At 69.6% G+C, this 57171-nt stretch carries 46 protein-coding genes (1 of these 46 cut by a window edge); 21 read left to right on the top strand and 25 right to left on the bottom strand.

Annotated elements, in window-relative coordinates; all coding sequences use genetic code 11:
- The 3 genes from ACFPFG_RS19385 to ACFPFG_RS19375 form a co-directional block, all read right to left on the bottom strand.
- Positions 1-547: the start of a CaiB/BaiF CoA transferase family protein gene (locus ACFPFG_RS19385; RefSeq protein ID WP_183021189.1), read on the bottom strand. It extends 668 nt beyond the left edge of the window; the window shows 547 of its 1215 coding nt (coding positions 1-547); its start codon is at positions 545-547; its stop codon lies beyond the left edge, outside the window.
- A 141-nt stretch (positions 548-688) separates the two neighbouring features.
- Positions 689-1855 (bottom strand): acyl-CoA dehydrogenase family protein, encoded by a 1167-nt coding sequence (locus tag ACFPFG_RS19380; RefSeq protein WP_012202137.1) that lies wholly within the window; start codon positions 1853-1855, stop codon positions 689-691.
- 190 nt (positions 1856-2045) lie between these two features.
- Positions 2046-2954, bottom strand: a complete 909-nt coding sequence (locus ACFPFG_RS19375) for an HTD2 family dehydratase (RefSeq protein ID WP_183021188.1) — start codon at positions 2952-2954, stop codon at positions 2046-2048.
- A gap of 207 nt (positions 2955-3161) precedes the next feature.
- Here ACFPFG_RS19375 and ACFPFG_RS19370 point away from each other — a divergent pair, with 207 nt between their 5' ends.
- The 6 genes from ACFPFG_RS19370 (at position 3162) to ACFPFG_RS19345 (ending at position 8905) form a co-directional block, all read left to right on the top strand.
- Positions 3162-4079: an SDR family NAD(P)-dependent oxidoreductase gene (locus tag ACFPFG_RS19370; protein WP_016452187.1), complete on the top strand. Its 918-nt coding sequence runs from the start codon at positions 3162-3164 to the stop codon at positions 4077-4079.
- A 159-nt stretch (positions 4080-4238) separates the two neighbouring features.
- On the top strand, positions 4239-5132 hold the full coding sequence (locus ACFPFG_RS19365; protein WP_197954372.1) for a MaoC family dehydratase: 894 nt from the start codon (positions 4239-4241) through the stop codon (positions 5130-5132).
- A gap of 197 nt (positions 5133-5329) precedes the next feature.
- A complete protein-coding gene (locus tag ACFPFG_RS19360) occupies positions 5330-6139 on the top strand; it encodes an enoyl-CoA hydratase/isomerase family protein (RefSeq protein WP_183021186.1) in 810 nt (269 codons plus the stop codon).
- Positions 6136-7443 carry an acetyl-CoA hydrolase/transferase family protein gene (locus ACFPFG_RS19355; protein ID WP_380107861.1) on the top strand — a complete coding sequence of 436 codons (1308 nt, stop codon included), beginning with the start codon at positions 6136-6138 and terminating at the stop codon, positions 7441-7443. Before ACFPFG_RS19360 ends, ACFPFG_RS19355 begins: the two co-directional genes overlap by 4 nt.
- A 27-nt stretch (positions 7444-7470) precedes the next feature.
- Positions 7471-8679 (top strand): acetyl-CoA C-acetyltransferase, encoded by a 1209-nt coding sequence (locus ACFPFG_RS19350; protein ID WP_312373555.1) that lies wholly within the window; start codon positions 7471-7473, stop codon positions 8677-8679.
- Positions 8680-8689: 10 nt separating this feature from the next.
- Positions 8690-8905, top strand: coding sequence for a hypothetical protein (locus ACFPFG_RS19345; RefSeq protein ID WP_052151677.1), 216 nt, complete (start codon positions 8690-8692; stop codon positions 8903-8905).
- An 11-nt stretch (positions 8906-8916) separates the two neighbouring features.
- Here ACFPFG_RS19345 and ACFPFG_RS19340 read toward each other — a convergent pair whose 3' ends face one another.
- From ACFPFG_RS19340 to ACFPFG_RS19330, 3 genes are read right to left on the bottom strand one after another with little or no spacing between them, the layout of a single operon-like run.
- Complete coding sequence (locus ACFPFG_RS19340; protein WP_312373552.1) at positions 8917-9924, bottom strand: Bug family tripartite tricarboxylate transporter substrate binding protein; 1008 nt, start codon at positions 9922-9924, stop codon at positions 8917-8919.
- Positions 9921-10940: an NADPH:quinone oxidoreductase family protein gene (locus tag ACFPFG_RS19335; RefSeq protein ID WP_380110299.1), complete on the bottom strand. Its 1020-nt coding sequence runs from the start codon at positions 10938-10940 to the stop codon at positions 9921-9923. Before ACFPFG_RS19335 ends, ACFPFG_RS19340 begins: the two co-directional genes overlap by 4 nt.
- A 56-nt stretch (positions 10941-10996) precedes the next feature.
- Entirely contained in the window at positions 10997-12220 is a 1224-nt protein-coding gene (locus tag ACFPFG_RS19330; protein WP_380107859.1) for a CaiB/BaiF CoA transferase family protein, read from the bottom strand.
- Positions 12221-12319: 99 nt separating this feature from the next.
- On the opposite strand from ACFPFG_RS19330, the gene ACFPFG_RS19325 reads away from it, so the two are divergent.
- From ACFPFG_RS19325 to ACFPFG_RS19300, 6 genes are all read left to right on the top strand, one after another.
- On the top strand, positions 12320-13315 hold the full coding sequence (locus tag ACFPFG_RS19325; protein ID WP_197954366.1) for a LysR family transcriptional regulator: 996 nt from the start codon (positions 12320-12322) through the stop codon (positions 13313-13315).
- Positions 13316-13469: 154 nt separating this feature from the next.
- Positions 13470-14486, top strand: coding sequence for a Bug family tripartite tricarboxylate transporter substrate binding protein (locus ACFPFG_RS19320; protein ID WP_197954365.1), 1017 nt, complete (start codon positions 13470-13472; stop codon positions 14484-14486).
- 176 nt (positions 14487-14662) lie between these two features.
- Complete coding sequence (locus ACFPFG_RS19315; RefSeq protein ID WP_183021179.1) at positions 14663-16171, top strand: class I adenylate-forming enzyme family protein; 1509 nt, start codon at positions 14663-14665, stop codon at positions 16169-16171.
- 236 nt (positions 16172-16407) lie between these two features.
- The gene (locus ACFPFG_RS19310; RefSeq protein ID WP_183021178.1) at positions 16408-17379 is read left to right on the top strand and encodes a tripartite tricarboxylate transporter substrate binding protein; all 972 of its coding nucleotides are present in this window, start codon (positions 16408-16410) and stop codon (positions 17377-17379) included.
- A 1-nt stretch (position 17380) separates the two neighbouring features.
- Positions 17381-17617 (top strand): hypothetical protein, encoded by a 237-nt coding sequence (locus tag ACFPFG_RS19305; protein ID WP_232245689.1) that lies wholly within the window; start codon positions 17381-17383, stop codon positions 17615-17617.
- Positions 17601-18986: an amidase gene (locus ACFPFG_RS19300; protein ID WP_183021176.1), complete on the top strand. Its 1386-nt coding sequence runs from the start codon at positions 17601-17603 to the stop codon at positions 18984-18986. Before ACFPFG_RS19305 ends, ACFPFG_RS19300 begins: the two co-directional genes overlap by 17 nt.
- Positions 18987-19040: 54 nt before the next feature.
- On the opposite strand, the gene ACFPFG_RS19295 is transcribed toward ACFPFG_RS19300, so the two are convergent.
- The 7 genes from ACFPFG_RS19295 to fmdA form a co-directional block, all read right to left on the bottom strand.
- Positions 19041-19979: a LysR family transcriptional regulator gene (locus ACFPFG_RS19295; RefSeq protein WP_380107855.1), complete on the bottom strand. Its 939-nt coding sequence runs from the start codon at positions 19977-19979 to the stop codon at positions 19041-19043.
- Positions 19980-20061: 82 nt separating this feature from the next.
- Positions 20062-21525: an NAD-dependent succinate-semialdehyde dehydrogenase gene (locus ACFPFG_RS19290; RefSeq protein ID WP_183021174.1), complete on the bottom strand. Its 1464-nt coding sequence runs from the start codon at positions 21523-21525 to the stop codon at positions 20062-20064.
- The gene (locus ACFPFG_RS19285; RefSeq protein WP_183021173.1) at positions 21525-22655 is read right to left on the bottom strand and encodes a zinc-dependent alcohol dehydrogenase family protein; all 1131 of its coding nucleotides are present in this window, start codon (positions 22653-22655) and stop codon (positions 21525-21527) included. Before ACFPFG_RS19285 ends, ACFPFG_RS19290 begins: the two co-directional genes overlap by 1 nt.
- A complete protein-coding gene (locus tag ACFPFG_RS19280) occupies positions 22652-23893 on the bottom strand; it encodes an ABC transporter substrate-binding protein (protein ID WP_197954362.1) in 1242 nt (413 codons plus the stop codon). The genes ACFPFG_RS19285 and ACFPFG_RS19280 overlap by 4 nt, the downstream gene beginning before the upstream one ends.
- A 146-nt stretch (positions 23894-24039) precedes the next feature.
- Complete coding sequence (locus ACFPFG_RS19275; RefSeq protein ID WP_197954361.1) at positions 24040-25065, bottom strand: tripartite tricarboxylate transporter substrate binding protein; 1026 nt, start codon at positions 25063-25065, stop codon at positions 24040-24042.
- Positions 25066-25224: 159 nt separating this feature from the next.
- Positions 25225-25566 carry a zinc ribbon domain-containing protein gene (locus ACFPFG_RS19270; RefSeq protein ID WP_183021170.1) on the bottom strand — a complete coding sequence of 114 codons (342 nt, stop codon included), beginning with the start codon at positions 25564-25566 and terminating at the stop codon, positions 25225-25227.
- A 17-nt stretch (positions 25567-25583) separates the two neighbouring features.
- Positions 25584-26816 (bottom strand): formamidase, encoded by a 1233-nt coding sequence (gene fmdA / locus ACFPFG_RS19265; protein ID WP_197954360.1) that lies wholly within the window; start codon positions 26814-26816, stop codon positions 25584-25586.
- A gap of 363 nt (positions 26817-27179) precedes the next feature.
- Here fmdA and ACFPFG_RS19260 point away from each other — a divergent pair, with 363 nt between their 5' ends.
- Genes ACFPFG_RS19260 through ACFPFG_RS19245 form a run of 4 tightly spaced genes read left to right on the top strand, consistent with a single transcriptional unit; the run spans position 27180 to position 30385 of the window.
- Complete coding sequence (locus ACFPFG_RS19260) at positions 27180-27584, top strand: Zn-ribbon domain-containing OB-fold protein (RefSeq protein WP_183021168.1); 405 nt, start codon at positions 27180-27182, stop codon at positions 27582-27584.
- A complete protein-coding gene (locus ACFPFG_RS19255) occupies positions 27581-28792 on the top strand; it encodes a thiolase (protein WP_183021167.1) in 1212 nt (403 codons plus the stop codon). Before ACFPFG_RS19260 ends, ACFPFG_RS19255 begins: the two co-directional genes overlap by 4 nt.
- A 28-nt stretch (positions 28793-28820) precedes the next feature.
- Positions 28821-29978: an acyl-CoA dehydrogenase family protein gene (locus ACFPFG_RS19250; RefSeq protein ID WP_197954359.1), complete on the top strand. Its 1158-nt coding sequence runs from the start codon at positions 28821-28823 to the stop codon at positions 29976-29978.
- A gap of 5 nt (positions 29979-29983) precedes the next feature.
- Positions 29984-30385, top strand: coding sequence for a PaaI family thioesterase (locus ACFPFG_RS19245; protein ID WP_043795651.1), 402 nt, complete (start codon positions 29984-29986; stop codon positions 30383-30385).
- Positions 30386-30566: 181 nt separating this feature from the next.
- Here ACFPFG_RS19245 and ACFPFG_RS19240 read toward each other — a convergent pair whose 3' ends face one another.
- Positions 30567-31481, bottom strand: a complete 915-nt coding sequence (locus ACFPFG_RS19240; RefSeq protein ID WP_012202113.1) for a LysR family transcriptional regulator — start codon at positions 31479-31481, stop codon at positions 30567-30569.
- 161 nt (positions 31482-31642) lie between these two features.
- Between ACFPFG_RS19240 and ACFPFG_RS19235 the strand changes: the two genes are divergently transcribed.
- A complete protein-coding gene (locus ACFPFG_RS19235; protein ID WP_183021165.1) occupies positions 31643-32944 on the top strand; it encodes a CaiB/BaiF CoA transferase family protein in 1302 nt (433 codons plus the stop codon).
- Between the two features lie 600 nt (positions 32945-33544).
- Entirely contained in the window at positions 33545-35209 is a 1665-nt protein-coding gene (locus tag ACFPFG_RS19230; RefSeq protein WP_197954358.1) for a methyl-accepting chemotaxis protein, read from the top strand.
- A 29-nt stretch (positions 35210-35238) separates the two neighbouring features.
- Here ACFPFG_RS19230 and ACFPFG_RS19225 read toward each other — a convergent pair whose 3' ends face one another.
- From ACFPFG_RS19225 to ACFPFG_RS19185, 9 genes are all read right to left on the bottom strand, one after another.
- Positions 35239-36237, bottom strand: coding sequence for a porin (locus ACFPFG_RS19225; RefSeq protein WP_197954357.1), 999 nt, complete (start codon positions 36235-36237; stop codon positions 35239-35241).
- A gap of 299 nt (positions 36238-36536) precedes the next feature.
- Positions 36537-37901: a Fe-S oxidoreductase gene (locus ACFPFG_RS19220; RefSeq protein WP_197954356.1), complete on the bottom strand. Its 1365-nt coding sequence runs from the start codon at positions 37899-37901 to the stop codon at positions 36537-36539.
- A 22-nt stretch (positions 37902-37923) separates the two neighbouring features.
- Positions 37924-38988 carry a homocysteine S-methyltransferase family protein gene (locus ACFPFG_RS19215; protein ID WP_197954354.1) on the bottom strand — a complete coding sequence of 355 codons (1065 nt, stop codon included), beginning with the start codon at positions 38986-38988 and terminating at the stop codon, positions 37924-37926.
- 233 nt (positions 38989-39221) lie between these two features.
- Positions 39222-39893, bottom strand: coding sequence for a helix-turn-helix domain-containing protein (locus ACFPFG_RS19210; RefSeq protein ID WP_197954351.1), 672 nt, complete (start codon positions 39891-39893; stop codon positions 39222-39224).
- 53 nt (positions 39894-39946) lie between these two features.
- The gene (locus ACFPFG_RS19205) at positions 39947-41032 is read right to left on the bottom strand and encodes a YkvI family membrane protein (protein WP_197954350.1); all 1086 of its coding nucleotides are present in this window, start codon (positions 41030-41032) and stop codon (positions 39947-39949) included.
- Positions 41033-41093: 61 nt separating this feature from the next.
- Positions 41094-42248 (bottom strand): NAD(P)/FAD-dependent oxidoreductase, encoded by a 1155-nt coding sequence (locus ACFPFG_RS19200; protein ID WP_269670912.1) that lies wholly within the window; start codon positions 42246-42248, stop codon positions 41094-41096.
- A 148-nt stretch (positions 42249-42396) separates the two neighbouring features.
- Positions 42397-43830 (bottom strand): efflux transporter outer membrane subunit, encoded by a 1434-nt coding sequence (locus ACFPFG_RS19195; protein WP_197954347.1) that lies wholly within the window; start codon positions 43828-43830, stop codon positions 42397-42399.
- Positions 43823-47017 carry an efflux RND transporter permease subunit gene (locus tag ACFPFG_RS19190; RefSeq protein ID WP_034397640.1) on the bottom strand — a complete coding sequence of 1065 codons (3195 nt, stop codon included), beginning with the start codon at positions 47015-47017 and terminating at the stop codon, positions 43823-43825. The genes ACFPFG_RS19195 and ACFPFG_RS19190 overlap by 8 nt, the downstream gene beginning before the upstream one ends.
- A 13-nt stretch (positions 47018-47030) precedes the next feature.
- Entirely contained in the window at positions 47031-48242 is a 1212-nt protein-coding gene (locus tag ACFPFG_RS19185; RefSeq protein WP_197954346.1) for an efflux RND transporter periplasmic adaptor subunit, read from the bottom strand.
- A gap of 455 nt (positions 48243-48697) precedes the next feature.
- Between ACFPFG_RS19185 and ACFPFG_RS19180 the strand changes: the two genes are divergently transcribed.
- From ACFPFG_RS19180 to ACFPFG_RS19170, 3 genes are all read left to right on the top strand, one after another.
- Complete coding sequence (locus ACFPFG_RS19180) at positions 48698-51841, top strand: hypothetical protein (protein ID WP_197954345.1); 3144 nt, start codon at positions 48698-48700, stop codon at positions 51839-51841.
- A gap of 31 nt (positions 51842-51872) precedes the next feature.
- Positions 51873-53600 carry an SWIM zinc finger family protein gene (locus ACFPFG_RS19175; protein WP_197954344.1) on the top strand — a complete coding sequence of 576 codons (1728 nt, stop codon included), beginning with the start codon at positions 51873-51875 and terminating at the stop codon, positions 53598-53600.
- 307 nt (positions 53601-53907) lie between these two features.
- Positions 53908-55884: a reverse transcriptase family protein gene (locus ACFPFG_RS19170; RefSeq protein WP_197954343.1), complete on the top strand. Its 1977-nt coding sequence runs from the start codon at positions 53908-53910 to the stop codon at positions 55882-55884.
- A 20-nt stretch (positions 55885-55904) separates the two neighbouring features.
- Here ACFPFG_RS19170 and ACFPFG_RS19165 read toward each other — a convergent pair whose 3' ends face one another.
- Together ACFPFG_RS19165 and ACFPFG_RS19160 are read right to left on the bottom strand one after the other, a co-directional pair.
- Positions 55905-56738, bottom strand: a complete 834-nt coding sequence (locus ACFPFG_RS19165; RefSeq protein WP_034397632.1) for a helix-turn-helix domain-containing protein — start codon at positions 56736-56738, stop codon at positions 55905-55907.
- 31 nt (positions 56739-56769) lie between these two features.
- Positions 56770-57153, bottom strand: a complete 384-nt coding sequence (locus ACFPFG_RS19160; protein ID WP_013800052.1) for a hypothetical protein — start codon at positions 57151-57153, stop codon at positions 56770-56772.
- Positions 57154-57171 lie beyond the last annotated feature (18 nt).

Genomic DNA, 57171 nt, shown 5'->3' with positions numbered 1-57171 from the left:
GGATGTTGGTGTACGCATACATGCCGGCCGCGATGTCGGCCACCGAGATGCCGGCCTTGGACGGTACCTCGGGCGTGCCCGTGACCGAGAGAAAGCCCGCCTCGCTCTGGATCAGCAGGTCGTAGGCCTTCTTGTCGCGGTAGGGGCCGTCGGCGCCGTAGCCGCTGATGTCGCAGACGATGAGGCGCGGGAAGCGCTCGCGCAGAGCCGCATAGGACAGGCCCATGCGCGCGGCCGCGCCGGGCGCCAGGTTCTGCACCAGCACGTCTGCACCCTCCAGCAGCTGCAGCAGCGCCTGCATGGCCTCGTCCTGCTTGAGGTCCAGCGCCAGGCTCTGCTTGCTGCGGTTGATCCAGGTGAAGTGCGAGGACTGGCCCTGCACGCGCTGGTCATAGCCGCGCGCAAAGTCGCCGCTGCCGGGCCGCTCGACCTTGATCACGCGCGCGCCCAGGTCGGCCAGCTGGCGCGTGCAAAACGGTGCGGCCACCGCATGTTCCAGCGAGACGACGGTGGTGCCGTCAAGCGGCCGAAGACTTTGCTTTTTCATATTGAAAATCCATTGCACTTTGGCGCCGCCTGTGCAACTGGCACGGCCCAAGGCCAGGGACACCGAGGAAGGGCCGCCCCGCTCCGAGGGTGTCGTCCCCCTTTGGGGGAAGGCGCGTAGCGACTCAGGGGGTACTTCATTTCAGAACGAGCGGGGGAGACCGAGGATGTGCTCGGCCACGTAGGAATAGATCAGGTTCGTGGAGATCGGCGCCACCTGGTACAGGCGCGTCTCGCGGAACTTGCGCTCCACGTCGTATTCGCAGGCAAAGCCGAAGCCGCCGTGGAACTGGATGCAGGCATTGGCCGCCTCCCAGCTGGCCTTGGCCGCCAGGTACTTGGCCATGTTGGCCTGGGCGCCCATGGCCTGGTTGGCGTCGAACATCTCGCAGGCCTTCCAGCGCATGAGGTTGGCGGCCTCGACCTCGATGAAGGCATCGGCAATGGGGAACTGCACGCCCTGGTTCTGGCCGATGGGGCGGCCGAACACATTGCGGTCGCGCACGTAGTTGGTCACGCGGTCCAGGAACCAGTAGCCGTCGCCAATGCATTCGGCCGCAATCAGCGTGCGCTCGGCATTGAGGCCGTCGAGGATGTACTTGAAGCCCTTGCCTTCCTCGCCGATCAGGTTCTCCTCGGGGATTTCCAGGTTCTCGAAGAACAGTTCGTTGGTCTCGTGGTTGACCATGTTGGGGATGGGGCGCACGGTCAGGCCGCTCTTCTGGGCCTCGGCCAGGTCCACCATGAAGATGGACATGCCCTCGCTCTTTTTCTTCACCTCGGCCAGCGGCGTGGTGCGCGCCAGCAGGATCATCCAGTCGCTGTGCTGCACGCGGCTGATCCAGACCTTCTGGCCGTTGACCACGTAGCGGCCATCCTTCTTGACGGCGCTGGTCTTGATCTTGGTGGTGTCCGTGCCCGTGGTGGGCTCGGTCACGCCCATGGACTGCAGGCGCCATTCGCCCGAGGCGATGCGCGGCAGGTACTTCTCCTTTTGCGCCTGCGAGCCGTGGCGCAGCAGCGTGCCCATGTTGTACATCTGGCCATGGCAGGCGCCCGAGTTGCCGCCGCAGCGGTTGATCTCTTCCATGATCACGCTGGCCTCGGTCAGGCCCAGGCCCGAGCCGCCGTACTCCTGCGGGATCAGCGCGGCCAGCCAGCCGGCCTTGGTCAGCGCGTCCACGAAGGTCTCGGGATAGGCGCGCTGCTCGTCGATCTTGCGGAAATACTCGTCGGGGAACTCGGCGCACAGCGCACGGATGGCGTCGCGGATTTCGGGGAAATTGTTGGAAAGCGTGTGTTCGATCATGGTGGTCTCAAGGCTTTATGGTCAGCGCCTTCACAGCGCGGAATGTGTTGAATACCAATTCAGTTATCGCAGCGGGAGCCAAAGCCGGCGCCGCCCAAAGCAAGGGACACCGAGGAAGGGCCGCCCCGCACCGAGGGTGTCGTCCCCCTCCCCCGCGAAGCGGGTAGAGAGGGGGAAGGCGCGAAGCGACTCAGGGGGAGACACTTGCCGTGCCGGTCATGGTCAGCCAGCCCTCGTGGTCTTGCGCCCAGAGTTCGACGGTCTTGCCGTCCGCAGAAGGCTTGCCGTGCACGCTGAAGGCATGCAGGTCGAAGGTGGGGCGCACGGCCTTGAACTCGAAGGACAGCACCTGCGCCTGGGGCAGCTCGCGGCGCAGCAGGTCCAGCAGCAGGGTGGCGATCAGCGGGCCGTGCACGATCAGGCCCGGATAGCCTTCGACACCTGTCACATAGCGGCGGTCGTAGTGGATGCGGTGGCCGTTGAAGGTCAGGGCCGAGTAGCGGAACAGCAGCACGTCGTCGGGAACGATGGTGCGCGACCAGGTTTGCTGGCCGTCCAGCGGCGGCTTCTGGGGCGTGGGCGCGGGATCGCCGGGCTGGGCAGCGGCGCGGTAGACGATGTCGTGCTCCTCGGTCAGCGCCAGGCCCTGGTCGTTGCTGTAGGCATGCTCGACCAGCACGAACAGCAGCTCGCCCGAGCGGCCGCTCTTGTGGCTGACCGAGCCGATGGTGGAGCGGCGCTGCACCTTCTGGCCCACCTGCAGCGCGTTGCCTGCCTCCCAGCGCAGGCGCCCGCCGGCCCACATGCGGCGCGGCAGCGGCACGGGCGGCAGAAAGCCGCCACGGCGCGGATGGCCGTCGGGGCCGATCTCGCTTTGGCGTGCATGGGGCAGGAAGTACATCCAGTGCCACAGCGGCGGCAGCGCCGTGCCGTCGGCGGGCTCAGGGTCTTCCCTGTCCAGCGTGGCCGACAGCGCGGCCACGGGCGCGGCCGTGATGCTGTCTGCCAGGGTTTCGCTGCGGCCCTGCCAGGACTGAAGGTGCGCCAGCGCGGCGGCGTCGAGGGTGTCGGTAGCTTGCTTGTCTGTCATGGCCGCCATGGTCGGTGCAAGCGCGGCGGCCCGCAATCCGCGTTTTCTTAAGCAAGCCTTTGGCCGCGCCGAAGGCTGGGCCGGCGCAGGTTGGCCGCCGCTGCTTTCATTCCCGCGAAGTCCGCCCTTGCGATTGCCGAATGGCGCGGCCCGGCGTTTGCCGGCATGCTTGGTTCCGACTTCTTTCCAACGAACACTGAACGGGGACGACAGGCCATGGCGCAGAAAATGATGCAGGACAAGGTAGTGGTGGTGACGGGTGCCGGCGGCGGCATCGGGCGCGACATGGCGCTGGCCATGGCGGCCGAGGGCGCCAAGGTGGTGGTCAACGACATCGGCACCTCCACCACGGGCGAGGGCACGGACGCCGGCCCGGCCCAGAAGGTGGTCGATGAGATCAAGGCCGCAGGCGGCCAGGCCGTGGCCAACACCGACAGCGTGGCCGAGGCCGCCAGCGCGGGCCGCATCGTGCAGTGCGCCGTGGACAGCTTCGGCCGCATCGACGGCGTGGTCAACAACGCCGGCATCCTGCGCGACCGGTTCTTCCACAAGATGAGCCTGGACGAGTGGGACGCCGTCATCAAGGTCCACCTGTACGGCAGCTACTACATGAGCCGCGCGGCCGCCAACCATTTCAAGGAGCAGGAAAGCGGCGCCTTCGTGCACATGACCTCGACCTCGGGCCTGATCGGCAACCTGGGCCAGGCCAACTACAGCGCGGCCAAGCTGGGGCTGACGGCCCTGTCCAAGTCCATCGCGCTGGACATGCAGAAGTTCAACGTGCGCTCCAACTGCATCGCGCCGTTCGCCTGGAGCCGCATGATCGGCTCCATCCCCACCGACACGCCCGAGCAGCAGGCGCGCGTGGCCAAGATCCAGCAGATGACGCCCAACAAGATCGCCCCGCTGGCCGTCTACCTGCTGTCCGACGCGGCCCGCGACGTGAACGCCCAGGTCTTCGCCGTGCGCAACAACGAGATCTTCGTCATGAGCCAGCCGCGCCCGCTGCGCTCGGTGCACCGCAGCGAGGGCTGGTCGCCCCAGTTCATTGCCGAGCACGGCATGCCGGCGCTCAAGGCATCGTTCGTGCCGCTGGACCGATCCGCCGACGTTTTCAGCTGGGATCCTGTTTGAACGACACCCCCTGAGGCGCTACGCGCCTTCCCCCTCTCCTGCGGGAGGGGGACGACACCCTCGGTGCGGGGCGGCCCTTCCTCGGTGTCCCTGAGTCGGGCCGCGCCAGTTGCGAGGGTTGAAGCGCGCCAGCGCAATCAACCACTGAGAGGAACCGTGATGGCCATCAGCTATCAGCACCTGAAACAGCGCCCCTTCGAGCCCGTGCGCCAGCACTATGGCGAGCGCGACACCATGCTCTATGCATTGAGCCTGGGCCTGGGCAGCGATCCGCTGTGCCCCGACGCCCTGCCCTTTTTCTACGAAGGGGCGCCCGGCGGGCTGCGCGCCCTGCCTTCGCAGGCCGTGGTGCTGGGCTACCCGGGCTTCTGGGCGCGCGAGGCCGATACGGGCATCGACTGGGTGAAGCTGCTGCATGGCGAGCAGCGCATGCGGCTGCACCGCCCGCTGCCGGCCAGCGCCGACGTGGTGGGCCACAACCGCATCACGCACCTGACGGACAAGGGCGAAGGCAAGGGCGCCATCATGGTCACCGAGCGGCGCCTGGAGACCGCCGGGGGCGAGCTGCTGGCCACCGTGCAGCAGGTCAGCTTTCTGCGCGGCGATGGCGGCTACAGCCTGCTGGACGGCGGCCAGCCCAGCGACGCGCCCCTGGCGCCGCTGCGCCCCACGCCGGAGGACCGCGCGCCCGACTTCACCGACGCCCAGGCCATACGCCCCGAGGCCGCGCTGCTGTACCGCCTGATGGGCGACTACAACCCGCTGCATGCCGACCCGGCCGTGGCGCGCAAGGCCGGCTTCGAGCGGCCCATCCTGCATGGCCTGGCCAGCTACGGCCTGGTGGCCCATGCCGTGCTGCGCCAATGCGGCGACCGCAATCCCGCGCGCCTGAAGGCGCTGGATGTGCGCTTCACCGCGCCCGTCTATCCCGGGGAGACCCTGGTCACCGAGATCTGGCGCACGCCCGATCAGCCCTGCCAGCTGCAGTTGCGCGCCCGCGTGCTGGAGCGCGACAAGATCGTCCTGAGCCACGGCTACGCCGAACTCGCCTGAATGGATCACCCCCTGAGTCGCTGTGCGCCTTCCCCCTCTCTCGCTTCGCGGGAGGGGGACGACACCCTCGCTGCGGGGCGGCCCTTGCTCGGTGTCCCTGGCTTGGGACATGCCGATTTGGACGCCTCGTCAAAGGTGCGCATAGGAGCAAGCAAGACATTCCAGCTTTTGATCTCAAAGAATCCAACCTCGGCACCATGACTACATCACCTGAAACCTCCCCCGTATTGACCTCCGTCCAGGACGGCATAGGCACGATCACGCTGAACCGGCCCGAGGCCCGCAACGCGCTCAACCAGGCCATGCGCCCGGCCCTGGCCGCCGCCGTGGCGCAGATGCGCGATGACGCGCAGGTCCACACCGTCATCCTCACGGGCGCGGGCGGCGCCTTCTGCTCGGGCGGCGACATCAGCCAGATGATGGATGCCAGCCAGGCCGGCCTGCCCTGGCGCCAGCGCATGCGCAGCCTGCACCAGTGGTTTCCCGAGCTGGTCAATCTCGAAAAACCCGTGATCGCCGCCGTGGACGGCCCGGCCTTCGGTGCGGGCCTGAGCCTGGCGCTGGCCGCCGACTTCGTGCTGTGCACGCGGCGCGCGAAGTTCTGCGCCGTGTTCGGCCGCATCGGCCTGGTACCCGACCTGGGCGCCATGCACATGCTGCCGCGCATCGTGGGCCTGCAAAAGGCCAAGGAGCTGGTCTTCACCGCGCGCACCGTGCAGGCCGAGGAAGCCAGGTCGCTGGGCATGGTCTACGACATCGTGGAAGACGGCGAGGCCCTGCAGGCCGCCGCCGTGGCGCTGGCGCGGCGCTTCGGCGAGGCATCCACGGCCGCCATCGGCATGGCCAAGACGGCCATGAACCAGGCCTTCGAGCTGGACGCACGCGCCATGGCCGAGCTGGAAGCCTATGCCCAGACGATGTGCCGTGGCTCGGACTACCACCAGGAGGCGGTGCAGCGCTTCAAGGACAAACAGCCCACGCGCTTCGACTGGGACCGCGCGCCATGAGCGTGCTGTCGCCGGACGCCCTGCAAGAAAGGCTGCAGGCCCTGATCCGCCCCGGCGACACGCTGTGGTGGGGCCAGGCCACGGCCGAGCCGCTGACGCTCACGCGCGCCGTGGTCGCGCACCGCCATGCACTGGCGCGGCACGGTGGCCAGGGCCAGGGCCGGCTGCGCGTCTTCGTGGGCATGGGCGCATCGGACACGCTGCAACCGGCGCATGCCGACGCCATCGACTTCTTCGGCTACGCGGCCGGCGGCCCCCACCGCGCGCTGGCCCAGGCCGGCGTGCTGGACATCCTGCCCAGCCACTACTCCCACCTGCCCGGCCTGATCGACGAGGGCCTGCTGCCTGCCGACGTGGTGCTGCTCCAGGTCTCGCCACCCGATGCACAAGGCCGCTACAGCCTGGGCCTGGTCCATGAATACCTGCCGGCCGCCATACGCAAGGCACGCGTGCTGATCGGCGAAGTCAACCCCGCCATTCCGTGGACGCACGGCAGCCTGCACCTGCAGGCCGGCGACTTCGCCCTGCTGCTCGATGCCGAACACCCTCCGCTGGACCAGGCGCGCAGCGCGCCCGGCCCTGCCGAGCAGGCCATTGCCGGCCATGTGGCCGCCCTCATCGAAGACGGTGCCACGCTGCAGGTGGGCGTGGGCAACCTGCCCGAGGCCGTACTCGCCGCCCTGCACGGCCACCGCGACCTGGGCCTGCACAGCGGCGCCGTGGGCGACGGCATTGCAGCCCTGGCCGAAGCCGGCGTGCTGACCCACGCGCGCAAGAGCCAGGACCGCGGCGTGGGCATCGGCGGCATCCTCATGGGGGGCGAATCGCTCAGGCGCTGGGCCCACCGCAACCCTGCCCTGCAACTGCGCGAGACGCGCTACACGCACGACCCCGAGGTGCTGGCCGCCAGCCACCGGCTGGCCGCCATCAATTCGGCAGTGGAGGTGGACCTCACGGGCCAGATCAATTCCGAGGTGGCGGGTGGCGTCTACGTGGGCGCCGTGGGGGGCGCCGTGGACTTCCTGCGCGGCGCCGCGCGCAGCCGCGGCGGCCTGCCCATCATCGCCCTGCCCGCCACGGCCAGGGGCGCCACGCGCATCGTCGCGCGGCTGTCCGGCCCCGTCAGCACGCCGCGCAGCGATGCCGGACTCATCGTCACCGAACACGGCGTGGCCGACCTGCGCGGCCAGACGCTGTCGCGCCGCGTGAAACGGCTGATCGACATCGCGGCACCGGAGCACCGCGCCGACCTGGAACAACAGGCACATACCCTGCTGCGCCAATGCGGCGCAGCCTTTTCCTGATCCACTGATTCCCAAGGAGACAACACCATGCGCAGAGCCGCCATCGTCACCCCCCTTCGCACGCCCGTGGGCACCTTCGGCGGCAGCCTGCGGCCGGTATCGGTCGAGGAACTGGCCGCCACCACGGTGCGCGCCGTGGTCGAGAAAAGCGGCATCGACCCTGCACGCATCGACGACGTGGTCTTCGCCCAGTCCTATGCCAGCAGCGAGACGCCTTGCGTGGGCCGCTGGGCCGCGCTGCAGGCCGGACTGCCGGTGACGGTGCCGGGCATGCAGCTGGACCGGCGCTGCGGCGGCGGCCTGCAGGCCGTGGCCACGGCGGCCATGATGGTGCAAAGCGGCGCCGCCGACGTGGTGATCGCGGGCGGCGTGGAGAGCATGAGCAACATCGAGTACTACAGCACCGACATGCGCTGGGGCGCGCGCTCGGGCAATGTGCGCTTCTACGACCGGCTGGACCGCGGCCGCGAGCGCTCCCAGCCCGTGGAACGCTTCGGCAAGATCTCGGGAATGATCGAGACCGCCGAGAACCTGGCGCGCGACTGGGGCATCAGCCGCGAGGCAGCCGACGCCTATGCCGTGCGCAGCCACCAGCGCGCCGCCGCCGCCTGGGAGGCGGGCCGCTTCGCCGACGAGATCGTCCCCGTCAAGGTGCCCCAGCGCAAGGGCGACCCCGTGCTGTTCACGCGCGACGAAGGCTTTCGCGCCGACGCCACCATCGACAGCATGGGCAAGCTGCGCGTGCTCATGCCCAATGGAACGGTCACGGCCGGCAACGCCAGCCAGCAGAATGACGCCAGCGCCGCCTGCCTGATCGTGGCCGAGGACAGGCTGGCCGAGCTGGGCCTCACCCCCATGGCCACCCTGGTGGGCTGGGCCGCCGCAGGCTGCGAGCCCTCGCACATGGGCATAGGCCCCGTGCCCGCCGTCAAGAAGCTGCTGGCCCGCCTGAACCTCACGCTGGACCAGATGGACCTGGTCGAACTCAACGAAGCCTTTGCCTGCCAGGTGCTGTCCGTGCTCAAGGGCTGGGAGTGGAACGACCAGGGCGCCATAGACCACAAGCTCAACGTCAACGGCTCCGGCATCTCCCTGGGCCACCCCATAGGCGCCACCGGCGTGCGCATCCTGGCCACCCTGCTGCACGAGCTGGAGCGCCGCAAGGGCCGCTATGGGCTGGAGACCATGTGCATAGGCGGCGGCCAGGGGATCGCGGCGGTGTTCGAGCGGGTGTGAGGAACCAGTCATGTCGACACGTCCAGTGAATCTGAGCCAGCAGCAACATCGAATCGTTGAAGCTCAGACCCAAGCGACCAAGCTGGAAGCGCTACGGCAAGCGGCTATGCGGGGGTGGGCGGATGTCGCCTCGGGTCACTACATTGATGTGCCGGATGAAGACTTTGACCTCTTTATCGCGGATCTGGGAAGGCAGGCAGCCAGCCGAATCAAGGCTGGTGCCTGACGGCAGCCTCCTCAATCCGCCCGCGCCCCCGAGGCCTTCACGATCTCTTCCCACTTGCGGGCTTCGGCCTGGATGTAGCGCGCGAACTCGGCGGGCGTGGAGCCCACGGGCTCGGCGCCCAGGCGGCGGTATTGCGCGGCGATCTGGGGTTCGGCAAGCACGCGGCGGGACTCGGTCCACAGTTTCTGCACCACGTCCTGGGGCGTGTTCTTCGGTGCCCACAGCCCGTACCAGGTGCTGGTGCGAAAGCCGGGCATGCCGGCCTCTTCCATGGTGGGCACATCGGGCAGGGAGGGCGAACGCCGCTCCGAGGTGACGGCCAGCGCACGCAGCCGGCCCGAGGCGATGAAGGGCATGGCCGAGGGCATGGAGTCGAACATGAGCTGGATCTGCCCGCCCATCAGGTCGGTCAGGGCCGGCGAGCTGCCCTTGTAGGGCACATGCTGCATCTGCGCACCGGTCTTCAAGCGGAACAACTCGCCCGACAGGTGCTGGGACGACGCATTGCCGGCCGAGCCGAAGTTCACCTGCCCCGGATGGGCCTTGGCCCAGGCGGCCAGTTCCTGCACATTGCGCACCGGCAGGCTGCTGCCCACGACCAGCACCAGGGGCACATCGACCAGCTGCGTGACCGGCTCGAAATCGCGGAAGGCGTCATAGGGCGCGCTGGCATAGACGTAGGGATTGATGACGTGGATGGAGGCGTTGACCAGCAGCGTGTAGCCGTCGGCCGGCGCCTTGGCCACCAGGGCCGCGCCGACCATGCCGCTGGCGCCGGCCTTGTTGTCCACCACCAGCGGCTGGCCCAGCGCCTCGCCCAGCCGCGTGGTGACCACGCGCCCGACCACGTCGGTAGGCCCGCCCGGTGGATAGGGCACGACGACGCGGATGGGCGCCTTGGGATAGCCCTGGGCCCCGGCGGATGGCTGCGCGCCTGCCGTTCTCCATGCGGCCAGCGCCGCAGCGGCGCCCAGCAGGGTGCGGCGGGAAAGCGCGGGGCCTGTGCGTTGCGTTGTCATACCTTGTCTCCTTGAATGGCGAGTGCGAGCTTGCCGGTCACGTTGCGGCCGTGCAGCGCGTGCAGCGCAGCCGGCAGTTCATGCATGGCGAAGACCTGGCTGACCTGGGGATGGATGCATCCCCGGGCAGCCCAGTCGAGCAGCGTGGCAATGACGGGCTGCAGCTGCGCCGCGAAGGCCTGGCGCTCATCGGCCGGCGTCCAGCCGATGTAGCGGCCGTAGAAGAAGCCGTGCAGCGTGAGGTTCTTGACCAGGGCCAGGTTCATGGGCACGGCGGGAATGGCGCCGCTGGCGAAGCCCACGCTCAGCAGTTGCGCGTTCTGCGCAGCGGCGCGCAGCGCCTGCAGCAGCAGATCGCCGCCCACGGGGTCGAAGACGACGGAGGCGCCCCGGCCCTGGGTGGTCTGCTTGACCTGTGCGGCCAGGTCCTGCGGCGCCACGGCCTGGTGGGCCCCACGGCGCAGCGCATCGGCGCGCTTGGCCTCGGTGCTGGCGCAGGCAATGACCTGCACGCCGGGCGTCTGCCGGGCCACTTCCACCGCCGCGGCGCCCACGCCGGACCCGGCGCCCAGCACCAGCACCACATCGCCTTCCTGCAGGCGCGCGCGCCAGTGCAGGGCCGTGTAGGCCGTGCCGTAGGACAGGGGAATGGGCAGGGCCTGCAGCCAGGGCATACCCGCAGGCAGGCGGTAGACGGTGGACGCATCCACCACCGTTTCCTGCGCAAAGGCACCCCAGTCGGCAATGAAGGCCACGGCATCGCCGGGCTGCAGGTGCTGCACCGCGCTGCCGCATTCCAGCACGCGCCCCACGCCTTCGGTGCCGGGCACGAAGGGTAGCGGCGGGCGTCGCTGGTAGCGGCCCTCGATCAGCAGGCCCGTGGCGTGGCTGACGTTGGCGTAGGCCACGGCAATCCGCGCTTGGTACGCGCCCAGGGGCTGGCCGGGCCGGTCCATGGTCTGCAGGCTGACCACCTCGTGCGGCGCGCCGAATTGATGGCAGACCAGGGCCTGCATGGAGGTGTCCGGGGAGGTGTCCGGAGAGGTGGGTGTGAACGTGGATGTGGAAGTGCTCATGCCATGACCTCCTGCGCGCACTGGTGCACCACGCCGCTGGCCATCCATTGCTCCATCTCCTGCGGCGTGCAGCCGGCCTCGGCCAGGATCTGGCGCGTGTGCTCGCCCGTGCGCGGCGCGGCGCCAAGGGATGCACCGCAGGCTGCTGCGTCTGCCGGCCAGGGTGATGCCGCATACAGCAGCGGCCCGAACCCGGGCTGCGCCAGCGTGGCGAACGATGCGCGGTGCACGGCCTGGGGATGCGCCACCACGTCGGCCAGCGTGCGCACGCCCGCATGCAGGGCGCCCTGCGCCGCCAGGCGCTGCTCCCAGTGGGCGCGCGGCTGCTGCGCCAGCAAGGCCTGCAGCCCGGCATGCAGGACATGGCGGTGGGCCATGCGGCCCGCATTGGAGGCAAAGCGCGCGTCCTGCAGCCAATGGTGCAGGTCCAGCGCGCGGCACAGCCGCTCGAACTGGTCGTTGTTCAGGGCCAGCACGGTGATGAAGCCATCGGCCGTGGCGAACACGCCGTTGGGGGCGCTCACGCCTTCGGCGGGCAGGCCGCCGCGCAGCGTGTCTTCGGCCAGCACCGTGGATTGCAGGGCGCAGCAGACCTCGAACAGGTTCAGCTCCACATGGCGCCCGCGCCCGCTGCGCGCCTTGCCCAGCAGGGCCGCCGTGCAGGCCTGTGCGGCGTAGACGCCGGCTGCGATGTCGGCCAGCAGCAGACCCACGCGCCGGGGCTGGCCCTGCGCGTCGCGGTTGCTGGTCATCAAGCCCGTGTCGGCCTGCATGACGGAGTCGGTGGCGGGCCGGTCGGCATACGGCCCCGTGGGTCCGTAGCCGCTGATGGAGACGTACACCGGGTCCAGGCCGGCCGCGCGCAGGCTGTCGTAGTCCACGCCCATGCGCTGCACGACCTGGGGGCGGAAGTTCTGCACCACGATGTCGGACTCGCGCGCCAGCCGCAGCAGCAGCGCACGCCCCTGGTCCTGGCGCGCATCGACGGCAATGCTGCGCTTGCCCGCGTTGTAGGTGGCAGACAGGCTGCTGTGCCCGTTGCGCGAGATGCCCACGTGGCGCGCCCAGTCGCCTTCGGGCGGATCGACCTTGATCACCTCGGCGCCCTGGCGCGACAGCAGGTGGGTGCAGTAGGGGCCGGCCACGCCCTGGCTCAGATCGAGCACACGGTAGTGCGCCAGCGGCGCCGGCGGCGCGGTTTGCAAAGCTTCTTGGTTCACGGTCTGCGGCCTTTCGCCATGGTTTCCTCCATGCTAGGGAGGCAGGGCTGGCGCCACAATCCTCGCCAGCAGGCCAGGCCTGGTGACTCCCGATCAACAATGGCCGGACCCGGCCTCGCAAAGAATGCCGAGATGGACCTGAACCTGTGCCGCGTCTTCATCGACATCGCCGAGGCCAAGAGCCTCACGCGGGCGGCCGAGCGCGGCGGCATGACGCGCTCCAACGTCTCGCGCCGGCTGCGTGCGCTGGAGACCGAGATGGGCACGCAGCTGCTGCGCCGCACCACGCGCAACGTGGAACTGACCCAGGCCGGCCAGCTGCTGTACCGGCGCTGCCTGGCCATGATGGAGGAGCTGCAGCGCGCCCGCGATGCCATCCACCAGTTGCGTTCCACCGTGAGCGGCGAGGTGGGCGTGCGCGTGCCCACCGGCTTCGGGCATTTCTATCTCAAGCCGCTGATCCTGGGCTTTTGCCGCGAGCATCCCGACATCCGCCTGCGCCTGCTGATCAACGACCAGATGGCCGACCTCGTGGCCTCCAAGGTCGATCTGGCAGTGCAGATCACCTCCGCGCCGCTGGACGATCTGGTGGCCACGCGGCTGTGCGATGTGCACTGGAACTTCGTGGCCACGCCCGCCTGCCTGCAGGCGCTGGAGCAGTCGCTGGGCCGGCCCCTGCGCGCGCCTGCCGACCTGCTGCAGGCCCGCCTCATCCTGCCGCTGGCCATGGGCGGCAGGCTGGCCTGGCTGGCCGGCAGCGGCGACGATGGCGTCGCTGCTGCCCTCGATGTGCTGCCCTCGCTGCAATCGGGCGACTACCGCCTGCTGTACGACGCCGTGCTGGACGGCCTGGGCCTGGCCCTGCTGCCCGACTATGTGACCTCGGCCGCGCTGGCCGGCGGCACCCTGGTGGCCGTGCTGGACCAGGTGGTGTTCTCCGGCCTGGGCAATGCCATGTACCTGGTGCGCATGCCCGACCGCCAGCCCACCATGGCGGCCCGCGCCTTCCAGCAGTTCCTGCGCGAGGCCATCGTCACCGCCGCACCCAGCTGGCAGGCGGGCGCCGAGGAGGCGGGCGCGGACCTGTCTTCCTAGGACGTCCTAACAGCCGGCAAACCCCGGCTTAGGCAAAAGCAGATTCCCAAGAAGCGCCGGCGTGCGCACCATTGCCTGCATGTCCGGCGCAGACCGGGCGCGCCGCCGTGCAGGCCATGGCAGCGCTTCATTCATCTTTTGCAGGAGACAGCACATGCCCGCCCAACACCGCCGCAAGGCCCTGGCCACCCTGGCCCATGCCCCGCTTCTGGCGTCCCTGGCGACCGCCCTAGCCACCCTGAGCACCCTGACCGCCCTCCCCGCCGCCGCGCAGGACGCGCAACCCGTGCGCCTCATCGTGGGCTACTCGGCCGGTGGCCCCGTGGACCAGGGCGCCCGCCTGCTCAGCGTGGCGCTGACCAAGGAACTGGGCGCCTCGGTGGTGGTGGAGAACAAGCCCGGCGCCAATGCCACCATGGCCGGCAGCGAGGTCGTGCGCGCCAGGCCCGATGGGCTGACGCTGTGGTTCGCGGCCAGCCCCACCATCACCATCAGCCCCAACGTGATGAGCAAGATGTCCTTCGACCCGGCCCGTGACCTCACGCCCGTGGCGCCCGTGCTCAGCTACTACAACGTGCTGGTGGTCAACAACAACGAGCCCTACAGGACCACGGCCGAGCTCGTGGCCTATGCCAAGGCCCATCCGCAAAAGCTCAACTACGGCTCGGCCGGCGTGGGCGGCTCCAACCACCTGGGCGCGCTGCTGTTCGCGCGGCGCAGCGGCATCGAGATGAACCACATTCCCTACAAGGGCAACGCACCGGCCATGACCGACGTGATCGGCGGCCAGCTGAGCATGATGCTGGACATCATCAGCACCGCCAGCACCTACATCCACAGCGGCAAGGTACGGGCCATCGCCGTCACCTCGCCGCAGCGCAATGCCTCCCTGCCCGACGTGCCCACCTTCGCGGAGTCCGGCATCGAAGGCCTCAAGGGCTTCGACGTGGGCGGCTGGTATGGCGTCTACGGGCCCAAGGGCATGTCGCCCGAACTCGTCGCCAGGCTCAACAAGTCCATCAACGCCGCCCTGGCACAGCCCGAGCTGCGCAAGCGCTTCAAGGAACTGGGCTACGAGGAGTGGACGGGATCGCCCCAGAAGCTGGCCGAGCGTGGCGGCAAGGAGCGTGCGATGTGGGCCACGGTGACGCAGGGGATCGTGGTGGACTAGCGGAAGCACCCCCTGAGGCGCTTCGCGCCTTTCCCCTCTCTTCGGAGGGGGACGACCCCCTCGCTGCGGCGGGCGGCGCGGCGCGGCCGGCGCAGGCCCTTGCTCGGCGTCCCTCGCATTGGGCCACGCCGGTTTTTGAGGGCCTTTGGCGAAGCAGGCCCTCATGGATCATCGAAATGAATCAACGAATACACCATCTTCTGGACCGCTGGCTGGCCGAGGCGCCGCAGCGGCCTTTCATCCATCTGCCGGATGGCGGCAGCCTGAGCTTCGCCGACATCGGCGTGCTGACGGACACGGCCGAGGCCGAGTTGCGCGCGCTCGACGTACGGCCTGGCGACCGCGTGCTCGTCGTGGCCGAGAACTGCCCCGAGCATGCGGCACTGATCCTGGCCTGCAGCCGGGTCGGAGCCTGGTCCTGCGGCGTGAATGCGCGCATGGCGCCTGGCGAGATCGATGCGTTCGCGGACAAGGCCGATGCACGCATCGTCTACTTCACCGCGGCGGCCTCGGACAGCGCCGGTGCCCATGCGCGGCGTTTTGCCGCGCGCGACTCGGCCCTGGCCGGCATGCAGCACAGCCCCGTGCGCGCGCAGGCCGTGGCCGAGGCGGGTGTGCTGCAAGGCGAAGTGGCGGCGCTGATCTTCACCTCGGGCACCACGGGAACGCCCAAGGGGGTGATGGTGGGGCATGACGCGCTGGCGCATTTCGCGCGCGTCTCGGCCGCATCGCGCGCCCTGGGGCCCGGGGACCGCAGCTATGCCTTCGTGCCCATGACCCACATCTTCGGCCTGGGCACGGTGCTGCTGGCTTCGCTGCATGCAGGCGCGCAGATGGTGATGCGCCCGCAATTCGATCCTGCCGACCTGCTGGACGCGTTGGCGCGCCACGGCATCTCCCAGCTGCAGGGCCCGCCCGCTCTCTATGCACGGCTGCTGGCCTACCTGCAGGAACAGGGCATTTCCCGACCCGAGGCGCCCGCGCTGCGCTATGTCTACACGGGTGCGGGCCCGCTGGACCTGACGCTCAAGAAGCGTGTGGAACAGGTGTTCGGCCAAGCCCTGCACCACGGCTACGGCCTGTCGGAGTACGCGGGTTCGGTACACCTGACGCGCATGGGCGAGCAGCGCCCCGATACCAGCGCCGGCTATGTCGTCGAAGGCGCCGAGGTTCAGGCCGTCGATGCGGCCACGGGCCAGCCCCTGCCCACCGGCCAGCGCGGGGAGCTGTGGATACGTGGACGCGGCCTGATGCAGGGCTACTTCCGCGACGCCGAGGCCACGGCGGCCGTGATGCGCGAAGGCGGCTGGTACGCCAGCGGCGACCTCGGCGAGTTCCAGGCCGATGGCGCGCTGTTCGTGGTCGGGCGGCTCAAGGAGATGATCATCCGATCGGGCTTCAACGTCTATCCGGCCGAGGTGGAGCGGGCCCTCAACGAGTTGCCCGGAATTCAGCGCAGTGCCGTGGTCGGCCGTGCCGAGCGCGACGGCAACGAGGAGGTCATCGCCTTCGTGGAGCTGAGCCCCGGCGCCGCGCTCGATGCCAAGGCAGCGCACGGCCACCTGCGCGAGCGGCTCGCACCCTACAAGCTGCCCGCCCACATCGTGGCCATGCCCGAGCTGCCCACCAGCCCCAACGGCAAGGTCCTCAAGCGCCTGCTGCAGGAACGGGCCCGGCATCTCTGATGCGCGCCCGCGGCCCTCGGGCGGCTCGCAGGCGGGCCGGCGGGATTGTCAATTTTTATACAAAACTATCGTATTGAAACAATCAATAGCTGAATAAAATTTCTGAATTGGACGCCCAAATCGCCGCTGGCTACAGTTCGATATCACTGTCTTGACAAGCATCAATTGCCGAAACGGCAAGACTTGCATGCCACGGACAGGCTTTCGTTCATAGCGACCAACCGTCCCTTTCACCCATGAAAAAACTGGTCCGGCTCCTCTGGAGCGGTGTGCTGCTCTGTGCGGCGGGCATCAGCCACGCTGCATGGCCCGACAAGCCGATCACCCTGGTCGTTCCCTTTCCTCCCGGCGGCGGCACGGACGTGGTGGGGCGCATCCTCGCCAAGGAACTGGGCAGCCGCCTGGGCGTGAGCGTTGTCGTGGAAAACCGGCCGGGTGCGGCCGGCAACATCGGCAGCAACCATGTCGCGAAATCCAGCCCCAATGGCTATACGCTGCTGATCGGCACCACGGCCCAGAGCATTTCCGCGGCGCTCTACCGGCGGTCAAGGTATGACTTCGTCAATGACCTGGAGGCCATCTCCACCATCAACGACGGCCCGCTGGTCCTGATCAGCCGGCCCGGCCTGAAGGTGTCTTCCGTCAAGGACCTGATCGACCTGGCGCGGAGCAGCCCAGGCAAGCTCTCCTATGCCACTCCGGGCTATGGCACCTCGGCCCACATGGCGGCCGAAGTCCTGAGCCTGGCCACCGGCATCAGGATGCTGCATGTCCCCTACCAGGGAGCTGCGCCGGTGCTCACCGACCTGATGGGAGGCCAGGTGGACATCACCTTCGACCTGCTGACCACCGCCAGGAGCTATGTGCAGGAAGGCAAGGTCAACCGCATCGGCGTGACCACGCGCGAGCGCTCGCCCCTGGTGCCCGACTGGCAGACCCTCAGCGAGCAAGGTCCCGAGAGCCTGCGCGACTTCAATGAAACCGCCTGGAACGTGCTCATGGCTCCCAAGGGCACGCCCACCGCCATCCTGCAAAAGCTCAATGCGCAGATGAAACAGATCCTGTCGGACGACAAGGTCCGGCAAAAATTCATGGACCTCGGCAGCCTTCCCCTCTGGAAGGACATGGCCGGCTCCAGGGCCTTCGTGATCGATGACGTCAACAAGTGGAGAAAAATCGTCCATGACGCAGGCATCGACAAGATCTGACATGCGTGCCGCCGCCAGGAAAGCTTCCTCCCCGGACCTGCTGCACCTGCAGGAGCTGCTGTCCGCATTCGGCCGGCATGGCCTGCATGTGCCCTTCGAGCGCCTGGAGCCGATCCTGCAGGAGTACCAATTGCTCAAGGAGCACCGCAGCCTCGTCAACGAGGTGGCCCACCAGCACGGGCCTTCGCACATCCAGACCATGATGGGCCGACCCACGCGACATGAACGCCAGTCCTGAACTCTCGATACGGCAGATGGCCGGCATGCTGCGGGCAGGAAAGGCCACATCGGAGACACTGACCCGTGCGGCCCTGGGACGCATCCGCGCCATGGACATAGACATCCATGCCTTCACCAACCTCGATGCCAGTGGCGCGATGGACTCGGCACGCGTCGCCGACGCGGCGCGCGCCGAGTGCGCCGACCTGCCGCTGCTGCATGGCATCCCGGTCGCCATCAAGGACGTCTACGATGTCGCGGGCCTGCCCACGACCTGCCACTCCTGGCTGAGCCTGGACTATGTGCCTGAGGAGGACGCCACCACCGTGCAGCGCCTGCGCCAGGCCGGCGCGGTCATCCTGGGCAAGCTGGCAACGCACGAGTTCGCCCTGGACGGCCCCGACTTCGACCTGCCCTTTCCCCCGGCCCGCAACCCCTGGAATCTGGCGCATATTCCCGGCGGCTCCTCGTCAGGGTCGGGTGCCGCGATCGCGGCCGGCTTCACGCGCCTGACGCTGGGCACCTGCACGGGAGGGTCCATCCGCATCCCGGCGGCCTGGTGCGGCGCCGTGGGGCTCAAGCCCACCTACGGCCGTGTGTCCAAGCACGGTGTGTTCCCGCTGGCCTGGACACTGGACCATTGCGGCCCGCTGACCCGCAGCGTGGAAGATGCGGCCATCGCGCTGCAGGTGCTGTCGGGATACGACCCCCTGGATCCCTCCAGCGCCGATGAACCCGTGGACGACTATGTCCGCGATCTGGACAAGGGCGTCTCGGGTCTGACCATCGGCATCCCCCAGGACTTCCTGCAGTCCTCGCCGCAGGCCTCGCCCGCCTTTCTTGCTGCCTTCGACCGCATCGCGGCGGTGCTGGCCGACGCAGGGGCAGGCATCGTCCATCCGGGCCTGCCCGGCAGCGAGGAGTTTCGGGCGACCGGGCACGTCATCCTCAGCGCCGAGAGCTTTGCCATCCACGCGCAAGACCTGCGCTCGCGCCCGCTGGACTTCAGCGCGCTGACGGCGGCCCGCCTGCTGCTGGGCGCCACGGTGACTTCGGAGGACTACCTGAACGCCCTGCGCGTGCGGCGCATGCTGGCGGCACGCGTCGATGCCGCGCTCTCGCGCTGCGATGTGCTGCTCACCCCCGTGACCCTGGACACGGCACCGCGTTTCGAATCGCCATCGCGCGTCCACTCCTTGCCGGTCCAGTCCTGTGCCTTCAACGTGACAGGCCATCCCGCGATCAGCGTGCCGGCAGGCCTTTCGCCCCAGGGCCTGCCCCTGGCCGTGCAGGTGGTGGGCCGCTACTTCGACGAGGCGCGCATCCTGCAGGTGGCTCGTGCCATCGAGCGGTTGAGCGGCTGGGAAAACCAGTTGCTGCCGGACTGATCGCCGCCATGCAATGCACCGGCGCCCCGCACCGCATGGGACAAGGTGCAGGGCCTAGATACCCAGGCCGATCTGGTCCGGCAGGTGCATGAGTCCTCCCTGCCTGAAGGCCATCACGGCCTCGCAGAAATGGATGCGCGCGGGCGTTCCGGGCTGTGCCAGATGGATGAACCCCAGGCTGATGCGAGCCGACTTGCCACCGGCTATGGGGCGCAGCACCACGTGGGGCGACAGCCGCATGGAGATGGCCGACATGTTGGAAGGCACCATCGCCAGGCCTATGCCCTCCTCCACCAGCCCCAGCACCGTCTGCACCTGCGCGGCCCGGTGCGTGGTGTTGGGCGCCAGCCCCTCCTCCTGGAACAGGGCGTCGATGACGGGCGCCAGGGCGCCCTGGACCTCGCCCGTGTAGTGGATGAAGCGGTAGTAGGTCATCTCCACCAGGGGAATTTCGTCCAGTGCGGCCAGCACATGGTGGCGCGGCAGGGCGACCAGCAGATGGTCGTCCTGGATGTGGGAGACCACCAGGTCGGGATCGTTGTCTATGGGAAAGCGAACCAGGCCCACATCGACATCCCCGCGTCTGACGCGCTCGATCAGCAAGGAGGTGGTGGCCTCCTCCAGCTCCAGCCGGACCTGGGGATGCTGGGCGCAGAAGCCGGCCAGCAGCTTGGGCATCAAGGTGCTGACCACCGAGCCCACGAAGCCGATCTTCAGTGTTCCGCTCTTGCCCGCCGCGGCCAGCCTGGCGTTGTCCCGGGCCTGCTGGACATGGAGCAGGGCCTTGCGCAGGTCGGCCATTGCCGCCTGGCCGGCCATGGTCAGATCGACACCCCGGCTGGTGCGCAGGAACAGCTGGCAGCCGAACTCTTCCTCCAGCTTGCGGATGGACGTGGACAGCGCAGGCTGACCCAGGTGCAGCTTTTGCGCCGCCACGCTGAAGCTTCGGGTTTCGCTGAGAACGAGGAATTGCCGAAGTTGTCTGAAATCCATGAAGCATTATGGTGGAGCGCCGCATGGCATGGCCGCATGCCGGGCGCCTCCGGGCCGCTGCCGGCAGGGGCATGGCGCGGGCTCAGTCTTCGCTGATCAGCTTGACGTCGCAATAGGCCAGCAAGCCCTCGCTGCCGCACTCCGACCCCCAGCCGCTTTCCTTGACACCGCCGAAGGGCGCCTCGGCCATGGACACGGACAGGCTGTTGATGCCCAGCATGCCGGTCTGCAGTCCGCGCGCCAGCTGCGCACGCGTGGCGCTGTGCTGGGTGAAGGCATAGCTGGCCAGGCCATAGGGAAGACGGTTGGCACGGTCGATGGCCTCCTGCACGCTGTCCACCCGGTTGATCAGGGCCAGCGGGCCGAAGGGCTCCTCGTTCATGGCGCGCGCCGTCTCGGGCACGCCGGTCAGCACCGTGGGCTGCCAGAAGAAGCCCGGCCCATCCATGGGCCGGCCCCCGCATTCCAGGCGCGCGCCGCGCTGCACCGCGTCGGTGATCAGGCCGTGCATGGCCTGCTGGCGGCGCGGGTTGGCCAGCGGGCCCAGGTTGCTGGCCTCGTCCAGGCCGTTGCCGGGCACCAGGCGCCGGGTGCGCTCCACGAAGGCCTGGACAAAGGCCTCGTAGACATCGGTGTGCACGTAAAAGCGCGTGGGCGCAATGCACACCTGGCCCGCGTTGCGGAACTTGCCGGCCACCAGCATCTCGGCGGCCTGCTGCACATCGGCGTCTGCGCAGACGATGGCCGGCGCATGGCCGCCCAGCTCCATGGTGGCACGCTTGAGTCCCTTGGCCGCCTGCTGAGCCAGCAGCTTGCCCACGGCCGTGGAGCCCGTGAACGAGAACTTGGCCACCACGGGGCTGTCCAGCAGGTAGGAAGAGACTTCGCCGGGCACGCCGAACACGGCATTGAGCACGCCGGGCGGCAGGCCCGCATCATGCAGGGCACGCACCAGGGCCAGGCCCGTGGCCGGTGTCTCTTCGGCCAGCTTGAGGATCAGCGTGCAGCCCGCCGCCAGTGCCCCGGCGATCTTGCGCGCAGGCGTGATGGCCGGGAAGTTCCAGGGCGTGAAGGCCGCGCACACGCCCACGGGCTCATGCAGCACGGTGATGCGCTGGGTGAGCGTGCGCCCGGGCACCACGCGGCCATAGTTGCGCCGGCCCTCTTCCGCATACCAGTCGAAGGTGTCGGCGCTGGCCAGCACTTCCAGCCGCGCCTCGCGCAGCGGCTTGCCCTGCTCCAGCGTCATGGTGCGGGCTATTGGGTCGGCCCGTTCGCGCACCAGTGCGGCGGCTGCGCGCAGCAGGCGCGATCGCTCCAGCGGCGCCGTGGCACGCCAGCCCGCAAAGGCCTGCTGCGCAGCCGCCAGCGCGGCATCCAGGTCGGCGCGCGTGGCGTGGGGCAGGCGCGCCAGGGGCAGGCCGGTGGCGGGATTCAGAACCTCTTCGGTGTGGCGCTCGCCTGCCGCCAGCCATTCGCCGGCGATGTAGAGCTGGGGCCGGGCGTAGGCCGGCGCGTCGGTGGATTCGATGGATGAGTGCGGCATCAGGCCTCCATGCGGATGATCTGGCGTATGGCCTCGCCACGCGCCAGGCGGTCGAAGCCCTCATTGATCTGGTCCAGCGTCAGGTGGCCGGTCACCAGCCGGTCCACCGGCAGCCTGCCGGCCGCATGCAGGGCCAGGTAGCGGTCGATGTCGCGGCGCGGCACGCAGCTGCCCATGTAGCAGCCCTTGAGCGTGCGCTCCTCTGCCACCAGGTGCCAGACCGGCAGGCTGATGGCCTGGGCGCTGGACGGCAGGCCCGCCGTCACGGTCTGGCCGCCGCGCCGCGTGATGCGGTAGGCCATCTCCAGTGCCTTGGCCGATCCCACCATCTCGAAGGCATGGTCCACGCCGCCGCCCGTCAGCTCGCGCACCTGCTTGACGGCATCCTCGTCGCCGGCATTGACGGTGTCGGTGGCGCCGAAATCGCGCGCCATGGCCAGCTTGTCCGCATTGAGATCCACGGCCACCACGCGGGCCGCGCCCGCCGCCGCCGCGCCCATCACCGAGGACAGGCCCACGCCGCCCAGCCCCACCACGGCCACGCTCTGGCCGGGGCTCACCCTGGCGGTATTGGCCACGGCGCCCACGCCGGTCATCACGGCGCAGCCGAACAGCGCGGCCAGCTCCAGCGGCACCGACTTGTCGATGCGGTGCACGCCGCGGCGCGAGAGCACGGCATGCTCGGCAAAGGCCGAGACGCCGACGAAGTGCGAGATGGGCTGGCCATTGCGCGACAGGCGCCTGGCGCCCGACAGCAGGGTGCCCGCCACGCCGGCCTGGCCTGCGGGCTCGCACAGCACGGGCCGGCCTTCGGCGCAGGGCTGGCAGTTGCCGCAGCCGGGCACGAAGAGCATGACCACGTGGTCGCCCACCGCCAGGTCGGTCACGCCCTCGCCGAGGGCCTGGATCACGCCTGCGGCCTCATGGCCGAGCACGATGGGCGTGTCGCGCGGACGGTCGCCGTTGATGATGGACAGGTCGGAGTGGCACACGCCTGCGGCGGCCACCTTGACCAGCACCTCGCCGGGGCCGGGCGGCGCCAGGTCCACTTCCCAGATCTCCAGCGGGCGGCTGTCGGCATAGGGCGCGGCTGCGCCCGTTCTCGTGAGTACGGCGGCGCGTGTCTTCATGATGTTCTCACCAGCTTGCAGCTGCTCTTGGACAGCGGGCGGAAGGCCTCGTCACCGGGGATGGCGGAGAGCACCTTGTAGTAGTCCCAGGGGTATCTGGATTCCTCGGGCTTCTTGATCTGCACCAGGTACATGTCGTGCACCATGCGGCCGTCCTCGCGCACCTTGCCGTTCTGGGCGAAGAAGTCCTCGATGGGCATCTGCTTGAGCTGGCGCGCCACCGCGTTGCCGTCGTCGCCCCTGGTGGCCTGCACGGCCTTGAGGTAGTGGGTGACGGCCGAGTAGGCGCCCGCATGGATCATCGAGGGCATCTTCTTCATCTTCTCGAAGAAGCGCCGCGACCAGGCGCGCGTGGCCTCGGTGCGGTCCCAGTAGAAGCCCGTGGTCAGCACCATGCCCTGGCCGTAGCGCAGGCCCAGCGCATGCACGTCGTTGATGAACAGCAGGTTGGGCACCAGGGTCTGCCTGGGCGCGATGCCGAACTCGTGCGCGGCCTTGATGGCGTTGACCGTGTCGCTGGTGGCATTGGCCAGGTTGATCACCGAGGCCTTGGAGGCCTGGGCCTGCAGCAGGAAGGACGAGAAATCGCTGGCGTTGAGCGGATGGAAGGTGGTGCCCACCAGCTTGCCGCCGCCTTCCTTGAGGAAGTCGGTCACGTTGGCCGTCATGGCCTTGCCGAAGGCATAGTCCACGCCCAGGATGAACCAGTCCTTCTTGCCCTGGGCCAGGATGCCGCGCACGGCGCCATTGGCCAGCGCATAGCTGTCGTAGGTGTAGTGGATGGCCGTGGGCGCGCAGTGCTCGTTGGTGAGGATGTCCGAGGCGCCGCCGGTGTTGATCACCATCTTGCCGCGCTCGCGCGCCAGGTTGTTGACGGCGATGGCGACGGCCGTGTTGTTGATGTCCACGATCAGGTCCACGCCGTCGCGGTCGAACCAGGTGCGCGCATGGGTGGCGCCCACGTCGGCCTTGTTCTGGTGGTCGGCCCAGACCACCTCGATCTTCCTGCCCAGCACCTGGCCGCCGAAGTCGGCCACGGCCATCTTCGCGGCCTCGACGGAGCCGCGCCCCGCCGTGTCCGCATACAGGCCCGACATGTCGCTGAGCACGCCGATGCGCACCACATCGTCCGATATCTGCTGCGCCTGCGCCGCCGCCGTCCACAGCAGGCCGGCGCCCAGCGCGCAGCCGGCAGCGCGCGCCTTGTCCAAGCCGCCTCGCATCAAGCCTTTCCACATATCCGTCTCCTTGTCTCGGGGTTGTTTTTCTGGATACCGAAGGCAAGCCTAAGCAGGCCATAGCGGCCCGCCTATGCGCGATTGCGAAAGGCGGGGTTGCAGCGCTGCGAAGCCGGGTTTGTCCCGACTCCGGCCCGCCGCCGCGCTCAGTCCGCCTGGATGCCGGCCACCTTGACCACCTGGGCCCATTTGCGCAGCTCGCTGCCCAGGCGCTCGCGCATCTGCTGCTGGGTGCCGGGGTCGGCCTCGGCGCCCGCCGTCAGCAGGCGCTGGCGCACGGCGGCATCGCGCAGCGCGGTGTTGAAGTCGGCGTTGATGCGCGCCAGCACGGCGGGCGGCGTGCGGGCCGGCGCAAACAGCGCGGCCCAGGAATAGGCCTCGTACTCGGGCAGGCCCGACTCGGCAATGGTGGGCACCTCGGGCAGCATGGCCGAGCGCTGGCGGCTGGCCACGCCCAGCACCTTGATGCGGCCGGACTTGATGTGCTGCAGCGCGCTGGGCGCATCGGCAAACATCAGCTGCACCTGGCCGCCCAGCAGGTCGTTCATGGCCGGCGCGCTGCCCTTGTAGGGAATGTGCTGCAGCTTGATGCCCGCATGCATGTTGAACAGCTCGCCCGCCAGGTGCGTGCCGCCGCCATTGCCCGAGGAGCCGAAGCTCAGGCCGTTGCCGGACTTGGCCAGCGCGATCAGCTCGCGCACATTGCTGGCGGGCACCGAGGGATGGGCCACCAGGAAGACCGGGAACATGGCGGCAAAGCTCACGGGCGCGAAGTCGCGCTCTATGTCGTAGGTCATCTTCGGCTGCAGCGCCGGGTTCACCGCATGGTGGATGGAGCCCACGAACAGCGTGTAGCCGTCGGCCGGCTCCTTGGCCGCAAGGGCCGCACCCACCATGCCGCCGGCGCCCGCGCGGTTATCCACCAGGTTGGGCTGCTGCCAGATCTCGCCCAGCTTCTGGGTGAAGGCGCGCGCCGTGGTGTCCACGGGGCCGCCGGGCGGGAAGGGCACGATGAAGCGCACGGGCCGCGTGGGCCAGGCATCGGCCGCAAACGCCGGCCGGACTGCGGGCAAGAGGCTGCCGGCAGCCAGCGCGCCACCGGCGGACAGCAGGCGGCGGCGGCGCGACGAAAAGGAAGACGGGGAAGAGGATGGGAAGGAAGACGGGGGCATGGCGAAACTCCGGGCAACGGGCGGCGGCTTGCCGCGCGGCCCATTCTGGGCAAGCCGACCTGCGCCGTGTTTCGCCAATATGGAAGGCGCGCTTCCAGCGCTCCCAAGCGGGGAAAACCCTGGGAGCGCGCCAGGCCAGGCGCCCCACGCCCCACGCCTCTAGTGGCTGATCATCCAGGGCCGCCGCGAGGGCGCGGACTTTGCGCCGCTGGGTGCCGTAACCGTGGCGCTGCGCCGCCCCGACCCGCAGCAGCCGCAGCCTGCCGGGTGCTTGAAGCGCGCATAGTCGCGCGAGCTGGCGGGCTCGTGGCGCGCTCGCTCGTTGGTGTCCATGGCGCGGCGCGTGCCGTCGGCCATCAGCGCCAGCCGGGGCGCTGCGGCCAGCACGCGCGCGGACGCCGTGCCGCAGCCGGGGCAGGCCGCTGGCTCGTCGCGCAGGCGCAGCGGCCGCAGGGCCTCGAAGCCGCCGCATTGCACGCAGTCATAGTCGTAGGTGGGCATGGGCGGGCTCCTTGGCGTCAGCGCAGGTCGGGGGACAGAGGCATGTCCACGCTGCCGTCGAACTGGACGACCGGCCCCGCCGCGTTGGGGTTGATGTCGAAGTCGAAGATGCCCGTGGGCAGCCACAGCGTGGCGCAGGAGTTGGGCACGTCCACCACGCCGCTGATATGGCCCTGCACGGGCGCCGTGCCCAGGATGGAATACGCCTGGGCGCCGCTGTAGCCGAATTTCTTCAGGTACTCGATGGCGTTCAGGCAGGCCTGGCGGTAGGCCACGTTGACATCCAGGTAGTGCTGCCTGCCGCTCTCGTCCACCGAGATGCCCTCGAAGATCAGGTAGTCGTCATAGCGCGGCGTGACGGGGCTGGGCTTGAAGATGGGGTTCTTGATGCCGTACTTGGCCATGCCGCCCTTGATGAGGCTGACCTTCATGTGCACCCAGCCGGCCATCTCGATGGCGCCGCAGAAGGTGATCTCGCCATCGCCCTGGCTGAAGTGCAGGTCGCCCACGCTCAGGCCCGCGCCGTCCACATAGACGGGGAAGAACACCTTGGCGCCGCGCGACAGATCCTTGATGTCGCAGTTGCCGCCGTGCTCGCGCGGCGGCACGGTGCGCGCGCCTTCTGCAGCGGCCTTGTCGCGGGCCTCGCCGCGCATCTGGCCCATGTGGGCCGTGCCGGCCGAGGGCGGGTTGGCCAGGCCGGGGACGCGTTCGGGGTCGGTGGCGATCAGGGCGCGCTCGCGCTCGTTCCACATCTCCAGCATGGGCCGGTCGGGCAGGCAGCCGATGAGGCCGGGGTGGATGAGGCCGGGAAAGTTCACGCCTGGTATGTGGCGCGAGCTGGTGAACATGCCCTTGAAGTCCCAGATCGATTTCTGGGCCGAGGGGAAATGGTCGGTCAGGAAGCCGCCGCCATTGTTTTTGGAGAAAAAGCCGTTGAAGCCCCAGAGGCTGTCGGGCTTGGCGCCGATGTCCAGCAGGTCCACCACCAGCAGGTCGCCGGGCTGGGCGCCCTTCACGCCCACGGGGCCGGACAGGTAGTGCACCGTGGTCAGGTCGATGTCGCGCACGTCGTCGGCGCTGTCGTCGTTCTTGATGAAGCCGCCGGTCCAGTCGTAGGTCTCCAGGATGAAGTCGTCGCCGGGCTGGACCCAGCAGGCCATGGGAATGTCCGGGTGCCAGCGGTTGTGGACCTTTTCGTTGTCGGTGGGCGGGCGGTTCAGGTCCACCTTGATCAGCGTATCCGTCATGTGCAAAAACCTCCTGGGTGGGTGGGGATCGACAGCGGAGAACGGGCCGGGTTGCGGCACGCCATCGCCGGCCTTGCTGTGGCGCCGCGCCGTGCCAACGCAGCGGCGCGCCCTCGGTGCGCCGGCAGGCGGCGCAGGGCGGGTATGAAGAAAAGGCCGGGAATGCATAAACACCATAGCAGCCGCGCCCGCCGGCCCGCCTAGGCAGCAACCCTGGGTTGACAGCCGGACGCCGGCGCTGGTGAAGCCACCCTTCCAGATTGGCGAATTGAAGCGGCCCCGCGATGCGGGCATGCTGGCGGACAGCCGCTGCGCCGCATGCCGGGCGCAGCGCCAAGAACACCGAGAACGGAAACACCGCCCATGCACCTGAGCGCACAGACCCACTACCAGGCCGAACTCGATGCCGGCCGCTTCTGCCTGCAGCAGTGCCCGCAATGCACGCGCCATGTCTTCACCCCGCGCGAGCTGTGCCCGCACTGCGGCGCCAGCCCGCTGCGCTGGGTACGCGCCAGCGGCCAGGGCACGGTCTACTCCACCAGCACCGTCGCGCGCAAGAGCGATGCCGGTGGCGACTACAACGTGGCCCTGATCGACCTGGACGAAGGCGTGCGCATGATGGGCCGCGTCGAAGGCATTGCGCCGGCCGACGTGCGCATAGGCCAGCGCGTGAGCGCCCATGTGGCGAGCAAGGACGGACGCGGCCTGGTGCTGTTCCAGCCCGCGCTTGGACAGGCGGCACAGGGATCGCAGGGAGGTGCAGCATGAGTACCCGCATCCCCCAATCCACCCTGGACGCCGCCGCCGTGAACCGCCCGCTGCGCGGGCGCGTGGCCATTGCCGGCGCCGCCACCTATGGCTGCGGCGAGGCGCCCGGCATGGACGACATGACCCTGCTGGTGCGCGCCGCCCATGCGGCCGTGGCCGATGCGGGCCTGACCATGCAGGACATCGACGGCCTGGCCACCTGCAGCGTCAACGCCAGCATGTGGACCATGCCCGTGATCGAGCACCTGGGCATCAACCCCACCTATGTGGACGGCACGATGATCGGCGGCAGCAGCTTCATCGCCCACCTGCTGCCCGCCATCCGCGCGCTGGAGGCCGGCCAGTGCAAGGCCGTGCTGGTGTGCTACGGCAGCGCCCAGCGCTCGGCCACCTTCGGCCGCAAGGAAGGCCAGGCGGCGCGGCGATTCCTGGACCCGCAGCCCTACGAGTTCCCCTACGAGCCCGTGCTGCCCGTGACCGCCTATGCGCTGGCGGCCGCGCGCCACATGCACGAGTTCGGCACCACGCGCGAGCAACTGGCCGAGGTGGCCGTGGCCGCGCGTGCCTGGGCCCAGCTCAATCCCGAAGCCTTCATGCGCGACCCTCTGACCATCGAGGACGTGCTCTCGGCCCGCCCCATCGCCAGCCCCTTGAGCGTGCGCGACTGCTGTCTGGTCACCGATGGCGCGGGCGCCCTGGTGCTGGTGCGCGGCGAGCGCGCCCGCGACCTGCCGCGCCCCCCCGTCTACGTGCTGGGCAATGCCACGGCGATCTGGAACCGCCAGATCTCCTGCATGCCCGACCTCACCACCACGGCCGCCGCGCAGTCGGGCGCCCAGGCCTTTGCCATGGCGGGGCTCACCGCGGCCGACATGGACATGGCCCAGCTCTACGACGCCTTCACCATCAACACCCTGCTGTTCCTGGAGGACCTGGGCTTTTGCGCCAAGGGCGAGGGCGGCGCCTTCGTGTCCAAGGGCGGTATCGCGCCCGGCGGGCGGCTGGCCGTGAACACCAACGGCGGCGGCCTGTCCTGCGTGCACCCGGGCATGTACGGCATCTTTGCGCTGATCGAGGCCGTGCGCCAGCTGCGCGGCGAGGCCGGCCAGCGCCAGCTGGGACGCCACCGCACGGCCGTGGTCCATGGCAATGGCGGCACCCTTTCCAGCCAGTCCACGGCTGTGCTGGGTACGGCCGAGGCGCTTTGATTCCGTAGAGAGAAGAAAGAACACCGCAATGATCCGCGACCAAGAAACCCTCGAAGCCCTGCTGGACAGCGTGCGCCGCTTTGTGCGCGAGCGCCTGGTGCCCGCCGAGAACGAAGTGGCCGAGACCGACGAGATTCCCGAGTCCATCGTGCAGGAGATGCGCGACCTGGGCCTGTTCGGCATGACCATCCCCGAGCAGTTCGGCGGGCTGGAACTGACCATGGAGGAAGAGGTGCGCGTGCTCTTCGAGCTGTGCCAGACCGCGCCGGCCTTCCGCTCGGTGATCGGCACGACCGTGGGCATAGGCTCGCAGGGCATCCTCATCGACGGCACGCCCGAACAGCAGGCCGCCTGGCTGCCCAAGCTGGCCACGGGCGAGATCATGGCCTCGTTCGCGCTGACCGAGCCCGAGGCGGGCTCGGACGCGGCCTCGCTGCGCACCACCGCCATCAGGGATGGGGACCACTACGTGGTCAACGGCAACAAGCGCTTCATCACCAATGCGCCGCATGCGGGCATGTTCACGCTGATGGCGCGCACCGACCCGGCCAACAAGGGCGCGGGCGGCGTCTCGGCCTTCATCGTGGATGCGAAGTCGCCGGGCATCAGCTTCGGCAAGAACGACGTGAAGATGGGCCAGAAGGGCGCGCACACCTGCGACGTGTTCTTCGACAACGTGCGCGTGCCGGCGGCCAACCTCATCGGCCTGAAGGAAGGCCAGGGCTTCAAGACCGCCATGAAGGTGCTGGACAAGGGCCGCATCCACATCGCGGCCGTGAGCGTGGGCGTGGCGCAGCGCATCCTGCGCGACGCGCTGAACTATGCGCTGGAGCGCAAGCAGTTCGGCCAGCCCATCTGCGAGTTCCAGCTGGTGCAGGCCATGCTGGCCGACAGCCAGGCCGAGCTGTATGCGGCCGAGTGCATGGTGATCGACGCCGCGCGCCGCCGCGACGAAGGCCGCAACGTCTCCACCGAGGCCTCGTGCTGCAAGATGTTCGCCACCGAGATGGTGGGCCGCGTGGCCGACCGCGCCGTGCAGATCCTGGGCGGCTCGGGCTACCTGGCCGAGTTCGGCATCGAGCGCTTCTACCGCGACGTGCGGCTGTTTCGCCTGTACGAAGGCACGACCCAGATCCAGCAGGTCATCATCGCGCGCAACATGGTGCGCGAGGCGCGCGCCGCATGAGCCGCATGAGCGCACCGGCCCCCGACCGCAATGCCTTCATGCGGCTGATCGGCGCCTCGCAGGTGCCTGCGCCGCCCGGCAAGGTCCATGTGCGCCTGCCCCACATGCGCGAGGAACTGCTCAACCAGCTGCCGGCCGCGCACGGCGGCGTGCTCATGACGCTGCTGGACTCCGTGATGTCGCGCGCTGCAGGCGAGTTGCCCGGTGCGCCATCGCAGACCGCCGTGACGGTGGAGATGAGCAGCCGCTTCCACCGCCCGGGCAAGGGCGCGCTGCTGGCCGAAGGCTGGGTGGTGCACGCCAGCCGCAGCCTGTGCAGCTGCGCGGCGCAGTTGCTCGATGAAGACGGAAAGCTGGTGGCCACGGCCACCGGCACCTTCAAGTACTGGCTGGCACCGACGGTATGAACACCCCCTGGGCGGCTACGCCGCTTCCCCCGTTGCACGGCGCCCTCTCTCGCTTCGCGGGAGGGGGACGACGCCCTCGCTGCGGGGCGGCGCGGCCGGCGTAGGCCCTTGCTCGGCGTCTCGCGCTTGGAACACGCCAGTTGCGTAGGCCGTGCGCAAGCACTGAATAGTTGAGTCCAAGCTACTCCAGCGTGAGCCGGCCCTGCGCGTCGGCCACCAGCAGCTCCACCAGTTCCTGGGCGAAGGACGGCAGGGCCTCCAGGCTGCGCACGCAGATCTGCATCTCGCGCACCGACCAGGCATCGGACAGCGGCACGATGGCGATGTCCATGGAATGCGCATGGCGGCTGGCGGCCGACTCGGGCAGCACGCCCACGCCCACGCCGGACTCGATCATGCGGCAGGCCGTCTCGAAGTTGCCCACCTGGATGCGCTGCTTGATGGGCCGGTGCAGCTGGTCGCTGGCCTGGCGCAGGAAGGCGTGTATGGCGCTGGATTCGTGCAGGCCCACATGGTCCAGGTCCAGCGTGTCGGCAAAGGCCATCTGCATCTCGCCATCGAGCGCATGGCCGCGCGGCACGACCAGCACCAGGCGGTCGCGGCGGTAGGGCAGGGTCTCCAGGTTCTCGGTGCGCACCAGGCCGGCGACGATGCCGATGTCGGTCTGCCCCTCGGTCACGGCACGCACGATGTCGTGCGACAGGCGCTCGCGCAGGTCGATGTTCACGTCGGGATTGCGGCGCAGGTAGTGGCGCAGCACGGGCGGCAGGAACTCGCCCAGCGAGGTGGTGTTGGCAAACACCCGCACATGGCCCTTGATGCCGCGCACGTACTCCTGCATGTCGCCGCGCAGGTGCTCGATCTGGCCCAGCACCATGCGCGCATGGGTGACGAAGGCCTGGCCCGGCGGCGTCAGCGTCACGCCCTGGCTGGTGCGGTACAGCAGCTTGGTGCCGATGCTCTCCTCCAGGTTCTTGATGCGCGTACTGGCCGCCGGCAGGGAGATGAAGGAAAGTTCCGCGCCACGCGTCATGCTGTTGGCGTCGGCGATGTGCACCATGAGGCGCAGATCCACAAGATCGAAATGCATGGCCATCCGGCATTGTAGAAAGCCGCAGGCCCCGGTACTGAGCCGCACGCGTCAGTACAAACCGCAGTGCCGGCCGGGCGCGAACGCGCGCTTTCACAAATGCGAAGCCGCAGCAGGCCCGCGCGCCGTAGCATGGGCCCATCTGCCCGGGATAGCCGCCTCAGCCCATGAACCACACCGAAACCCCCTCCCCCAGCCCCATCAACAACGCGGCCAACCAGACCGCAGGAGCGCTGGGCCATCTGCGCGTGCTCGACCTCTCGCGCGTGCTGGCCGGCCCCTGGTGCACCCAGAACCTGGCCGACATGGGGGCCGACGTGATCAAGATCGAAAAGCCCGGCGAGGGCGACGACACGCGCCACTGGGGCCCGCCCTTCTTCCCCGACGCGGCAGGCAACCCCTCGGACAACGCCGTGTACTTCGCGGCCTGCAACCGCAACAAGCGATCGGTCACCGTGGACATGGCCACGGCCGAGGGCCAGCAGCTGATCCGCGAGCTGGCCATGCAAAGCGATGTGGTGGTGGAGAACTTCAAGACCGGGGGCCTCAAGCGCTACGGCCTGGACTATGCCTCGCTGAGCGCCCTGAACCCGCGCCTGATCTACTGCTCGGTCACGGGCTTCGGCCAGACCGGGCCCTATGCGCCGCGCGCCGGCTACGACCTGCTGGTGCAGGCCATGAGCGGGCTCATGAGCATCACGGGCCGCGCCGACAGCGAGCCCGGCGGCGGCCCGCTGCGCGTGGGCGTGGCCGTGATCGACCTGTTCACCGGCATGTATGCGACCACGGCCATCCTGGGCGCCGTGGAGGCACGCCACCACACGGGGCGCGGCCAGCACATCGACATGGCCTTGCTGGACGTGGCCATGGCCGTGCTGGCCAACCAGGGCGCGGGCTTCCTGAACACCGGCCATGTGCCGGGCCGCCAGGGCAACACCCACCCCAGCGTCGTGCCCTACCAGGACTTCCCCACGGCCGACGGCCGCATGCTGCTGGCCATAGGCAACGACGGCCAGTTCGCGCGCTTTTGCGGGGCGGCCGGCGTGGACTGGGCGCGCGACGAGCGCTTTGCCACCAATTCCGCCCGCGTCATCCACCGCGACACGCTGATCCCGCTGATGGCAGATCTCACGCGCGGCCGGCCCACGGCCGAATGGATCTCGCTGCTGGAGGACAAGGCCGTGCCCTGCGGACCCATCAACCACATCGGCCAGGCATTCGACGATGCGCAGGTGCGCGCGCGCGGCCTGCGCGTGGAGCAGGAGCGCTACCCGGGTGCCATGCCGCCTGCCGGCGAGACCATCAACCGCGTGGTGACCACGGCCAGCCCGCTGCGCCTGTCGGACACGCCCACCACGCTGCGCCATGCGCCGCCCGCCCTGGGCCAGCACACGGACGAGGTGCTGCGCGAGCGCCTGGGCCTGGATGCGCAACAGCTGCAGGCCCTGCGCGGCAAGGGCGTGGTCTGAGCGACTGGCGACTGGCGACAGACACCGGGCGCCTTGATGCGCCGAAGTTTCCGATGCCTTGAAACCGGCCATCCGCAGGCGCGGATGGCTTTGCCACAGGCGTGCAAACGGCTTTTAGGACACGTCCTATCGAAAATCAGATGGCAGGCATTCTCATCATCAGACGGTGCGGAAATAATTCCCACCACAGATGCAGATAGCCACTTTTTCCCTGTCCGAAGTCCCTAGGACAACTACCCGCAATGCCGGCCGGCAGCGCACGGCAGCCGCCGCCGAACGCCTGGCTGCAGCGGGTGTCCGCATGCCAGACGGTGCTGGCGGATTGTTCGGAATCGTCTGCATCTTCCCCGCTGCTGCGGCATGCCCGCGAAGCGCCCGCCGCAGCGCAGGCGCACGGACAGGGACTGCGCCATGAGGCCTCGCGTCAAGGGCCGCATCTGCCGGACCTCGGGCTGGTTTCCTCCCTGAACGGGCACTGCAGCCCTCGTTTTCTCTTTCGCTGATACCCGTTCCACCTTGCCCTGCACGGCAGGCAAGGTGCGCCCTGCTGCACGCCTTTTTCCCCTTGCCGTTCAAGGGACATGCCTACAGGACTTCGCCATGCAAGCCTTTCGCAATCTCAAGATCTCCTCCAAGCTGCTGCTGGCCTTTGTGGCCGTCCTGGCATTGACCACCTTCGTGGGCCTTTATGCCGTGCTGCAGCTCAGCCGGATCAACCAGGCGTCCATCGACATCGCCACGCGCTGGATGCCTTCATCACGCATGTTGCTCGACATCCGCGCCACCACGGCCCGCTACCGCGTCAACGAGCTGCAGTACCTGATATCCACCAGCGACCAGGACATCGGTGCCTTCGACAGGATCATGGGCGAGCTGTGGAAGAAGACCCAGGCCCACTACGACAACTACGCCAGCTTTATCAGCACCGAGCAGGAAAAGGCCACCTACGACGAACTGGGCCGGCTGCGCACCGAGTATGCCAAGGAGCACGCCCTGGTCATGGCCCTGGCGCGCAACGGCCGCAAGGACGAAGCCCTCGTGCTGTCCCAGGGCGAATCGCTGGAACTGAGCCGACGCCTGTATGACCAGATCGACCGCATGGTGCAGATCGACCACGAAGGCGGGCAGCAGGCCAACGACCAAGCCAATGTCCTCTACCGCAGCGCGCGCGGCTGGGTGGTCGGCCTGCTGGGAGCCAGCATTTTGCTGGGGCTGGCGCTGGCGCTCACGCTGGCGCGCATCGTGGCGCGGCCATTGAACGAGGCGCTGGACGTGGCCCAGGCCGTGGCCGAAGGCGACCTGACGCACAGCATCCAGGCCACCACCACCGACGAAACAGGCCGGCTGCTGCACGCGCTGCACCGCATGGACCAGAGCCTCGTCCACATCGTCCGGCAGGTGCGCAACGGCACCGACTCGATCGCCACGGCCTCCAGCCAGATCGCCTCGGGCAACAATGATCTTTCGGCACGCACCGAGCGGCAGGCCAGCTCGCTGGAAGAAACCGCAGCCTCCATGGAGCAGCTCACCGTCACGGTGCGTCAGAACACCGACAACGCGCGCCAGGCCAACCAGCTGGCGGCCTCGGCCTCGGCCGTCGCCCGGCAGGGCGGCGAGGTGGTCTCCCAGGTGGTGGACACCATGGACGCCATCCATGCCTCCTCGCGCAAGATCGCCGACATCATCGGCGTGATCGACGCCATCGCCTTCCAGACCAACATCCTCGCGCTCAACGCTGCCGTCGAGGCGGCACGCGCGGGCGAGCAGGGCCGGGGCTTTGCCGTGGTGGCGGCCGAGGTGCGCGCCCTGGCGCGGCGCTGCGCCGATGCAGCCAAGGAGATCAAGCTCCTGATCGAGGACTCCAACGGCAAGGTCAGCACCGGGTCGGCCCTGGTCGCGCAGGCCGGGCAGACCATGCAGAACATCGTCAGCAGCGTGCGCAACGTGACCGACATCATGGGAGAGATCACGGCCGCCAGCGTCGAGCAGACGACAGGCCTGGAGCAGATCAACCAGGCCATCTCCCAGATGGACCAGGTCACCCAGCAGAACGCCGCCCTGGTCGAGCAAGCCGCCGCCGCCGCACAGTCCCTGCAGGAGCAGGCCTATAGCCTGCAGCAGGCCGTGAGCGTCTTCAAGCTGGAGCGCGGCCTGGAACTCACCGCCCTGCCCGCCACCCCCCAGCCCGCGCCGTCCCCCCGGTTCACTCGCCTGGCAGGGGTCGGCAACGCCGCCGCCCGGCCAGGCCGCCGGGAAGCGCACTGAAGCCGCCTTGGAGCGCGGGGGCGCGGTGATCAGAACGAATGGGCCATCCCGACGCCGAAAGCCGTGCGCGAGCTTTGGTTCTCGTAGCGCTGATGGCCCAGGCTGGTGTAGAGCATGGTGCGCTTGGACAGCGCGTACTCGGCGCCCAGCGACAGCATGTTGTTGGTATCGCGGTCCAGGCGCTGGCGCGCATAGCTGGCCTTGAGCGTGGTCGCGCCCATGCCGTAGGTGGCGCCCAGCGAGACCATGCGCGACTTGTCGGGCCCCGTGCCGGGCGTGCCCGACTTGCTGCGGTCATAGGCCAGCATCACCGCTGCCGTGCCGATGCGGTATTTGCCGCCCATGTACAGGTCGGTGTCGCCGCTGCCGTTGCGCTCATGCGCCAGCATGGCCGCCACCGCGCCCTGGTCGTAGTTGACCGACACCGAGCGCGCACGGCCCTGGCGACCCGGCGCCTCGGTGCGCTCGGGCGAGGCGCTCAGGTGCAGCGAGAAACCGCCGAACTTGGGCGAGTCGTAGAACACGCCGTTGGACATGCGGCCGTACTCGGGCGAGCCGTTGTTGCTGGCGCGGTCGGTCGGCGTCAGGTAGTGGGCCATGTGCCAGGCCGGCGAGGCGATGCGGTTGAAGTTGGACCAGGGATCGAACTGCCACTCCTGGCTCCACATGGCGCTGAGCGCACGGCCCAGGCGCAGATGGCCCCAGCTGCCCTGCAGGCCCACGGTGGACTCGTCATGCCAGAAGGGCTTCTTCGGATAGTCCTCGGTCAGGCCCGTGTCCAGATCGAAGCGCGTGCTCAGCCGGAAGGTGGCCTTCAGGCCGCCGCCCAGGTCCTCGATGCCGGCAATGGCCAGGTTGCTGCGCTGAATCGTCCCCAGCTTGCTGGTCTTGTCGAAATCCCGGAACACGCCCGCGTCCAGATAGCCACTGATGGTGACGTTGGAGCCGGTGGCAGTCGACTGGGCGGCCACGGGCAAGGCGGCGGCGATGGCGAGGGAGGCAAGGGTCAAGCGGGAAGTACAACGCATCCTGAACGGGTTCCTGGAAATGAAAAATGGCACAACACCGGCGCGGCCCTGGGGCATGCGCAAACGGCGACGGGGATTGCCACGACGGAGGTGGCTGGAACGGTGCGCAGCGGGCGGGTGGCCAGCGGCGACTTGGAGGCAGCCAGAATGCAGAACACAGCATGATCGCTGCACATTCATTGAACATCCCGGCCAAAGACGTCATCCGCGCAGATGGCGGGCAACAGGCGGCATTATGAAAGCTGGGGCCGGTGATGACCACGCCACCGTCAGGCCCGGTCAGTTTCGCAAGGCCGGTCTCAGCGGCTGCGCTCGGTGCGCGACACGTCCCAGAGCCGGTTCATCTCGCTGCAAAAGGGCTGGGCACAGGGCGCGCGGCCCTGGTACTGGCAGCCTTCGGTGGTACAGAAATGCGACTGGTGCTCGAAGGCCCGGCGCTCGCGCGGCAGCGCGCCCGAGGCCTGGGCCGCCGCCATGTGCAGCCAGGGATCGTTGCGCTGCTGCAGCATCTGCTGCACTTCCTGCGCGAACGCGGGCGACAGCGAAGCCACCGAGGCCAGCCCGGCCGGCGACGCCATGGCGCCACCGGGCTGGCGCAGCGGCTGCAGCTCCAGCAGCAGCAGGGCGCTGGTGCGCAGCGCATCGGCGCCACGCGGCTGCAGCACCACGGCTACCGGCCCCGAGGCCAGCGATTGCAGCGATGCATCCAGCGGCAGGCGCAGGCCCGGCTCCGTGGCCTGCGCGCCCGCCAAGGGCAGCGCAGCGCCCGCAGGCAGGGCCGCAGCCGCCGTGAAAGGGGCCGCACCCGGCGCGGAAGCCGATGCGGCCGCCAGCGCCATGGCCGCGCCCTGCGCCTGCGCCCAAGCCTGGGGCACCTGCAGGCTCAGCGTGAAGCCGCGCTCGCCCTGGGGCGTCAGCAGCGTGCCCTGCTGTACCCACCAGCTTTGCAGTGCGGGCAGGGTCTGGGTAGCACCGCCTGCAACACCTCCAGGCGCGCTGGCACCGGCCTGCGGCGCCAGCCCCGATCCGGCGAGCAGCGCATCCACCACCTTGGCCTTGGCGGCTGCCACGGCCAGCGTCACTGCGGCAGCAGAGGGCTGCAGGGAGGCTGCGGCCTGCAGTGCAGGCGAGGAAGACGCCGCCTGCGGCGCGGCGCCGGCCTGGGCAGAGGCCGATGTCCCCGTCTGCGGACTCTGGGATGACTGCGCTTGCCCTCCGGCCGGTGCTGTACCAGCTGTCGTGCCGGCGGCCAGCGCCTGCAGCAAGGCCGCCGAACCCGGCTGGGCTGCAAGCAGTTGCAGGGCCTGGCCCTGCTGGGTACCTACTTGGGCCAGCAAGGCCTCCAGCAGCCGGCCCAGCGCCTCGGACACGCCGCTGGCGGGCCACTGCGGCGCGGGCGCGCCGGGGCTGGACTGGACCTGGCGCGCCAGCTGGGCCACCAATTGCTCGAAGGCCTGCAGGCGCAGGCTTTGCAGCATCTCGGGCGACCAGCGCACGGCCGTGGCCGCTGGCAGCGTGACGGGAACGGAAGGTGACGCGGCAGCGGACGGTGCCTGTGGCGCCACCGGTGCGCCAGCGGCCGGGCCGGGCACAGGCATAGACACAGGCGCTGGCAGCGGCAGCCCTGCGGCTGGGGACGGGACGGGCGGCAGCGGCGAACTCATGTCAGAGGCTCCGCCCGGGCCATCAGGCCGATTCCGGGTAGAACAGGCGGCGCGTGGGCGTGCTGCCCACGGCCTTGGCGATGGCGCCGATGTGGTCCGGCGTGGTGCCGCAGCAACCGCCCACGATGTTGACCAGGCCTTCGGACGCGAATTCGTGCACCAGGCGGCTGGTGACCTCGGGCGTCTCGTCGAAGCCCGTGTCGCTCATGGGATTGGGCAGGCCGGCGTTGGGGTAGCAGCTGATGAAGGTCTCGGGCGCGGCCTTGTTCAGTTCCTGGACGTAGGGGCGCATCAGTGCCGCGCCCAGCGCGCAGTTCAGGCCGATGGACAGCGGGTTGGCATGGCGCACGCTGTGCCAGAAGGCCGTCACCGTCTGGCCCGACAGGATGCGGCCCGAGGCATCGGTCACCGTGCCGCTGATCATGATGGGCAGGCATTCGCCGCTTTGCTCGAAGGCCTCGTCCACCGCGAACAGCGCGGCCTTGGCATTGAGCGTGTCGAAGATGGTCTCGACCAGGATGACGTCGGCGCCACCCTCGATCAGCGCCAGCGTCTGCTCCAGGTAGGCCTGGCGCAGCTGCTCGAAATTCACGTTGCGCGCTCCCGGATCGTTCACGTCGGGGCTGATGCTGGCCGTCTTGGGCGTGGGGCCCAGGGCGCCGGCCACGTAGCGCGGATGGCCGGGCGTGCTGTACTTGTCGCAGGCCGCGCGGGCCAGCTGGGCGCTCTTGAGATTCATCTCGCGCGCCAGATCGGCCATGTGGTAGTCGTCCTGCGCGATGGTGGTCGCGCCGAAGGTGTTGGTCTCGATCAGGTCGGCGCCGGCCGCCAGGTACTTTTCATGGATGTCGCGGATCACGTCGGGACGGGTGAGCGACAGCAGCTCGTTGTTGCCCTTGACGTCATGCGGGAAGTCCTTGAAGCGGTCGCCCACGCTGCCGGGGCCCTTGTAGCCCTGGCCCCGGTACTGGGCCTCTCCCAGCTTGAAGCGCTGGATCATGGTGCCCATGGCGCCGTCAAGAATGACGAGGCGCTTGGCAAGGATGGCGGGAAGCTCTTTGGCGCGGGTGTACTGGGGCAGGCTCATGGGCAGCGATTGTAGGAACTCCGGGGCGGCCGTGCCGGGCACGAGGATTCCCCCAGAAAACCTGTCTGCGCCCCAAACAAGAGGCGCGACCTATGAAACTAGCGCACCCCCACGCCAGAGACACCGAGGAAGGGCCTATGCCGGCCGCGCCGCCCCGCACCGAGGGCGTCGTCCCCCTCCCGCGTAGCGAGAGAGGGGGAAGCGGCGCAGCCGCTCAGGGGGTGCTAACCATTTCAGCTGCAGACAGAGACGACTTGAGCCGGCTGGCGGCTCAGGCTCACATACACATGGCCCACGCCGCTGTCGAAATACGCCACCTCGTGGCGGCCCAGCTCCACCGATTCGCCGTTCTCGAACAGGATGCGCACCCGGCCCGAGAGCACCATCACGAACTCCTGGCCCGCATGGCGGATGGTTTCGGAGAACTCGCCGGCCTCGCGCGCATTGATCACGGCCACCAGGGGCTGCATCTTCTTGCCCGGGAAGGCGCCGCACAGCACGCTGTAGAGGTACTGGTCGGTCTCGTAGCGCTGCACGTCCTCGAAGCAGTCCTTGACCACGGTGGGCGTGTCGCCGGCCGCCTGCTGGGCGTCCCCGACCATGAACAGCCGTGTCATGTCGATGTCCAGCGCGTTGCCCAGCATGAGCACCTTCTCGTAACTCAGCGCGATCTGGCCGCGCTCGGCCTTGGAGATGGTGGACACGGCCAGCCCGCTGCTTTCGGCCACCTGCTGCAGCGTCAGGCCGCGCTCCTTGCGCGCCTTGCGCAGCTTGGCGCCCACTTCGTGCTTGCCCGCAGGCATGGCGGCGGCCGTGCGGGCGCCCGGCAGCACGGCGGTGAGGACCTGGTCTGGCGTGGGGAGAGGGCGGGGCCTGGGGCTGGATCTGGTGCGGGGGCTGGGCATGAAGCGGGCGATCGGTGCTGGCGACCGCCCGATTCTAGGGTCAGGCCCGGCCGTCAGGCACCGCGCAGGCCGGCCCCGGGCGCCTGCCTGCGGCCCATGCGCAGCCAGCCCACCAGCGCGCAGGCCATGAGGGCAAAGCCGATGTAGCCATAGACCGGGTAGACCATGCCCACCAGCGTGATGAAGCCCGCGAAGCTGCCGCCCAGGGCCAGCACGCCCGCCACGCCCGTGCCCCAGCGAAAACGCGGCGTGCCGGCCGGCAGGACGCGGGCCACGAAGGCATAGAGCATGCCCACGGCCGTGTTGAGGATCATGCCGAAGATGACCAGCGACATCAGATGCCCCAGCCAGGGCGAGATCTGCGTGGCCAGCGACAGCATGGGCATGGACAGGCCGCCCAGCGTATCCATGCGCCAGTACATCGCGGCCGCGATCATCAGCATCAGCAGGCCCAGCAGCAGCCCGCCCGCCACGCCGCCCCACAGCGCCACGCGGCGCGAGCTGGCCTGCCCGCCCATGATCACCAGGAAGGGCATGCCCGCCACCACGTTGTAGGAGACATAGAGCAGCGCCGCCACCAGCCAGTGGCCGGCGCCCCGGGGCTGGGCGGCGGCGGCGGCCTCCAGCGCGGCCATGTCGCCGTGGGGCGTCAGCAGCACGTAGCCGGCGACCACCACGGTCATGAACACCAGCAGCGGCGTGACGGCGCCGATGAAGGCGATCACCCGGCCCACGTCCAGGCAGACGATGAGCACCGTGGCGACGGTGGCCAGCACGCTGCCCCAGACCTCGGGCAGGCCCAGCCACTGGTGCAGCAGCGAGCCCGCGCCCGCCAGCATGACCACCGTGATGGCAAACAGGAAGAAGGTGATCAGCACATCGAACACCATGCCCACATGCCGGCCCAGCAGGGCCTGCACCACCTCCTTGTGCGAGCCGGCCTGCAGGCGCTGGCCCATGGTGGAGAACGCCATGGACAGGAAGACGAAGGCCAGGGCCGCCACCAGGCAGCCCGCCAGGCCGATGGCGCCAAAGCCCGCGAAGAACTGCAATATCTCCTGTCCCGAGGCGAAGCCCGCCCCGACGATGACGCCGACGAAGGCGCCGGCAATCCTGCTCACTTCCTTGAATGCACCCATGCCTGTCTCCTTGGATTGTTGTGTGTTGCGGGGGCTGAAAAGGTGAAAAAGGGATGACGGCTCAGGCAGCGAAGCGCGCCGGACTCAGCCGCAGGGCATCGACGCCTTGGGCCAGCAGCTCGGCGGGCAGCGGCTCGCGCATCAGCAGCGCGGCCGCGGCGGCCGAGGCGCCGGCTGCCGTCTGTATGCCGTAGCCGCCCTGCCCGGCCAGCCAGAAAAATCCCTCGCGCCGGGCATCCCAGCCGATCACGAAGTCGTCGTCGGGCGCAAAGCTGCGCAGCCCGGCCCAGACATGGCGCGGCCGGCGTATGCGCAGGCGGGTCAGTGTCTCGATGCGGTCTATGCCCATGGCCACGTCCAGCTCCTCAGCCACCACATCGTGCGCCGGCACGGGATCGGCATTGGCGGGCGAGCCCAGCAACTGGCCTGCATCGGGCTTGAAGTAGAAGCTCTCGTCCACGCCGATCACGGCAGGCCAGCCGTGGATGTCCTCGCCCTCGGGTGCGGCAAAGGTGAAGGCCGAGCGGCGCCGGGGCTCGATGCCCAGCGGCCGCGCGCCGCACAGCCGGGCCACGGCATCGGCCCAGGCGCCTGCGGCATTGACCACGGCGCGGGCACGGACCTGCGTGCCGTCCTGCAGCGCCAGCGTCCACAGGCCCTGGCCATCGCCATCCACCCCACGCTCGGCGCCGGACAGTTCGGCGCCGCAGCGCAGCCGCGCACCGGCACGCGCCATGCCGCGCAGAAAGCCCTGGTGCAGTTCGGCCACGTCGATGTCCATGGCATCCAGGTCATGCACGGCGCCCACGAGCAGGCTCTCCTGCAGGCAGGGCACCAGGGCGCAGGCCTGGCGCGCGTCGATGCGCTCGGCGCGCAGGCCGTCGCGGCGGTACATGGCCAGGGCCTCGTCCAGCTGGGACTCCTGGCCGGCCGTTCCTATGTAGAGCACGCTGCGCGGCTGCAGCAGCGCGTGCTCGCAAAAACCTTCGGGCGGCGCGCTGTAGAAGCCACGGCTGGCGCGTGTCAGCGCGCGTATCTGCGCGGTGCCGTAGCTCTCCATGAACATGGCGGCCGAGCGGCCCGTGGCGTGGTAGCCGGGCTGCGGCTCGCGTTCCAGCACCAGCACCGAGGCGCCGCCCCCGGCCAGCCGCCAGGCCACGGAGGCACCGGCCATGCCGCCACCGATCACGGCGAAATCCAGAACTTGGTTTTCCATCATTGATCACTCTTTTTTCCGATAAGAAAATTATCCGATAAGAAAAAAATGAGGCAAGCCCCTGGTCCTCGTGGTTTTCACCGGGGGCGCCGGACAAGAAAAAAGGGACGGCGCCTGGCCGTCCCTTGTGGCAATGCGCGCCGCGCGCTCAGGCCGGCGGCAGCTTTCCGTCCCAGCCACCGGCCAGGGCCTGGTACAGCGCCACGGCGGCGCGCAGGCCGCGCGCACGGCTGTCGGCGGCCGCGTCCTGGGCCGCATACAGGTCGCGCTGCGCATCCAGCACTTCGTACAGGCCCACGCTGCCCAGCTGGTAGCGGCGCTGCGCCAGTTGCTCGGCACGCTGGCGCTGCTCGGCGGCCTGGGCCAGGTGGGCGTCTTCGCTGCGCGTGCGCTGCAGGCGCACCAGGGCGTTCTCAGTGTCCTCCAGCGCCAGCAGCACGGTCTGCTGGTACTGGGCCAGCGCGGCCTGGGCGCCAGCCTCGCTGGCCGCGATGCGCGCCCGCACGCGGCCCACGTCGAGAAAGGACCAGTCCACGCCCAGGAACACGCTGCTGCGGGCGCTGGCGCCCTCGAACAGCGAGCCGCCGTGCAACGCCGTGCTGCCCAGCAGCCCGCCCAGCGACAGGCGCGGGAACAGGTCGGCCGTGGCCACGCCGATGCGTGCCGTGGCCGCATGCAGCCGTGCCTCGGCCACGGCCACGTCCGGGCGCCGGCGCAGCAGGCCGGCCGGCGTGCCGGGGTCGATGGCCGGCGGCAGCTGCGGCAGGGCGGCAGGCACATCCAGCGCGGCGATCAGCGCCTCGGGCACCTGGCCCGTGAGCACGGCCAGCCGGTGCTGTGCCATGGCGATCTGCGCCTGCAGCGCGGGAATGCGCGAGCGCGTGGCCTCCAGCTGGGCCTGGGCGCGCGCCAGGTCGAACTCGGTGCCGCTGCCGTGCGCCAGGCGCAGCTGCACCAGGCGCAGCGTGTCCTGCTGGTTGGCCGCGTTGGCCTGCGCCAAGGCCAGGCGCTGCTGCCAGCCGCGCAGGTCGGCGTAGCTGCCCGCCACCTGGGCCGCAATGGCCACCTGCAGGGCCGCCAGGTCGGCCGCATCGGCGCGCAGGTCGGCATGCCGCGCCTCGATGCTGCGCCGCACGCGGCCGAACACGTCGATCTCCCAGCTGGCCGACAGCCCGGCGGTGTAGCTGCGCTGGCTGCGCGGGCCATAGAAGGCCTCGCTCTCGCTGAGCTTTTGCTGCGTGGCCCGGCCCGACATCGTGACCGTGGGCAGCTGGTCGAAGCGGCTTTCGCGCAGCAGCGCCTGGGCACCGTCCAGCCGCGCCAGCGCCACCTGCAGGTCCTGGTTGTCGCCCAGCGCGCGCTCCACCAGCTGCGTCAGCTGCGGGTCCTGGAACTGGCGCCAGAAGGCGGCGTCGGGCTCGGCCTGCGGGGTGGCCGGTGCAGGCTCGGCCCGCGCGAACTGCGCCCCGGCCTGCGGCGCAGCAGGCGCCTTGAAGTCGGGGCCGACCGCGCAGCCGCCCACCAGGGCGGCGGATGCCAGCGCCAGCGCGTGGCGGCTCAGGGACTTGCGTATCTCAGGCATGTGGGGACTCCAGGGAAGCGGGCTGGGCAGGCCCGGTGGAATGCGCAGGCGCATGCCCCGTCAGCGCGCGGCCCGAAAGCCGGCGCAGCGTGACGTAGAACACCGGCGTGAGGAACAGGCCGAACAGGGTCACGCCCAGCATTCCCGAGAACACGGTCACGCCCGTGGCCGCGCGCACCTCGCTGCCCGCGCCGCCGCCGATGAGCAGGGGCACGGCCCCCGCGATGAAGGCGATCGAGGTCATGACGATGGGCCGCAGCCGCAGGCGGCAGGCCTGCAGCGCGGCATCGACGATGCCCACGCCGCGCAGCTCCAGCTCGCGCGCGAATTCCACGATCAGGATGGCGTTCTTGCAGGCCAGCCCCATCAGCACCACCAGTCCCACTTGCACGAAGACGTTGTTGTCGCCGCCGGCCAGCCAGACGCCGAACAGCGCCGCGCAGATGCACACGGGCACGATGAGGATCACGGCCAGCGGCAGCGTCCAGCTTTCGTAGAGCGCGGCCAGCACCAGGAAGACCAGCATCACGGCAATGGCGAAGACCACGGCCGCGGCGTTGCTCTGCTCCACCTGCTGGTAGCTCAGGTCGGTCCAGGCCAGCTCGATGCCGCGCGGCAGCGTGCGCTGCGCGATCTCCTGGAGCTTGGCCAGCACCTCGCCCGAGGACAGCACGCGCGGGTCGGAGTCGCCGATCAGATCGGCCGCCGGGAAGCCGTTGTAGCGCAGCACCGGGTCGGGGCCGAAGCTGGGCACCACGGTGACCATGGAACCTATGGGCACCATCTCGCCGCGTGCATTGCGCGTGCGCAGGCTGGCGATGTCCTCCACGGTCTGGCGGTGGTCCGCGTCGGCCTGCAGCATCACGCGCCAGACGCGGCCGAAGGCGTTGAAGTCGTTGACGTAGACCGATCCCAGGTAGGCCTGCAGCGTCTGGAACAGGTCGGTCAGTGCCACGCCCTGGGCCTTGGCCTTGGTGCGGTCCACCTTGACTTCCAGCTGCGGGATGTTGGACTGGTAGCTGCTGACCGGGTAAGTCATGCCCGGTGTCTTGGCGATCTCGGCCTGGAAGGCCTGCAGCGCCTGCTGCAGCGCCGCGTAGCCCAGGCCCGCGCGGTCCTGCAGGAACAGCGAGTAGCCCGAGCCGTTGCCCAGGCCCTGGATGGGCGGGGGCATCAGCGCATAGGCGAAGCCGCCCTCGATCTGCGAGAACTTCGCGCCCAGCTCGGCATTGATGGCCTCGGCGCTGCGCGTGCGCTCGCCGAAGGGCTTGAGCATGATGTAGGCGCTGGTCAGGTTGGGCGTGGTGGTGGACTGCAGCGCGTTGAAGCCCGCGAAGGCGGCGACCATGTCCACGCCTTCCACGCTTTTGGCGGCATCGACCATCTGGCGCGTGACCGCATCCGTGCGGTTCAGCGAAGCCCCTTCGGGCAGCTTGGCGCCGCCGAACAGGTACAGCTTGTCCTGCAGCGGGATGAAGCCGCCCGGCACGGCCTGGAACAGCACGGCCGTGCCCGCCAGCAGCGCCGCATAGACCGCGAACACCAGGCCCCGGCGGCGCAGCGAATGCCCCACCGAGTTCTGGTAGCCGTGGGCGCTGCGGTCGAAGAAGCGGTTGAAGGGTCGGAAGAGCCAGCCCAGGCTGCGGTCCAGCCCGCGCGCCAGCGGATCGCGCGGCGCGCCGCGCGGCTGCAGCAGCTTGGCCGCCAGCGCGGGCGACAGCGTCAGCGAGTTGATGGCCGAGATCACCGTGGAGATGGCGATCGTCACGGCGAACTGCTTGTAGAACTGACCCGTCACGCCGCTGAGAAAGGCCATGGGCACGAAGACCGCGCACAGCACCAGGGCGATGGCGATGATGGGGCCCGAGACCTCCTTCATCGCCAGGTGGGCCGCCTCCAGGGGCGTGTGCCCTTCCTCGATGTAGCGCTCCACGTTCTCCACCACCACGATGGCGTCGTCCACCACGATGCCGATGGCCAGCACCAGGCCGAACAGGGTCAGCGTGTTGATGGAGTAGCCCAGCAGGTACAGCCCCGCGAAGGTGCCGACGATGGACACGGGCACGGCCAGCAGCGGAATGATGGAGGCGCGCCAGGTCTGCAGGAAGACGATGACCACCAGCACCACCAGGATGACGGCCTCGATCAGCGTGCTCTGCACCGCCTTGATGGAGTCGCGCACGAAGACCGTGGGGTCCCAGACCGTCTCGAAGGCCACGCCCTCGGGCAGGTCCTGGGAGAGCTTGTCCATGGCCGCGTAGACCTGCTCGGCCACGCCCAGCGCATTGGCGCCGGGCGACAGGAAGATGCCCACGGCCGCCATGTTCTTCTTGTCGCTCCACGAGCGCAGCGTGTAGTCGCTGGCGCCCAGCTCGATGCGCGCCACGTCGGCCAGGCGCACGACCTGGCCGTCCGCGCCGCCCTTGAGCACGATGCTGCCGAATTCCTCGGGCGTCTTCAGCCGCCCGCGCACGTTGATGGACAGCAGCTTGTCCGCGCTCTGCGGACTGGGCTGCGCGCCCAACTGCCCGGCCGAGACCTGGATGTTCTGCTCGCGGATGGCGGCAATCACCTCGGGCGCCGTGAGCTGGCGCGCGGCCACCTTGTCCGGGTCCAGCCACACGCGCATGGCGTAGTCGCCCGCGCCGTAGATGCCCACGTCGCCAATGCCCGGAATGCGCGCCAGCACGTCCTTGATCTTGAGCGTGACGTAGTTGCGCAGGTACAGCGCGTCATGCTGGCCGTCCTGGGAGACCAGGCCCACGTACATCAGCGGCGTGGACGACTGCTTTTGCGTGGTCACGCCGAACTGGCGCACCTCCTCGGGCAGCCGGCTCTGGGCCTGGCTGACGCGGTTTTGCACGCGCACGGCGGCCGTGTCGGGATCGACGTCGGGGCGGAAAGTGGAGACCACCTGCAGGCTGCCGTCGGACGCCGCGACCGACTTCATGTACATCAGGCCTTCGACGCCGTTGATGGCCTCCTCCAGCGGCACGGCCACCGACTCGGCGACCTCCTTGGGATTGGCGCCCGGATAGGTGGCGCGCACCACCACGCTGGGCGGCACGACCTCGGGATACTCGCCCACGGGCAGCTGCGGAATCGCGACCAGCCCCACGGCGAACAGGATGATGGAGAGCACGACCGCGAAGATCGGCCGGTCTATGAAGAATTTGGAGAAGTCCATGCTGCTTCCCGGTTCACTGCGCGGCCACGGCCGACGCCTTGGCCACCGCCGCCTGCCCATCGCCGGGCGCTGGCTTGGGGCTGATCGGCATGCCGGGGTAGTAGATGCGTTGCAGGCCGCCGACCACGAGGCGGTCGCCCGCCGCCAGCCCCTTGTCCACCACGCGCCGGCCATCGACCATGCGGCCCAGCTCCAGGTCGCGGCGCTCGGCCTTGTTGCCCTCGCCCACCACATACACGTACTTGCGGTCCTGGTCGGTGAGCACGGCCTTGTCGTCGATCAGCAGCGTCTGCCGCTCACCGCCCAGGCCCTGCGCGTCTTGCAGTTGCACGCGCGCGAACAGGCCCGGCGTCAGCAGGCGGTCGGGATTGGGCAGGCGGGCGCGCATGCGCACCGTGCCCGTGCCCGCGTTGAGCTGGTTGTCGGTGAAGTCCAGGCTGCCCGCATGCGGAAAGCCTTCGTCGCCGGCCAGTCCCACACGCACGGGCCGCTGCGCGCCGGGCCGTCCCTTGGTGTCCTTGGCGGCCTGCTGCCGCAGGAAGCTGTGCTCGTCCGCATCGAAGTAGACATACACCGGGTCCTGCGAGACCACGGTGGTCAGCACGCTCTGGTCGGCCTGGGCCAGGTTGCCCACGGTGAGCAGGGCGCGGCCCGCGCGGCCGGAGACCGGCGCGCGCACCTCGGTGAAATCCAGGTTGAGCCGGGCTGCCGCCAGTGCGGCCTCGGCGGCGCGCACCTGGGCGGCGCTCTGGGCCAGGGCGCCGGCGCGCGTATCGGCCTCCTCGCGCGAGACGGCATGCTCGGCCACCAGCTGGCGGGCGCGCTGGTCCTGGGTGCGGGCCAGCGCGGCGCCTGCGCGCGTGCGCTCCAGCTCGGCCTCGGCGCTGGCCAGGGCCGCGCGGTAGGGCCGCTGGTCGATCACGAACAGCAGCTGGCCCTTCCTGACCTCCTGCCCCTCGCTGAAGGCAATGCGCTCGATATAGCCCGACACGCGCGGGCGCAGTTGGACCGACTCCACGGCATCGATGCGGCCGTTGAACTCGTCCCAGACACGCACGCTGGCCGGCACGACTTCGCTCACCAGCACCTCGGGCGCAGGCGGCGGACCGTCGCTGGCGTGGGCATCGCCCACGGCCTGCGGGCGGCAGCCGGCAAGCAGGGCCAGCGCCGCCAGGGCGCCTCCGAACAGGGCACGCCGCAACGGCGGCGGTGGAAGAACGGGCATGGATCGACTCTCCTTGAGGGGGATGGGCAAGGCCCTGCTGCCGGGGCTGCGGCGGGGCCGGAAAAAGGGGCAGGACCGCAGGCTCTGGAGGCCTTCCAGGCGGTTGCTCACAATGGGTTGCATTCTTCAAGTTCAAGTGAACTTGAAGTCAAGATCCGCGCGCAAAGACACCACGAAAATTGAGGACGGTTTGCCGGGGACATCGCTGGCCGGATCGGACAAGCGCAGCGGCAATTGACCAGGAACGACCTGAGAAGACCTGGACAGGCCCGGACAGACCCGGCCGGCCGCAGGCGCGCACAGACGGACACACGCGCGTTGCCGCACCTGCAGGACGCCACCACTACACTGCAAGGCCATCTGACCCAGGGTGGCGGCCAGGCATTGCCAGGTACCGCCAAAAAACGCCGACGAACGCCGACACCCTCCATGGAAAAGCACTGGATGCCTGCCGCATGAATCTGCTTGCTCACGCCACACTGTCCCGGCCACAGGGACGCAACGAACGCATCAGCACCGTGAGGGTGCTGGCCCTGGAGATGCCGGGCGGCGACACCACGGCCACCGCAGCGCGCCATGTCGTGACCTTGCAGGTCACGCAATTGAAGGCCGGCGTCGTCGCGCAGGTCGATGACAGCACGCTCACCCCCTTGCCCCAGGCGCTGGAGCCTGCACGCCAGCGCGCGCTGGCCTACCTGCGCCAGCGCCTGGGCGCGGGCGATGTGCTGCAGTCCCATGAGGGCTTTGCGGAGCTGGATGCTGAAGCAGGCCCGGCGCCCTCCCCCGGCCAGGCCCCGGGACAGGCCACGGTGCCGCCAGGCCTGCCGGAGTCGGCCCTGCAGGCCGGCGCCATTTCCGCCCTGTGCAAACGCCTGGACGGCAGCGCCTGGCGGCTGATGCCCTCGGGCCAGCAGGCCCGGTTGGTGTGGCGGCTGGCCGAGTATGCGGACCCCGGGCGCGGCGGCGCCGCCCAGCGCCTGCTGCATGCCCAGGTTCCACGCCTGGTGGCGCTGCTGGGCACGGGGGACGATCTACTCGACTACTGCCTGGCCTACCTCATCGGGCGCCTGGGCGATGGCGGCGCGGCAGTGGCCCTGCAGGCGCTGTCGCAACGCGGCACCAGCGAGGCCACGCGCGATCTGGCGCACCAGGCCTGGCTGGCCCTGCTGGAGCCGCAGGAACGCCAGGCGGCGCTGCAGGAGTACCAGGCGCAGTGGGCCGGGATCCCCCCGCAGGAAAACGGCCCGAAAGAGGACGGACCGCAGGCCGAACAGGCCTTCTTCCAGGCCCTTGGGCCACAGGCGCTGCTGGCGGCCGATGCGCTGGGCGCGCACGACGGCGCCGTCCACCAGCAGCTGCTGGCCTGGATGGAGCGCATCCCCTTCACGCGCGCCTGGTGGCCGGCCCTGCGGCGCATCCACAAGCGTGCCGAGTGGCGGCGCGACCACGCCCTGCTGGCCGTGCTGCATGCGCGCTTCGATGGCCCGCGCGACGAGGGTGCCGTCTTCAGCCGCGACACCTCGCTGTACCTGCGCCTGCGCGGCTGGCGCCAGCTGCGGCGCATGGCATCGGCCGACCACAGCGAAAGCGCCGCCCATGCCGCAGCCCTGCTCCAGGCCATGGACCGCTGCTGCGCGGGCCAGGCTGCCTCGCGCTCCGGCCGCCTGCCCGAATCGCGCTGGCTCATCGCCGCCAGGCTGCTGCTGCCGCGCTGGCCGCAACTGCATGCCTCGGCCCGCGCCCACACCTGGTACACCGACGAGCCGCTGGACCTGCAGCAGCTGCCTGCGCAGCGCGTCGAAGGGCTTTCGGCCATGTGGGACGCCCACCCCGGGCAACTGCTGCAACTGGTGGGCCGTTCGCAGTCCACGCTGCTGCTGTGGTCGCTCACGCGCGCCCTGCAGAACCAGAAGGCCTTTCTGGACGGCCTCGATGCAGCGGCCACCGCGCCGCTGCTGCACAAAACCTATGCACCGGCGGCTGCGCTGGGCCTTCGGATCGCGCAGCAGCGCATGGTCTCGCTGACCGACGATGCGGCACGCCGGCCCTGGCTGCTGGCGCTTGCGCAATGTGGCGACGGGCCTGCCGCCAGCTACCTGGGCGCCTGGCTGTCGCGTGACCGCGCAGGCGCCGCACGCGATGCCGAACTGGTGGCCGCCCTGCTGCTGTCACCGGCCGCCAGCTCGCGCACCCAGGGCCTGACCCTGCTGTTTTATGCCGATGGTGCAGCCGTGGCCCTGGCCTTGCTGGCGGCGCTGCCCACGCTGGAGGCCGAAAGCCCCGCGCTGGCCGATATCCGCGATGCCGTGCAGGCGCTGTTCGATGGCAACGGCCCGCTGGCCGCGCAGGCCGCCAGCGTCCCGGCCCCGCCGCTGCACCACCTGCTGGCGCACTCGGTGACGGCGCTGGTGGAAATGGCCACCGCCTGGCTGCTGGCACACCCGCAGGGCCTGCGGACCCTGCCGCCGGCGGCGCTGCGCGGGCTGCTGGAATCCGAGGAACCTGCGCGCATGGCCTGCGGCATCCGGCTCATGGGCAGCCTGGCCGACGATCTGCTGTGCGAGCAGGCCGCCATGCTGGCCGAATTCGCCGTATCACCGCATGCCGCCTTGCGCGCAGCGGCAGCGCCCCTGGTCGAGCGCCTGGCCGGCACTCCCCTGTACAACACGCGCTGCAACACCCAGATCGCCGAGCGCCTGCACGAAGTGCTGTTCCGCGCGGAAAAGGCCGAAGGCGTCCACGACGCGGCGCTGCGGCTGCTCACCGGCCCGCTGGCCGCCGTGGCCCCGGCCCGCGATGCCTCGGGCATCTGGCGCGCCCTGCAGGCCCAGGCCAAGGGCGCACAGCGCTACGGCGCCTGGGGCCTGAAGGCGCTGGACCTGCAGGCCTACACGCTGCGCCAGTGGTCCACGCTGGCGCGGCATGCCGATGCCGAGGTGCGCGCCTTGAGCCGCCAGAGCATCGATGCGCAGCTCACGCCCATGGACCGGACCCGGCCCGAGCAGGCCGAGCAACTGCTGCCGCTGGCCGACGCCCTGTTTGCCGACACGCAGCAGTACGCGCGCGACATGTTCGGCCAGCGGCTGCCGGACGGCGCCCTGTCGCCGCAGCTGCTGCTCGGCTGGGTCGATCACGCCCAGCCCTGGGTGCAGGCCCTGGGCCGCCAGCGGCTCGCGCAGCACATGAGCGCGCCCGAGGCCAGCCTCTTCCTCACGCGCCTGGCCCAGCATCCCGCCACCAGCGTGCAGCTGTTCGTCACGCAATGGCTGCTCGCCCTGCCCGACGAGCCCGCGCCGCAGCGCGCGGCGCGCCTGCAGGAGCTGCAGCCCTACTTCCTGGCCGTGCTCAGCCAGGTGCACCGCGCGCGCGCCAGCAAGACGCGCGTGCTGCATTTCCTGCGCAGCCAGGTGCAGGCGCCCGAGACCGCCGCCGTGGTGGCAGCCATCTTTGCGCGGCAGGTGGTCAGCGCCAGCCATGCCGACCAGCCCGACTATGTGGCCGGGCTGCGCGACATCGTGCAGCGCCATCCCCAGCTGGCGCAAAGCTTCATGCAGCCCCTGGCGGCGGAGCGGCGCGGCCAGGCCTCGTCTTCAACCTGAGCGCCGCAACAAGGCACGGAGTCGATCGGACATGGAATTTCGCTATCAGTACTACGGCAGCACGCAGGTCAACGACACGGCGGCCGAGCAGGCCTTCTCCTTCGCGCCCGACCTGCTGCGCCCACCCACGCGCTTCGACGGCCTGCTCAGGCGCGATGGCCCGGCCTACCTGCAGGTGCGCGAAGGGCTGTCCGCGCTGCACAGCGTGGTGGTCAGCGACCTGCGCACGCGCGGCCGCGACAAGACGGCCTACCGCGAATGGCTGCAGGAGCACGAAGCGCAAATGCTCGCCACCTTCATGGCCGACACCGGCGGCGCCCAGGCACGCGCCAAGGAAATCAGCGCCGAACTCAAGGACCTGCGCGAGACCCGCAACCAGGTGCTCTCCCCCTTCTACAAGGCCCAGCGCAAGTACTTCGACTGGCTGTTCGTGGCCAACCGCGATGCATGGTACGTGCTGGACCCCGTGATCACCGTGCACCCGGACCGGCTGCTGTTCGAGGCCTTCAGCCAGGACGAATCGAGCTACTGCGCGGTCAGCATCCGGCACGAGGCCTTCGAGCATGCGGGCGAGCGCATCTGCGGCACCACCAACATCGACTACTCGGCCAGCCTGTACGAGGAGTTCCAGAAGATCCGCAACTACCGGGACACGAGGCTGACGCTGGACCCGGCCGGCTTTGCCGTGCAGGTGGGCGGCGACCCCGCGCTGCGCGAGGAAAAGATCGACCTGCCCGACAGCTGGCTGCGCGGCTTCGTGCAGGTCTCCAGCGCCATGGCCCTGCCCGCCACCGTGCTGGAGCTGCACCCCATGGACCTGTTCAACATCTGCGCGCGGCTGCGTGCCCGGCGCGAGCGCCACGGCCCGCGCGCGCTGCGCTTCGAGCTGGCGCCGGCACAGCCGCCCACCGTGGTGTTCGAGCCCTGGGAGGAGCGCCTGGCCACCCGGCGCTCGCACGTCGTCAGCGATGCCATGGGCACGGGCGGCGGCACCATCCGCCTGTGGGGGCGCCGCCGCCTGCTCACGCTGGAGCGCCTGATCTCCCAGGCCACGCGCGTGCGCGTGCACCTGCTGGGCAGCGGCATGCCCAGCTTCTGGGTGATCGAGCTGGGCCTGGTCACGGTCACGCTGGGCCTGTCGGGCTGGAGCGCCAACGACTGGGCCGCCAGCGCGCGCTTTCACCTGATGGCGCCGCAGGCCGAGGTCACGCCTGCCCAGGTCGAGGCCGTGGGCCGGCAGCTGCAGTCGTGCTGGCAGGCCGGCGCGCAGGATCTGGCCCAGGCCACGGGCCTGTCCCCGGCCCAGGTGCACACGGCCATGACACGCTGGATGCAGGCCGGGCGCGCGGTCTACGACCTGGACGCCGGGCGCTACGCCTGGCGCGAATTGCTGCGCGAGCCGCTGACGGCGCAGCAATTGCAGCCCGCCAACCCCGAGCAAGACAAGGCGCTGGCCCTGGTGCGCGGCAAGGCCATTGCCCCGCCGCGCATCGACCGCAAGGACGGGTTCAGCCGCATCACCGGCCAGATCCCGCGCGCCGATGGCAAGCGCCTGTTCGACACCCAGCTCGAACTCGATGCCGATGAACGCCTGACCGATGCGCGCTGCAGCTGCAACCACTACCAGCAGTACCGGCTGCGCCAGGGCCCCTGCGAGCACATGATTGCGCTGCGCCTGGTGGCGCAGCCCCAGCTCGATGCCGCCCGCCAGCCGACCGGCCCGCAGATGAAGGCCGCAGGACAAGGAGAAATCGCGTGAACCGCTTCAATTGCTCTACACTGCCACGCGGAGCGACGCGCAGGCTCTTGCAACCCGGGTGGTGTTTCGCCACCCTTGTGAACTGCCGTTTCATGCACCACGGGCGCCGTTTTCACTGTGCCACCCCAGCGACGGTATGCGTTTTCCTGAGTGGCTTGCCACAAGCGAAACACGCATACCGTCGCGGGGTGGCGTCGAGCGAACAGCTCCCGTCCCGTGAGCCCTGCGGGCTCTTCGACGAGAAGCGCGTCGCTCCATTTCTTTGCCCGCCGCACAGCGGCCGGGCCCGCCTTGCAGGGGTGGCCGCATGAGCCAGCCGCAACCCACGCGCGCCGAGATCTACGAGCGCATCAAGGCATCGAGCAAACAGGAAGTCATCCTCGACGAGATGCAGCGCCTGGGCTTCTGGCCCAAGGGCGAGGGACAGCCGCAGCTGGCCGCCGCCCACATCCAGCGCGAGGGCGAGCTGCAGCGCGAACTGGCCGAGCTGCGCCAGCAGATCGCCGTGCGCCAGAACCCCGAGCGCGCATTGCGCCAGATGCGCAAGGAGCGCATGCAAAAGGCGCTGGCCCAGCGCGAGGAAACCAAACGCCGCCAGGCCCAGGAGCGCCACGACAAGGCGCTGGCCTGGCATGCCAGGCGGGCCACGCACGTGGGCTATCTGGGTCCCGGCGTCTCCGCTGCCCTGCAGGGACCGCAGGTCGGTGAGGCACAGCCTGCTGCCGGGCAACGCCGGCAGGCCGACCCGCAAAGGCTGGCCCGGCATGGCCTGCCGGAGCTTGCCGATGCGGCGCAGCTGGCCGATGCCATGGGCATCACCGTGGCCGAGCTGCGTTTCCTGGGCTTTCACCGCGAAGTGGCCCGCACCCACCACTACCACTCGTTCACCCTGCCCAAGAAGACCGGCGGCGAGCGGCTGATCTCCGCGCCCATGCCGCGCCTCAAGCGCGCGCAGTACTGGGTGCTGGACAACATCCTCGCCAAGGTGCCCGCGCATGGCGCCGCCCACGGCTTCCTGGCCGGCCGCTCCATCGTGAGCAATGCCGCGCCGCATGCGAGCCACGACGTGGTCATCAACCTGGACGTGAAGGACTTCTTTCCCAGCATTGCCTTCGGCCGCATCAAGGGCGTGTTCCGGCATCTGGGCTATGGCGAGGCCATGGCCACCCTCCTGGCCCTGCTGTGCAGCGAAAACCGCGCCCAGGCCTGGCAGGTGGATGGCGAGAAGCTCTTCGTCGGCGGCAAGGCGCGCGAGCGCGTGCTGCCCCAGGGCGCGCCCACCAGCCCCATGCTCACCAACCTGCTGTGCCGCCGCCTGGACCGCCGCCTGCTGGGCCTGGCCAGGCAGCTGGGCTTTGTGTACACGCGCTATGCGGACGACCTGACCTTCTCGGCCTCGGGCGAGGCCGCGCGCGACAACGTGGGCCGGCTGCTGGGCCGCGTGCGCTGGATACTGCGCGACGAAGGCTTCACGCCCCACCCCGACAAGGAGCGCGTGATGCGCAAGGGCCGCCGCCAGGAGGTCACCGGGCTGGTGGTGAACGCGGACAAGCCCGGCGTATCGCGCGAGACGCGCAGGCGCCTGCGGGCCGCCCTGCATCGCGCCACGCAGGCCAGCGCCGGCAAGCCGGCGCACTGGCAGGGGCAGGCAGCCCAGCCCTCGCAATTGCTGGGACTGGCGCAGTTCGTGTACCAGGTCGATCCCGTGCAGGGCGGGCCGCTGCTGGGCCAGGCCCGCCAGCTCACGCGCAGCCTCATCGACCGCGCCAACGATGCCCTGCTGCAGGCCAGCCGGCAGGACCGCGCGGCGGCGCGTGCGCAGGCGACCGCAAGCGCACAGTTCCGGCGTCTTGCCGCCAGCGGGCAGGCGCCTGCGCTGGCCAGCGGCAAGACCTGGTGGCAGCCGGCCGAGCCGGCGGCACCCGTGATCGAGAAGACCGACCAGCAGCGGCGCGAACAGCGGCTGCAAGAGCGCGAGGCCGCGCGCGCCCAGGCCGCGGCGGCCGCCCGGCCGGCCGTGGACACGCCGCAGCAGCAGCCCGCACAGGCGCCGGGCCCCGATGCACAGGCCCCCGGGCCATCGCCGATGCCCGGCCTGCTGGCCTACTGGGCGCAGATCGTGATCTGCTTCTTGCTGGGCACGGTGTTCCAGGCGCGCCTGATCACGCTGATCGGCATCGTGCTGGTCCTGCTCCTGCGCTACCGGCGCATACGGCGCTGGGATGTCTTCGCCGCTGCGATGGTGGTGGCCGTGCTGCTGGGCCTGGGGCTGCGGCTGTCGTGATGTTCGCGGGGCCGCAGGCCTCAGAGGCCTGCGGCCCCGCCCGCCACGGGCGCGCTGCGCAGCGCCAGGAAGCGGCGCGGCGAGGTGCCCACCGCCTTGCGGAACATGGTCACGAAGGCGGGTGCGCTCTCGTAGCCCAGAGCATCTGCCACGGTCTGTATGCGCAGCCCCTCGGACAGCTTTTGCAGTGCGGTGAGCACATGCAGCTGGCGGCGCCACTGGTTGACCGTGAGCCCGGTCTCGGCCAGGAACAGCCGCGTCATGCTGCGCTCGCTCATGCCGATGCGCTGGGCCCAATCGGCCAGACGTGCCTGCAGCTGCGGCTGCTCGCACAGGGCGTTGGTCATGCGGCGCAGGCGCCGGTCGTGCGGCAGGGGCAGGTGCAGTCCTTCGGGCTGCGCCGCCTGGATCTCGTCGAGCAGCACCTGCATGAGCCGGCCATCGCCGCTGTCGGGCTCGTAGTCCTGCGGCAGGCCCTGCACGCGGTCCAGCAGCGCACTGAGAAAGGGCGAGACGGCCAGCGCATGGCAGGGTCCGGGCACGGGGCGAACGGCCCCTGCCTCGACAAAGACCACGTAGCCGCTGGCCGCACCGCTGCAGCTGACGCGGTGCAGCGTGCCGCCCGGAATCCAGGCGGCGCTGCGCGGCGGCACCACGCAGACGCCCGCATCGGTCTCCAGCGTGATCAGCCCCGCATGGGTGACCATGAGCTGGCTCTTGCGGTGGGCATGGAAGTTCATCCCCCAGTCGCCGGGGCCCGACCGCATGGGCAGGACGATCACGGGACGGTCCACATGGTCGGGGTCCCACCTCTCGGGCAGGACTTTGAGCAGGGCGGAATCCACGGCATTCATGGTGTTTCTCTCAGTTCATGTCAATCGGTCATCAATCGGACCCGAGCAGCTCCCGTGCACGCTGCTGCGCCTCCTCGGGGGAGGCCACCAGCAGCATGGGATAGCCCCAGGCCTTGCCGAACATCTGTGCGAAGGCCTCGGCCTCGGCGCGCTTTTGCGCATCGGGCTCGGCGTGGACCAGGGCGCGCACCAGGCTTTTGAGCTCGGGGCGGCGGGCCTTCATCCACAGCACGACCTGCTTGCGCTCCTCGGGTGAGCGCTCCTCCTGGGACATGTCGCCGTCGCTGAAGAAGACAAAGGCCTGGCCGCGGGCCAGCAGGGCCGAGAAGTCCTCCAGCAAGCGGTCCACGGGCACGGCCTTGTCGCGCTCGTAGCCCATTCGGACCAGGGGAAAGCTGCTGCTGTCGATGTACATGGAAACCTCCGGCCAGTG

This window comes from Delftia deserti (assembly GCF_042653485.1).
GTDB lineage: Bacteria > Pseudomonadota > Gammaproteobacteria > Burkholderiales > Burkholderiaceae_C > Comamonas > Comamonas acidovorans.
Note: the sequence above shows the minus strand (reverse complement) of the source record. Positions and strands in the feature narration are given on the sequence as shown.

Bases quoted from the DNA above. Each gene is read 5' to 3' on its own strand.
- ACFPFG_RS19380 (WP_012202137.1), bottom strand. From the start codon at position 1,855: ATGATCGAACACACGCTTTCCAACAATTTCCCCGAAATCCGCGACGCC.
- ACFPFG_RS19375 (WP_183021188.1), bottom strand. From the start codon at position 2,954: ATGGCGGCCATGACAGACAAGCAAGCTACCGACACCCTCGACGCCGCC.
- ACFPFG_RS19370 (WP_016452187.1), top strand. From the start codon at position 3,162: ATGGCGCAGAAAATGATGCAGGACAAGGTAGTGGTGGTGACGGGTGCC.
- ACFPFG_RS19365 (WP_197954372.1), top strand. From the start codon at position 4,239: ATGGCCATCAGCTATCAGCACCTGAAACAGCGCCCCTTCGAGCCCGTG.
- ACFPFG_RS19360 (WP_183021186.1), top strand. From the start codon at position 5,330: ATGACTACATCACCTGAAACCTCCCCCGTATTGACCTCCGTCCAGGAC.
- ACFPFG_RS19355 (WP_380107861.1), top strand. From the start codon at position 6,136: ATGAGCGTGCTGTCGCCGGACGCCCTGCAAGAAAGGCTGCAGGCCCTG.
- ACFPFG_RS19350 (WP_312373555.1), top strand. From the start codon at position 7,471: ATGCGCAGAGCCGCCATCGTCACCCCCCTTCGCACGCCCGTGGGCACC.
- ACFPFG_RS19345 (WP_052151677.1), top strand. From the start codon at position 8,690: ATGTCGACACGTCCAGTGAATCTGAGCCAGCAGCAACATCGAATCGTT.
- ACFPFG_RS19340 (WP_312373552.1), bottom strand. From the start codon at position 9,924: ATGACAACGCAACGCACAGGCCCCGCGCTTTCCCGCCGCACCCTGCTG.
- ACFPFG_RS19335 (WP_380110299.1), bottom strand. From the start codon at position 10,940: ATGCAGGCCCTGGTCTGCCATCAATTCGGCGCGCCGCACGAGGTGGTC.
- ACFPFG_RS19325 (WP_197954366.1), top strand. From the start codon at position 12,320: ATGGCCGGACCCGGCCTCGCAAAGAATGCCGAGATGGACCTGAACCTG.
- ACFPFG_RS19320 (WP_197954365.1), top strand. From the start codon at position 13,470: ATGCCCGCCCAACACCGCCGCAAGGCCCTGGCCACCCTGGCCCATGCC.
- ACFPFG_RS19315 (WP_183021179.1), top strand. From the start codon at position 14,663: ATGAATCAACGAATACACCATCTTCTGGACCGCTGGCTGGCCGAGGCG.
- ACFPFG_RS19310 (WP_183021178.1), top strand. From the start codon at position 16,408: ATGAAAAAACTGGTCCGGCTCCTCTGGAGCGGTGTGCTGCTCTGTGCG.
- ACFPFG_RS19305 (WP_232245689.1), top strand. From the start codon at position 17,381: ATGCGTGCCGCCGCCAGGAAAGCTTCCTCCCCGGACCTGCTGCACCTG.
- ACFPFG_RS19300 (WP_183021176.1), top strand. From the start codon at position 17,601: ATGAACGCCAGTCCTGAACTCTCGATACGGCAGATGGCCGGCATGCTG.
- ACFPFG_RS19295 (WP_380107855.1), bottom strand. From the start codon at position 19,979: ATGGATTTCAGACAACTTCGGCAATTCCTCGTTCTCAGCGAAACCCGA.
- ACFPFG_RS19290 (WP_183021174.1), bottom strand. From the start codon at position 21,525: ATGCCGCACTCATCCATCGAATCCACCGACGCGCCGGCCTACGCCCGG.
- ACFPFG_RS19285 (WP_183021173.1), bottom strand. From the start codon at position 22,655: ATGAAGACACGCGCCGCCGTACTCACGAGAACGGGCGCAGCCGCGCCC.
- ACFPFG_RS19280 (WP_197954362.1), bottom strand. From the start codon at position 23,893: ATGTGGAAAGGCTTGATGCGAGGCGGCTTGGACAAGGCGCGCGCTGCC.
- ACFPFG_RS19275 (WP_197954361.1), bottom strand. From the start codon at position 25,065: ATGCCCCCGTCTTCCTTCCCATCCTCTTCCCCGTCTTCCTTTTCGTCG.
- ACFPFG_RS19270 (WP_183021170.1), bottom strand. From the start codon at position 25,566: ATGCCCACCTACGACTATGACTGCGTGCAATGCGGCGGCTTCGAGGCC.
- fmdA (WP_197954360.1), bottom strand. From the start codon at position 26,816: ATGACGGATACGCTGATCAAGGTGGACCTGAACCGCCCGCCCACCGAC.
- ACFPFG_RS19260 (WP_183021168.1), top strand. From the start codon at position 27,180: ATGCACCTGAGCGCACAGACCCACTACCAGGCCGAACTCGATGCCGGC.
- ACFPFG_RS19255 (WP_183021167.1), top strand. From the start codon at position 27,581: ATGAGTACCCGCATCCCCCAATCCACCCTGGACGCCGCCGCCGTGAAC.
- ACFPFG_RS19250 (WP_197954359.1), top strand. From the start codon at position 28,821: ATGATCCGCGACCAAGAAACCCTCGAAGCCCTGCTGGACAGCGTGCGC.
- ACFPFG_RS19245 (WP_043795651.1), top strand. From the start codon at position 29,984: ATGAGCGCACCGGCCCCCGACCGCAATGCCTTCATGCGGCTGATCGGC.
- ACFPFG_RS19240 (WP_012202113.1), bottom strand. From the start codon at position 31,481: ATGGCCATGCATTTCGATCTTGTGGATCTGCGCCTCATGGTGCACATC.
- ACFPFG_RS19235 (WP_183021165.1), top strand. From the start codon at position 31,643: ATGAACCACACCGAAACCCCCTCCCCCAGCCCCATCAACAACGCGGCC.
- ACFPFG_RS19230 (WP_197954358.1), top strand. From the start codon at position 33,545: ATGCAAGCCTTTCGCAATCTCAAGATCTCCTCCAAGCTGCTGCTGGCC.
- ACFPFG_RS19225 (WP_197954357.1), bottom strand. From the start codon at position 36,237: ATGCGTTGTACTTCCCGCTTGACCCTTGCCTCCCTCGCCATCGCCGCC.
- ACFPFG_RS19220 (WP_197954356.1), bottom strand. From the start codon at position 37,901: ATGAGTTCGCCGCTGCCGCCCGTCCCGTCCCCAGCCGCAGGGCTGCCG.
- ACFPFG_RS19215 (WP_197954354.1), bottom strand. From the start codon at position 38,988: ATGAGCCTGCCCCAGTACACCCGCGCCAAAGAGCTTCCCGCCATCCTT.
- ACFPFG_RS19210 (WP_197954351.1), bottom strand. From the start codon at position 39,893: ATGCCCAGCCCCCGCACCAGATCCAGCCCCAGGCCCCGCCCTCTCCCC.
- ACFPFG_RS19205 (WP_197954350.1), bottom strand. From the start codon at position 41,032: ATGGGTGCATTCAAGGAAGTGAGCAGGATTGCCGGCGCCTTCGTCGGC.
- ACFPFG_RS19200 (WP_269670912.1), bottom strand. From the start codon at position 42,248: ATGGAAAACCAAGTTCTGGATTTCGCCGTGATCGGTGGCGGCATGGCC.
- ACFPFG_RS19195 (WP_197954347.1), bottom strand. From the start codon at position 43,830: ATGCCTGAGATACGCAAGTCCCTGAGCCGCCACGCGCTGGCGCTGGCA.
- ACFPFG_RS19190 (WP_034397640.1), bottom strand. From the start codon at position 47,017: ATGGACTTCTCCAAATTCTTCATAGACCGGCCGATCTTCGCGGTCGTG.
- ACFPFG_RS19185 (WP_197954346.1), bottom strand. From the start codon at position 48,242: ATGCCCGTTCTTCCACCGCCGCCGTTGCGGCGTGCCCTGTTCGGAGGC.
- ACFPFG_RS19180 (WP_197954345.1), top strand. From the start codon at position 48,698: ATGAATCTGCTTGCTCACGCCACACTGTCCCGGCCACAGGGACGCAAC.
- ACFPFG_RS19175 (WP_197954344.1), top strand. From the start codon at position 51,873: ATGGAATTTCGCTATCAGTACTACGGCAGCACGCAGGTCAACGACACG.
- ACFPFG_RS19170 (WP_197954343.1), top strand. From the start codon at position 53,908: ATGAGCCAGCCGCAACCCACGCGCGCCGAGATCTACGAGCGCATCAAG.
- ACFPFG_RS19165 (WP_034397632.1), bottom strand. From the start codon at position 56,738: ATGAATGCCGTGGATTCCGCCCTGCTCAAAGTCCTGCCCGAGAGGTGG.
- ACFPFG_RS19160 (WP_013800052.1), bottom strand. From the start codon at position 57,153: ATGTACATCGACAGCAGCAGCTTTCCCCTGGTCCGAATGGGCTACGAG.